The following is a 43,474-nucleotide window of genomic DNA, read 5'->3' on the forward strand; positions in this document are numbered from 1 at the left end:
CCGCGGGCCGGACCGTTGCCTCGGGGCCGCCCGGCCCGGTGCCCGACGCGGCGGCCGGCGGGGAGGCGCGGGCCTGACGACCGCCTCGCCGCGGCACGCGCGCGTGGGCCACGGGGCTGGACGAAGGTACGGCCCGTGCAGGCGTTCTGGCGCGGCACGCGCGTGTGCCACTGCACCGCGGGTTGCGCGCAAGGATCGCCGTCAGCCGCCGCGGCACGCGCGCGTGGGCCACGGCCCCGCCCAAGGCCCCGCGCGGGGTGACCGGGGTCACGCCCACGGCCGCCGGTCAGGGCCGCGACGGGGCCGTACGAGGCCCTGCGCGTCCTTGCGCGTCGCTGCGTGAGCGGGCCCGCGCGGCCACGCCTGCCCACCGAGTCGGCCCTGTTCGCGCGTCCCCGCGCGCGAGCGGGCCCTCGTTCGGACCGCGCCCGGTGTCCGCCCGCCGGGGCGGTGCCCGGCTCCCCGACGGTGCGTGTGAACCCGGAACTCGCCGCCCGCGCTCGCCGTGTGGCGGGGGCGGGCGGCGGCCGTTCACGAACCGCGGTGCGGCGCGGCCGTGTTCAGGGGCGCGGCGGGCGCGTGCGCGTCTCGGACGGCGGCACGCCCAGGCGGGTTCCCCTGGGCATGAGGAGCAGCGCGCCGGGCGTCAGTCGCCGCTTGGTCTTGCGGCTCGCCTCGGACTTCGGCTTCTCCCAGGTCATCCGGCCCGTCAGACCGTACCGGCGGGAGCAGTGCGGCCAGGCGCCCCAGCCCTGGACGGCCACCACCTTGCGGGCGACGGTGATCTGTTCCTTGCGGCTGGCGAGGTCCGCGCGCGGGGCGTACTTCAGTCCGCCGAAGCCCTCCCAGGTGGACTGTGAGAACTGGAGCCCGCCGTAGTGGCCGTTGCCGGTGTTGATGTGCCAATCGCCGCCGCTCTCGCACTTGGCGACACAGCTCCAGGGCCAGGAGTCCTTGGCGCAGGTGAGCGAGGCGGGTTTGGGAGGCGGTCCGGACGTATGTGTTCCGGACGCCTGCGTGGCGGGCGCCGTGGCGGGTGCGGACACGGCGTGCGAGGCCCCGGGGGTCGCGGCGGTCAACAGCGCGGTGGCGAGGGCGATCGTAAGCGGTGCGTATTTCATATGAGCACGCTAGGCAGCTGATTGCCGGTGGCCCGCGCGGCACGTCGGACGGCCGCGGGGGCCCACCCGGTCGGCGGACCGGGTGGGCCCCCGCCCAGGACGGGCGGCGGCGCTCAGAGTTCGAGGCGCTGCCCCGGCACGATCAGATCCGGGTCCCCTCCGACGACGGACCTGTTGGCGGCGTACAACGGGCGCCAGGTGGTCCCGTGGCGGGCCGCGATCAGGCTGAGCGTGTCCCCCCGGCGCACCGTGTACTCGCCGCGTGACGAGGCGCGCGAGGTGGCGGCCGGGGTGCGCTGCGGCTTGCTCGCCGGAGCCGAACGGGCCGTCTCGGCGGACGAGGAGGACCGCGAGGGCGTTGCCGAGGACGACGAGGACGACGAGGAATGCGAGGACGGCGGGGACTCCGCCGTGGCCGGGCCCGCGGGTGCGCCGCCGGACGCTCCGGCGCGCGCGGAACAGGTCGGCCAGGCGCCCCAACCCTGGGCGCGCTGGACCTTGATGGCGACGGCGATCTGCTGGGCCCTGCTGGCCCGGTCCGCCGTGGGCGCGTACGCCGTACCGCCGTACGCGCGCCAGGTGGACGGGGCGAACTGGAGTCCGCCGTAGTAGCCGTTGCCGGTGTTGATGTGCCAGTTGCCGCCGCTCTCGCACCGTGCGATGCGGTCCCACACGCCGCTGTCCGCCGCTGCCGCGTTGCCGGTTGCGGCCAGCAGTCCGAGCGGGGCGAGCAGGGCCGCCCCGGCGAGGACCGCCGTCGTGCGGGCCCGGCCCGCGTGCGGGGCCTTCGGCGCCTTGCGGACGCCGGCGTGAGTGGTATCGGCACATTCGGACATGTAGTTCCCTCTCCACAGACCCGGGTCCCCCTGGCGGAGTGCCGCGTCCCGGGCCGTGGGGCACGGGAGTTCGGCGCTCGCCCGTCCGCCCTGGGCCGTGCTGTGCCGGCCGGCGCTGCCGGTCGGCGGGTGGTGCGGCGGACTGCCCGAGCGGTGCTCGATGCACACGGCCGAGGAATCTAAGGAGGCCGGGCCGCCGTCATCAAGCAAGTCCCGATCGTGCGAGGCCAGTTCACCGTTACCACCGGTACCAGTGATTTTCGGCCACCCACTTCATTCCCTGATTTCCGGATTTGTCGACCAGTCGCCCCGACGATCTGTGATGTACCGCACGCGACCAACTTCCTTGCACATCACCGGACTTGACGATGAGTAGGCGATTCCGCACCCGAGGTGACGGTGCGCGTCGGATGGTTCGATTCCGTTCGCCCTGGTGCGTGACTCCCGCCACAGATCGTCCGTTGTCATCTTCATGAGCCCGGGACCGCCCGGTTCACGGACCGGGAGCCCCCCGGCCCCGCCACGCATCACATCCCCGAGGGAGCCACCCGTGCCGCGCATGCTCGACGTCAGCGACGAGGTACGCGCCGAGATCGGCGACGACGAAGCCGACCGGCTGCTCGCCGGAGAGAACGCCCCGGGCAGTTACGACTGCACGTCCTGCCGCACCCCGGGCGACTCCGAACAGGAGCGCACCAGCACCGTCCTGTTCATCGGGGACGAGACCGCCGTCCTCGCCTTCGCCCACGCCACCTGCCTGCCCTCGCAGATCGTGCAGGTCACCGAGGAGCAGTTGCAGGGCGCGGTGAAGTCCATCACCGGCGACCGGGTCTCCGGCCGGCCCGAGGCGAACGTACCGGAGCAGGCCGTGCTCGGCGTGACCAGCGGACTGGTGCTGATCGCCGGCGAACTGCACCCGGCGCTGGTCGTCGAGCCGACCGGCCCCATCGTGCGCCCCGGCGCGGTCGGCGCCGGTGACGACTTCCTGCCGCTGCTCATCGAGCAGGGCTTCATGCCGGTGACCGAACTGGCGGACGTGCCGCCGGTCCTGCACGGCTGGTCCGTGCTGCTGGCCATGGGGCAGCTGCACGCGGTGCTCCAGCCGGGTCCGGCCGGGGGCCAGCCGGTGGCGTGGTGGCAGGCGCACCAGCCGCTCCAGGTGACCGACGGCTGGCGGGCCGCCGCGAACAAGCACCAGCAGGTGCTGATGTTCGCCGCGCCCGTGGGGTCGATCGGCCGCCAGCCCCGCGAGGACCTGCTGCGCGACGCCCTGGACAAGGCCGCGGCCAACGGCAAGCTGGTCGCCGCGGCACTGCCGCTGGCCGGGATCTGACGGCGGACCCGCATGTCAGTGCGGGTCCCCGCCCCCAAAGGTGCGCCCGCCGGCCGCATCCCCCGAGGCGTGACGTCGTTTGGACATACGTGCATGCATACGACGTTCCTCGCCTTCAGGGCGGCTCCTCGCCCACGCCCATCTACGACGCGCTCTACGCCGAGTACGTGAAGTCCTTCCGCACACTGCCGGGAGATCGCAGCGGCGAGGAGGACATGGGGTTCGTCGCGTTCGGGAGCCTCCAGCGCGTCACGGGCTCGTACGGCGGCCACCGCCAGGGCTCGTTCAGCAGTTCCTACAGCGCCTACAGCGCGGGCGCGCACAGCGCCCGGCACAACGGCGCCCCGCAGCCGCAGTGGCAGCGCGTGGCGAACCTCGGTCCGCAGGGCGCCGGGATGCAGCACGTCCCGGCCGCGCTGCCGCCCGCGCGCAGGGGCTGAGCATGCGGGAGGGGCGGCCCGGTCCGGGCCGCCCCTCCCGCATGTCTCACTTCTTCTTGCCGCCGCGCTTCTCGCGCACCCGCACCGAGATGTGGATCGGCGTCCCGTCGAAGCCGAACTCCTCGCGCAGCCGGCGCTCGATGAAGCGGCGGTAGCCCGCCTCGATGAAGCCGGAGGCGAACAGCACGAACCGCGGGGGCTTGGTGCCGGCCTGGGTGCCGAACAGGATGCGGGGCTGCTTGCCGCCGCGGACCGGGTGCGGGTGGGAGGCCACCAGCTCGCCGAGGAAGGCGTTCAGCCGGCCGGTGGGAACCCGCGTCTCCCAGCCCGCGAGGGCCGTCTCGATCGCCGGGACCAGCTTCTCCATGTGCCGTCCGGTGGCCGCCGAGACGTTCACCCGGGGCGCCCACGCCACCTGGCCGAACTCGGTCTCGATCTCCCGCTCCAGGTAGTAGCGGCGCTCCTCGTCGAGGGTGTCCCACTTGTTGTAGGCGATGACCATCGCGCGGCCCGCCTCCACGGCCATGGTCACGATGCGCTGGTCCTGCACCGAGATGGAGTCGGCGGCGTCGATGAGGACGACGGCGACCTCGGCCTTCTCGAGGGCGGCCGCGGTGCGCAGCGAGGCGTAGTAGTCGGCGCCCTGCTGGAGGTGGACGCGCTTGCGGATGCCCGCCGTGTCCACGAACTTCCAGATGACGCCGCCCAGTTCGATGAGCTCGTCGACCGGGTCGCGGGTGGTGCCCGCCATCTCGTTGACGACGACGCGCTCCTCGCCCGCCACCTTGTTCAGCAGCGAGGACTTGCCGACGTTCGGGCGGCCGATCAGGGCGATGCGGCGCGGGCCGCCGACACCGCCCGCGCCGAACGTCTGGCGCGGCGCGTCCGGCAGCACCTCCAGGACGGCGTCCAGCATGTCTCCGGTGCCGCGGCCGTGCAGGGCCGAGACGGGGTGCGGCTCGCCGAGCCCGAGCGACCACAGGTAGGTGGCGTCGGCCTCGCCGCTGGGGCCGTCGACCTTGTTGGCGCACAGCACCACGGGCTTGCCGGCCTTGCGCAGCAGCCGTACGACGGCCTCGTCGGTGTCGGTGGCGCCGACCTTGGCGTCCACGACGAACACGACGGCGTCGGCGGCCTCGATCGCGTACTCGGCCTGGGCGGCCACGGAGGCGTCGATGCCGAGGACGTCCTGCTCCCAGCCGCCGGTGTCGACGACCTTGAAGCGGCGCCCGGCCCACTCGGCCTCGTAGGTGACACGGTCGCGGGTGACGCCGGGCTTGTCCTCGACGACGGCCTCGCGGCGCCCGATCATGCGGTTCACCAGGGTCGACTTGCCGACGTTGGGCCGGCCGACGACGGCCAGCACGGGCAGCGGGCCGTGGCCGGCGGCCTCGATGGCCCCCTCGACGTCCTCGGGGTCGAAGCCCTCCACCGCGGCGAGCTCCATGAACTCCGCGTACTCGGCGTCGCCAAGCGCTCCGTGGTCGTACTCGTGCTCCTCGCCCGAGTCCTCGGAGTGGATGTGGTCGTTCATGAAGTCCGTACCTCGTCGTTCATCGTGGTGATCGGTGGACCTCCCGGGTGCTCCGGGGCCGATCCACTCCTCAGTCTCGCTCAGCGACCGGTCAGTCGCCTCGCGTTTTCCAGGTGCGCGGTGAGCTGCTTCTGGATGCGCTCGGTGGCCTCGTCGAGCGCCTTGCGCGTACGCCGTCCGCTGCCGTCCCCGGCGTCGAACGCCTCGCCGAAGACGACGTCGACCCGGTGCCGCAGCGGCGGCAGCGCCTTGACCAGCCGGCCCCGCCTGTCGGTGCTGCCGAGGACCGCGACCGGGACGATCGGGGCCCCGCCGCGCACCGCGAAGTAGGCGAGTCCGGCGCGCAGCGCGGCGAAGTCGCCCTCACCGCGGGTGCCCTCGGGAAATATGCCGAGCACCCCGCCGTCCGACAGGACGCCGAGGGCCTGGGAGATGGCGGTGCGGTCGGCGGCGTGCCGGTCCACCTTCAGCTGGCCGATACCGGTCAGGAAGGGGTTCAGCGGGCCGACGAACGCCTCCTTCTTGATCAGGAAGTGCACGGGCCGGGGTGCCACGCCCATCACCATGGGCCCGTCGATGTTGTGGCTGTGGTTGACCGCGAAGATCAGCGGCCCGGTCGCGGGGACCTTCCAGGCGCCCAGGACCCGCGGCCGCCACAGCCCGTACATCAGGCCGACGCCGATGCGCCGCCCGACGTCGGCGCCCCGCTCGGAAGCAGAAGCAGCTGTCACTTCGCGTCCCGCTTCTCCTCGACGAGCGTGACGACGCACTCGATGACCTGCTGGAGGGTGAGTTCGGTGGTGTCGACCTCCACCGCGTCGGCGGCCTTGGCGAGCGGCGACGTCTTGCGGCTGGAGTCGGCCGCGTCGCGCTTGACCAGGGCCTCGCGGGTGGCGTTGACGTCGGCGCCGTTCAGCTCGCCGCTGCGGCGGGCGGCGCGGGCCTCCGGGGAGGCGGTGAGGAAGACCTTCAGGTCGGCGCCGGGCAGGACGGTGGTGCCGATGTCCCGGCCCTCGACGACGATGCCGCGCTCGGCCGTGGTGGCGAGGGCGCGCTGGAGCTCGGTGATGCGCGCCCGGACCTCGGGCACCGCGCTGACCGCGCTGACCTGGGAGGTGACCTCCTGGGTACGGATCGGGCCGGCCACGTCGGTGCCGTCGACGGTGATCGTCGGGCCCTCCGGGTCGGTACCGGAGACGATCTCGGGCTTGCCGGCGACGGCGGCGATCGCGGTCGGGTCCTCGATGTCGATCCCGTTGGTCACCATCCACCAGGTGATGGCCCGGTACTGGGCGCCGGTGTCGAGGTAGCTCAGGCCCAGCCGCGCGGCGACGGCCTTCGACGTGCTCGACTTGCCCGTGCCGGAGGGGCCGTCGATGGCGACAATCACGGGCTTGGCGGCACCGTTTTCCACGGGAGGACACCTTCCTGGTGCGGTGTGGCGGGAGTGTGGGGACGCGAGGGCGCCCCGCACAAGGTTACTGGGTTCGCGTCACTCGTCCGGCCGCGCGCCGTCCGGGCGGGGCTCGGTGCCGGTCCGGTCCGCGCCGGGGGCGGGGCGCGCCGCCCCCGCCGGCCCTACTGCCGGATCGCCCATCCCCGCTCCCGCAGCGAGGCCGAGAGCACCGGCGCCGCCTTGGGCTCCACCATGAGCTGGACCAGGCCGGCCTGCTGACCGGTCGCGTGCTCGATGCGCACGTCCTCGATGTTGACCCCGGCGCGGCCGGCGTCCGCGAAGATCCGCGCCAGCTGGCCCGGCTGGTCGTCGATGAGCACGGCGACGACCTCGTAACGGCGGGGGGCGGCGCCGTGCTTGCCCGGCACGCGCACCTGACCGGCGTTGCCGCGCCGCAGCACGTCCTCGATCCCGGAGGTGCCCTCCCGGCGCTCGTCCTCGTGCTGGGACTGGAGCGAGCGCAGCGAGCGCACCGTCTCCTCCAGGTCGGCGGCGACGTCCGTGAGGAGGTCGGCGACCGGGCCGGGGTTCGCGGAGAGGATGTCGATCCACATCCCCGGGTCGGAGGCGGCGATCCGGGTCACGTCGCGGATGCCCTGGCCGCACAGGCGTACGGCGGCCTCCTCGGCGTTCTCCAGCCGGGCGGCGACCAGGCTGGAGAGCAGGTGGGGCATGTGGGACACCAGCGCGACCGCGCGGTCGTGGGCGTCGGCGTCCATCACCACGGGGACGGCACGGCAGTGCGAGACCAGTTCCAGGGCGAGGTTCAGCACCTCGGTGTCGGTGTCCCGGGTCGGCGTCAGCACCCAGGGCCGGCCCTCGAAGAGGTCGCCCGTGGCGGCCAGCGGACCGGACTTCTCCCGGCCCGCCATGGGGTGCGTGCCGATGTACGGGGACAGGTCGAGGCCGAGCGCCTCCAGTTCGCGGCGCGGGCCGCCCTTGACGCTGGCCACGTCGAGGTAGCCGCGGGCGGCGCCGCGGCGGACGGCGTCGGCGAGGACCGCGGCCACGTGGGCGGGCGGGGCGGCGACGATCGCGAGGTCGACGGGTCCGTCCGGCGCGTCGTCGGTGCCGGCGCCTAGCGCGGCGGCGGTGCGCGCCTGCTCGGGGTCGTGGTCGGCCAGGTGGACGGCGACGCCCCGCTGGGACAGGGCGAGGGCGGCGGAGGTGCCGATGAGGCCGGTGCCGATGACGAGCGCTGTTCTCACTGGGCGATGTCCTTGCGCAGGGCGGCCGCGGCCCCGAGGCAGACGTGTGCGACGTCCGCGCGGGGCCGGTCGGACTCGATGTGCGCGAGGACGCGGACGGCCCGGGGCATGGCGCCCTCGATGTCCAGTTCCTGGGCGCGGATCAGCGGCACGTCGACGATGCCGAGCTTGCGGGCGGCGGCCGGGAAGTCGCTGTGCGGATCGGGTGTCGCCGTGCACCAGATGCTGATCAGGTCGTCCGCGGCGAGGTCGTTCCGCTCCAGGATCCCGGTGAGCAGGGCCCCGACCCGCTCGTCCATGTGGCCGGCCTCGTCCCGCTCCAGCTGGACGGCCCCCCGGACCGCTCGTACCGCCACGGCGCTGCTCCTTGCTGCTGTACGGATCGGCTCTGCGGCTGTCCAGCCTAGTGCCGCGGCGTGCGGCGTCCGCCCCGCCGGGACGCCCGGCGGACGTCGCCCGCCGTGGCACCGGTGGGCCCGCGCGCGTCCGGCGCAGCCCGCCCGCCCGCCGAGACGCCCCGGTGCGGGCGGAAGGCGGTGCGCGCGGGACCGGGTGCCGCCGGCCGTCGGGGCGCCCGGTGCTTCGTCCTGGTCGGTCGTGATGCGAAGATGCCGGTGCTGCCCCGGAGCGCCCGCCGACCGGCCTCCGCCCCCTCTCCCGCACCTTCGGAGTGACGCCATGACCAACCGTCCGGACCGACGCACGATCCTCCTCGCGACGGGCGCGGTGGGCGCCGCGGCGTTCACCGCGGGCTGCGGCGGCTCCGGCGGCTCCGGCGGCGGGGACTCCTCGTCGGGCGCCTCCCCCGGCGACGAGCTGACCACCACCGCCGAGGTCCCGGTGGGCGGCGGCAAGATCCTCGCCGACCAGAAGGTGGTGGTGACCCAGCCGAAGGAGGGCGAGTTCAAGGCGTTCTCCGCCATCTGCACGCATCAGCAGTGCGTGGTCGCCACCGTCGCGGACGGCACGATCGACTGCGCGTGCCACGGCAGCAAGTTCGCCATCGCAGACGGCGCGGTGGCCAGCCCTCCGGCGACCCGGCCCCTGCCCGCGAAGAAGATCACCGTGGTGGGGAATTCCATCCGCCTGGCGTGAGCGGCCCCGTACGCTCCGGGGCATGCGCCCCGAGACCCTGGTCCGCGACCACACGATCTACACCTGTGTGATGGGTTCGCGCGCCTTCGGTCTGGCGACGGAGGGCAGCGACACCGACCGCCGGGGCGTCTTCCTGGCCCCGACGCCGCTGTTCTGGCGCTTCGAGAAGCCGCCGACACATGTCGAGGGCCCGCTGGAGGAGCAGTTCAGCTGGGAGCTGGAACGCTTCTGTGAGCTGGCGCTGCGGGCCAACCCGAACATCCTGGAGTGCCTGCACTCGCCCCTCGTCGAGTACGCCGACGCCACGGGCCGCGAACTGCTGGCGCTGCGCGAGGCGTTCCTGTCGCGGCGGGTGCACGAGACGTTCACGCGCTACGCCCTCGGCCAGCGCAGGCGGCTGGAGGCCGACCTGCGCGCCCACGGCGCCCCGCGCTGGAAGCACGCGATGCACCTGCTGCGGCTGCTGGCGAGCGCCCGGGACCTGGTGCGCACCGGGCGCCTCTCGCTCGACGTGGGCGAGCGGCGTGCGTCTCTGCTCCAGGTGAAGCGGGGTGAGATCGCCTGGGCGGAGGTGGAGTCGCGGATGGCCCGCCTCGCGGCCGAGGCGGAGCGGGCGCTGCGCTCCAGCCCCCTTCCGGCCGAGCCGGACAGCCGCCGGGTGGAGGACTTCCTGATCCGGGCGCGCCGCGCCTCAGCCCGCCAGCCGGACCCGTACGACGAGGGCGTGCAGGGCGTGCAGGGCGTCGTGGACGGCCGGGGCGTCCGGGAGGGCTGACGCGGCCTGCGCCTCGTCCAGCAGGGTGTGCAGCCGCTCCACGTCGCCCGCCACGCGCGCGTGGTCGACGTCGGCGCCGCCGTGCTCGCGTTCGGCCTTCGCGGCGATCAGCTCGGGCAGGTAGCCGGGGGCGCCGGGCTCGTCGAGAAGCGTCGGGAGGTGCGGCTGGACCTCGCCGCTGCGCATCAGGTGGATGCCGGTGAGCAGCACGCGGAAGGTGTACAGCAGCGGCTTGAGTTCACCGGTCTTCGCGAACAGCCGCCACTGGGTGGCGGCGAACCCCCGGTAGTGGTGGGCGTGGTGGGAGGTGAGGACACCGGGGGCCAGCTCGGCCAGCTCCCGGTGGGCGTCCGTGGTGTGCACGACGAGCGGGGACAGCAGCTGCTCCAGCACGTAGCCGTTTCGGCGGAGCATCAGCCGGGCGAACTTGCGCAGGTCGTGGGTGACCAGGTCCATCTCGACGCCGTTCTCGGTCCACATCCGCGAGCGGGTCTCCTCCGGCTCCCGCAGGCCGACGAGGTCGGCGGCCGGCAGCAGGTGCACGCCCCGCAGGTCGACGTCGGAGTCGCGGGATGGGAAGCCGTAGAGGTGCGCGCCGGAGACGGTCGCGAAGAGCACCGGGTGGGGCTGTTCGGCGACGACGGGCGCGAGGTCGAAGTCGAGATCGCCGGTCATCGCTCAAGCGTCCCAGAGCGCGCCCAGGGCGAGCAGGTCGCCCCGGTACTCGATCCGGTCCGCCCACGCGGCGGGCCAGGCGTCCGAGCCGAGGTGGGCACCCGCGAAGGCGCCCGCGAGGCAGGCGATGGAGTCGGAGTCGCCCGCGGTGCAGGCGGCGCGGCGCAGGGCGGTCAGCGGCTCGTCGACGAACCAGAGGAAGCAGAGCAGCCCGGTGGCCAGGGCTTCCTCGGCGATCCAGCCCTCGCCCGTGGCCAGGCAGGGGTCGGTCTCGGGCGAGACGGTCCGCAGGGCCTCCTGGACCCGGTCGAGGGCGCCGAGGCACTCGTCCCAGCCGCGTGCGATGAAGTGCTCGGGGTCGGGGTCGTGGCCGCGCGTCCACAGGTCACCGAGCCAGCGCTCGTGGTAGCGGGTGCGGTTGTCGTAGGCGTAGGACCGCAGCAGGCCGACCAGCCCGGTGGGTTCGGCGCCGTGGGCGAGCAGGTGGACGGCGTGCGCGGTCAGGTCGGAGGCGGCGAGCGCGGTCGGATGGCCGTGGGTGAGGGCGGACTGCAACTGGGCCGCTCCCGCCCGCTGTTCGTCACCGAGGCCGGGGAGGAGTCCGACCGGTGCGACGCGCATGTTGGCGCCGCAGCCCTTGGAGCCGGTCTGGCTGGCGTCCTGCCACCGCCGGTTCCCGTCCTCCAGCAGCTCGCAGGCGGCCAGGCAGGTCCGCCCCGGGGCCCGGTCGTTCTCCGGTGAGCGGTACCACGCGACGAACTCCTCGCGCACCGGCCGCTCCAGCAGCTCCGGCCCGAGCACGCCCCGGCCGGCCGCCGTCCGCAGCCCCTTGCCCAGGGCGAGCGTCATCTGGGTGTCGTCGCTGACGACCGCGGGCGTCGGCAGCCGCATGTCGCGCCAGGGGCCGCACTCGGCGAGGATGGCGGGCACGTCGTCGAACTCGGTCGGGAAGCCGAGGGCGTCCCCGAGGGCGAGGCCGGTCAGGCAGCCGGTGGCGGCACGCTTGCGGACGGCGGTCGTGGTCATGCGGGGCGTCCTTCCGGGGTGGGCCGCAGCAGGGGCGGATGGAGCGCGGTCGCGGTGCCCGCGCGGTACAGGGCGGCCGGTTTGCCGCGGCCGCCGGTCAGCCGCGCGGCGCCGGGCACCGGCTCGACGAAGCCCGGGGTGGCGAGCACCTTGCGCCGGAAGTTGGGCCGGTCCAGGCCGGCGCCCCAGACGGCCTCGTAGATCTGCTGGAGTTCCCCGAGGGTGAACTCGGGCGGGCAGAAGGCGGTCGCGAGGCTGCTGTACTCCAGCCGGGCGCCGACGCGTTCGTGGGCGTCGGCCAGGATCCGGTCGTGGTCGAAGGCGAGCGGCCGGGCCTCGGCGTACGGCACCCAGCGCGCGCGTGCGGCGTCGCTGCCCGCGCGCGGTTCGGGCGGGTCGGGGAGCAGCGCGGTGAAGGCGACGGTCACGACCCGCATCCGGGGGTCGCGTCCGGGTTCGCTGTAGGTCCGCAGCTGTTCCGGATGCAGTCCGGAGACGTCCGACAGGCCGGTCTCCTCGGCGAGTTCCCGCCGGGCGGCCGTCTCCGCCGACTCGTCGGGCTGCACGAATCCGCCGGGCAGCGCCCAGTGGCCCCGGTACGGCTCCTCGCCGCGCTCGACGAGCAGGACGTGCAGGGCGCCCTCGCGGACGGTGAGGACGGCGAGGTCGGCGGTGACGGCGAACGGCTCGTGGGCGTACTTGTCGTAGCCCTCGGGCACCGCGGGTCCGGGCATGCCCGGCCACCCCCCTTCATGGTCAGTACGACTATTAGTCGCATCGACTATAAAGAGTGCGCGAGGCGTTCCGCAACCCCCGGGCCCACCCCTCCCGCGCCACGGCCCCGGCAAGGCCCTCAGCGGCCCCTCTGGCGCCCTCGGGACGCGTCCGCGGACCCTCGACGCCGCTCCGGGGCACCCGCCCGCCACGCGGCCCGCCGCGGCCGGCGGCCCACGCCCACCGGGACCGGGCGGGCGCGGACGACGCACGGCCGGTCCCGGGCGAAACCCGGAACCGGCCGTGGGACCCGCACGCGCGCGGGGCTACAGGTCGACTTCCTGCATCAGCATGCCGACCTCGGTGTTGGACAGCCGCCGCAGCCAGCCCGACTTCTGGTCGCCGAGGGTGATCGGCCCGAAGGAGGTCCGCACCAGCTTCTCGACCGGGAAGCCCGCCTCCGCCAGCATGCGGCGGACGATGTGCTTGCGGCCCTCGTGCAGGGTCACCTCGACCAGGTAGTTCTTGCCGGTCTGCTCGACGACGCGGAAGTGGTCCGCGCGCGCGTAGCCGTCCTCCAGCTGGATGCCGTCCTTGAGCTGCTTGCCCAGGTCGCGCGGGATGGGGCCGACGATCGCCGCGAGGTAGGTCTTCTTGACGCCGTACCTGGGGTGGGTGAGGCGGTGGGCCAGCTCCCCGTGGTTGGTGAGCAGGATGACGCCCTCGGTCTCGGTGTCGAGCCGCCCCACGTGGAAGAGCCGGGTCTCGCGGTTGGTGACGTAGTCGCCGAGGCACTGCCGGCCCTCGGGGTCCTCCATCGTCGAGACGACACCGGCGGGCTTGTTCAGCGAGAAGAACTGGTACGACTGCGTGGCGACGGTCAGGCCGTCCACCTTGATCTCGTCCTTCTCCGGGTCGACGCGCAGGCCCTGCTCGGTGACGATCTCGCCGTTGACCTCCACGCGCGCCTCGTCGACCAGCTCCTCGCAGGCCCGTCGCGAGCCGTAGCCCGCGCGCGCCAGCACCTTCTGGATCCGCTCGCCCTCCTGCTCGGCGCCCGGGAACGTCCTGGGCGGCTTGACGTCCTTCTTCCCGGCGTACCGCTCGCGGTTGCGCTCCTCGGCGCGCGCGTCGAACTCGCGTGAGCGCGCGGGCGCCGTACGGCCGCTGCCGCCGCCCTGCCGGGCCTGCTTGGGGCCGCCCTTGGCGCCGCCGCGCGCGGAGGCTCCGCGCCCCGACTTCGGGCCGTCGTTGGTCGCCCCGGGACCGACGTCGTAGCGGCGCTCCTCGGGACGGGGCTTGCGCGGACGGCCGCCCTGGCCGCCCTGCTTCTGGTCCCTGTTGTTGCCGGCACCGCGGTGGTTGCCGCGTCCGCCACTGTTGCCGCTGCCGCTGCTTCGCATCAAAGTTCCGTCTGGTCGTCTGCGTCGTCGGTGCCCCGGCCGAGCGGGGCGCCCGGACCGTCATCGGGAGCGTCCGGGTCGAACGACGGCACCCCCTCCTGGGTCTCGGCCTCGATCGCCTCCGCCTCCGGGAGGAAGGGCGCGAGCTCCGGGAGCTCGTCCAGACCGCGCAGGCCCATCCGCTCCAGGAAGTAGTTCGTCGTCGTGTACAGGATCGCACCTGTTTCGGGTTCCGTGCCCGCCTCCTCGACCAGACCGCGCTGGAGGAGGGTGCGCATGACGCCGTCGCAGTTCACTCCGCGCACGGCCGAGACCCGGCTGCGGCTGACCGGACGGCGGTAGGCGACGACCGCGAGCGTCTCCAGCGCGGCCTGGGTGAGCCGGGCCGTCTGGCCGTCCAGGACCAGCCGCTCCACGGCCGCCGCGTACTCGGGGCGGGTGTAGAAGCGCCAGCCGCCCGCGACGAACCGCAGCTCGAAGCCGCGGCCCTGCGCGGCGTACTCGTCGGCCAGCGCCCGCAGGGCGTCGGCGATCTGCCGCCGGGGCCGCTCCAGGAGCTTGGCGAGACGCTCCTCGCTCGCCGGCTCGTCGACGACCATCAGCATGGCCTCAAGGGCGGGCCCGAGGTCGAGGCCGGCCACGGTCCGCGCGCCGGCCGGAAGGCCGGTGGTCTCCTCGCTCACGCCTTCTTCTCCTCGTTCGGCGGCTTCGGCGGCTCGGGCGGCTCCGGCGGCCGGTCGAACTCGTCGGTCACCGTCGGCGCCGCGTCCCCGTCCCCGGCGGTCCAGCGCACCGTCAGATCGCCGAGCGCGGTCTCCTGCTCCAGGGCGACGGCCTTCTCCCGGTACAGCTCCAGCAGGGCGAGGAAGCGGGCCACGACGGTCAGGGTGTCGTCGGTGTCCTCGATCAGGGAGCGGAAGCTCGCCTCGCCGAGCACTCTGAGCCGGGCGACGACGAGCGCGGCCTGCTCCTGCACGCTGACCAGCGGCGCGTGGATGTGGTCGACGTAGACCTGCGGTCTGGGCCTGGGCTGCATCGCCTTGACCGCGAGCCTGGCGAACCCCTCCGCCCCGATGCTGATGACGACCTCGGGCAGCAGTTCGGCGTGGTGCGGCTCCAGTCCCACGGTACGGGGGTAGCGGCGCCCCTCGTCCTCCAGGCGCCGGCTGAAGATGTCGGCGATCTGCTTGTAGGCGCGGTACTGCAGCAGCCGCGCGAACAGCAGGTCGCGGGCCTCCAGCAGCGCGAGGTCGCCCTCGTCCTCGACCTCCGCCGAGGGCAGCAGCCGGGCCGCCTTGAGGTCGAGCAGGGTCGCGGCGACCACCAGGAACTCGGTCGTCTCGTCGAGGTCCCAGTCCGGCCCCATGCCCCGGATGTGCGCCATGAACTCGTCGGTCACCTTGGACAGGGCGACCTCGGTGACGTCCATCTTGTGCTTGGAGATCAGCTGGAGGAGGAGGTCGAAGGGCCCCTCGAAGTTGGCCAGCCGGACCGTGAAGACCCCGTCGGCCTCCTCCTCGCCGCTCTGCGGGGGCGCGCCGGGTTCGGCAGGGGGTTCGGTGGCCGGCTGCTCGGGAGCGGCGGCCTCGGCATCGCCCGGTCCCGGCCCGTCCTCGGCGGGCGGCGGTCCCTGCCCGGGTGCGGGGTCCTGCTCCGGGGCGCTGCGCGGCTGCTCCGGCGCGCTCTGCGGATCCGCCTCGGGCCGCGGCGCCGCGGTGCCCGGCCCCCGTCCCAGCGCACGCCTGCGGCCACCGGAGGACCCGGTGCGGGCAGCGGGGACGTCGGGGGAGGTCATGGCCTCCGCAGGCTACCGCTACCGCCCGCGAAGCCGTCGTACGAGGATGCTGGCGTCGCCGCGGCTCTCTAGGTCGGCCAGGACCACGGCCACCGCCTCGCGGACGATCCGCCCGCGGTCGACGGCCAGCCCGTGCTCGCCGCGCAGCACCAGCCGCGCGTGCTCCAGGTCCATGAGCTCCTCGGCGGAGACGTACACGGTGATCTTCTCGTCGTGCCGCTCGCGGCCGCTGGGGCGGCGTGCGGGGCTGCGGCCCCGCTTGCGGGACCCGGTGGCCGCGGGCGCCGCGGAGGCGGCGGGAGCGGTGACAGAACCTTCCTGCGCGCCCTGAGCGCGCGCGGCCCGCTCGGGGGCTGCGGACCGGCTGCGGGACTCGCCCGCCACGGCCTGCTCGGTGTCGGCCGCCACATGCTCCGCGCCCTCGCCGTCGCCGCCCTGCGCGGGCACCGACTGCGGCGCGTCCTCGGCGGCGGCAGCGGCGTCGCCCTCCCCCGCGGGAGCCGGTACCCGGGCCTCGCCGTTGGCCGGGCGCCGGGGAGTGGACGGCTGGAGCGCCATACCCCCTGTCGTACGGAACAGTTCGTCGGCCCCCGGCAGACTCACTCGGCGTGACACCGGGCGAGCACCTCCCTGGCGAGCTGGCGATAGGCGGCGGCGCCAACGGAGTTGGAGGCGTACGTGGTGATCGGCTCACCGGCGACGGTGGTCTCCGGGAAGCGGACCGTGCGCCCGATGACCGTGTGGTAGACGTGGTCGTCGAACGCCTCGACCACCCGGGCCAGGACCTCGCGGCTGTGGACCGTGCGCGAGTCGTACATCGTGGCGAGGATGCCGTCGAGCTCCAGCTCCGGGTTGAGCCGCTCCTGGACCTTCTCGATGGTCTCGGTCAGCAGCGCCACACCGCGCAGGGCGAAGAACTCGCACTCCAGCGGCACGATCACCTTGTGGGCGGCCGTCAGCGCGTTGACCGTGAGCAGGCCGAGCGAGGGCTGGCAGTCGATCACGATGAAGTCGTAGTCGTCCATGAGCGGCTTCAGGGCGCGCTGGAGCGTGGACTCGCGCGCGACCTCGCTCACCAACTGGACCTCGGCGGCGGACAGGTCGATGTTGCTGGGCAGCAGGTCCATGTTGGGGACCGCGGTCTTCAGGAGCACCTCGTCGGCCGACATGCCCCGCTCCATGAGCAGGTTGTAGACCGTGAGGTCGAGCTCCATCGGGTTGACGCCGAGGCCGACCGAGAGCGCGCCCTGGGGGTCGAAGTCGACGAGCAGGACCCGGCGTCCGTACTCCGCGAGCGCCGCACCCAGGTTGATGGTCGACGTCGTCTTGCCCACGCCGCCCTTCTGGTTGCACATCGCGATGATCTTCGCGGGACCGTGGTCGGTCAGCGGGCCCGGGATCGGGAAGTACGGCAGCGGCCGCCCGGTCGGGCCGACGCGCTCACGGCGCTGCCGGGCGGCGTCGGGCGCGAGCGTGGCCGCGTACTCGGGATCGGGCTCGTACTCCGCGTCGGGGTCGTAGAAGTGCCCCTCGGGCAGTTCGTCGTAGTCGGCGAAGTGGTTGTGGGGCGCGCCACTTCCGTCGCCGGCCATGGCGTTCACGTGATGGCCATCCATGCTCATGTGTGCTGGCTGGGTCACCTTTGGGGGCTGGTGACCCTGGTGGGCTGCGAAGGTGCGCACCGCGACGGAGCCGACAGCCTCGAACCCCGCGGGGCCCTGACCCCGTACCGGCGTTCCTGGTTGACCACCCCCGGGAGAAAATGTCGACTCATTCACAAGTCGTCTTACCTCCTTGGTGACCAGGAAATTTCTAGACAGGTCAGCGTGGCACCATGCCGACGGTTGGCGACTCTATGGCGTGTCGGCGGTCCGCAGCAACACAATCCGCCGGACCGGGCAGATGTGTCGACAATGAAACATCCCGCTGTCAAGGGCGTACGGCCGTCGCACGGCAGGTTTCGCGGGTGTGCGTTTCGGTCGAAGCGTTATGTTCGAGGCGAGTTGACCGAGAGCCGCAAAGTGACCATACACACATCCAGCCGGACCTTTCCGAGCAAGGTCCGGCTGGGCGCGTACGGTTGACGACGCGTGTTGACGTATCGCCTTTACCAGAAAGTGACTTAGTCGATCGGCTCAGCCGAGCAGCGACTCCAGCTCCACGTGCTCCAGGCCGTGCGCCTCGGCGACCTCGCGGTAAACGACCTTGCCGTCATGCGTGTTGAGGCCCTTGGCCAAAGCGGGGTCGCGGCGCAGCGCCTCGACCCAGCCCCTGTCGGCCAGCTCGACGATGTACGGGAGTGTGGCGTTGGTGAGCGCGTAGGTGGAGGTGTTGGGCACCGCGCCGGGCATGTTGGCGACGCAGTAGAAGACCGAGTTGTGGACCGGGAACGTCGGTTCGGCGTGGGTCGTGGGACGGGAGTCCTCGAAGCAGCCGCCCTGGTCGATCGCGATGTCGACAAGAACACTTCCCGGCTTCATGCGCGCGACCAGCTCGTTGGTGACGAGCTTCGGGGCCTTGGCGCCCGGGATGAGGACGGCGCCGATGACGAGGTCGGCCTCCAGGCAGGCCTTCTCCAGCTCCAGGGTGTTGGAGACGACGGTCTGGATCTTCGTGCCGAAGATCCGGTCCGCCTCCTTGAGCTTGTTGATGTCCCTGTCGAGCAGGGTCACGTGGAAGCCCATGCCGATGGCGATCTGCGCGGCGTTCCAGCCGGAGACCCCGCCGCCGATGACGACCGCGCGGCCCGCGAGCACGCCCGGGACGCCGCCGGGCAGCACACCGCGGCCGCCGTTGGCGCGCATCAGGTGGTAGGCGCCGACCTGCGGGGCGAGGCGGCCCGCGACCTCGGACATGGGGGCGAGCAGCGGCAGGGCGCGCGAGGGCAGCTCGACCGTCTCGTAGGCGATGGCGGTCGTACCGGACTCGATCAGCGCGTCCGTGCACTCCTTGGACGCCGCCAGGTGCAGGTACGTGAAGAGCGTCTGGTCCTTGCGCAGGCGGTGGTACTCCTCGGCGACGGGCTCCTTGACCTTCAGCAGCAGGTCGGCGGTGGCCCACACCTCGTCCGCGGTGGGCAGGATGCGCGCGCCCGCCGCGACGTACTCGCCGTCCGGGATCGACGAGCCGACACCGGCACCCTGCTCGATGACGACCTGGTGGCCATGGCGCACCAGTTCCAGCACGCCGGCGGGGGTGATGGCCACCCGGAACTCGTTGTTCTTGACCTCGCGGGGGATGCCGACCTTCACGTCGATCACGGTCCTTGGCTCAGAGGGTGAGGGCATTGCACTACATACCCGGGCATGCGGGGCACACCAGGAGACACCGCAGGAGAAGGTGCGGCAGAGCCAGTCTAATGAAGGTTTTCCCGCTGTCTAGCCTTTCATTGCATCAATCTTCTTTGGATGCACTACGGATTTCGCAGGCGTTTGGACCCTGATCCGGCTGTGAAGCGCCGACTTCGGGTCCCGGCCCGGCCGCTCCGGACTCCTCGGCCGCCGAGCCGCACGGTGGCTCCTCCTTCAGCATCCGCTCGGCGGCGCCCCGGTGCAGCTCGGCGGACGAGGGATCGCCGAGCCGGTCCAGGGTGTCGGCGAGACGCAGATACAGGGCCCCCTGAAGCCGCGGGTCGTCGGCGCGGCGGGCCAGCTCCACCGCCTCCTGGCAGGTGCGCAGCGAGTCCTCGGGACGGCCGGCGTACTCCTGGACACGGGCCAGTTCGCTCAGCGCGCGGGCGTGTCCGGCGATGTCGCCGTTCTTGCGGTGCACGGCGACGGCGGACCGCCAGCCGCGCTGCGCCTCGCCGTACCGGCCCGCGTAGGTGGCGGCCTCGGCGCCGCGGGCGTACAGCCGTGCGGCGTCCGCGCGCTCACCGCGGGCCAGCCGCTCGGCGAGGGCGCGGCCGAACCAGTCGGCGGCCCGGTCGAAGTCCCCGAGCTCCAGATGCGCACCGCCTACGGATTCCATCGCGCGCCCGGTCGCGTACGGGTCGTTTCCCTCGCGTCCGGCGTCCAGCGCGGCCCGGAACCGTGCCAGGGCGTCGCGGGTACGCCCGGTCCTGGCGTCGAGGTCGCCGAGGTTCAGCAGCGCCGCCGCCTTCTCGCGCGGCAGCCTCCGGCGCTCGGCCACGTCCAGGACCAGGCCGTGGACGTCGTACAGGTCCCCGGCCGCCGCCTGGGTGCCGAAGTGCGCCACCATCGCCCTGACCAGCTGGGACATCAGCCGTCTGGCGAGGGTGTCCAGCTCTCCGTCGGCGACCGCGGCACGGGCCGAGGCCAGCAGGGCGGGTCTGCGGATGCTCAGCCAGTCGGCGGCCGCGCGCGGGTTGGGGAAGCGCAGGGCGCGGGGCACGCCGAGGAGCTTGTGCCGGGTCTCCGGGCTGTCGGTCTCGGTGATGGCCCGGCACGACTGGAGCAGCCGTACGGTGCGCTCCAGCATCCGCGCGCGGGCGAGCTGGAGTTCGGCGGGGCGGTCCTGGGTCTCGGTGAGGGCCTTGAGCAGCGGGTGCAGGCAGGCCGGGACCTCGTACTGCGGCAGCGGGGAGGCGACGGAGCGCAGCAGTCCGAGGGCGACGAGGTCGTCGAGGGTCGTGTGGGCGCCGTCGACCGAGCAGCCGGCGAGCGCGGAGGCGGTGTGGGGGTCGACGAGACCGGCCGGGGCGAGGGAGAGCAGCCGCAGTATCCGGGCCGCGGGGGCGGGCAGGGCGGCGTGCACGAGACCGAAGACCCGGCGCAGCGGCGAGCCGTCCTCCCCCTCGGCGTGCAACTGCTTGGCGAGGTCGGCGACGGCGGCCTTGGGGCGGGCGGCGAGCCAGCCCCCGGCGAGCGTCAGGGCGGCCGGCTGCCCCTGGCAGGTCTCGACCAGGCCCTCGGCGGCCCGCGGATCGACGGTGATGCGCACGGAGCCGGCGCGCCGGGCGAGCAGTTCGACCGCGGACTTGGTGTCCAGACCGCCGAGGGTACAGGGCCGTACGTCCGAGATCCCGGTCAGCGGGCCGTCGGACACGGCGACGGCCAGGCAGTCGGGGGTGTCCGGCAGCAGCGCGTCGACCTGCTCGGCCTCGGCCGCGTCGTCGAGCAGCAGCAGGGCCCTGCGGTCGGCGAGGGCCTCGCGCAGGGCGGCGGTGAGGTCGTCCTCGGCGGCGCCCGCCGGGGCGGGCCGGTCCAGGGCGGTGAGCAGCGCGCGGGCGGCGCGACCGACGGGGACCGGGGTGCCGTCGGGCTCGCTGAGGCGGGCGCGCAGCACGCCGTCGGGGTAGCGGCCGGCGACCTGGCGTGCGAGTTCCTCGGCGAGTGCGGTGCGGCCCGAGCCGGGGCGGCCCGCGATGAGCAGCACGCGCGCGCGGGGGGCCTTGCGGCCGGCGATGGTGTCCAGTCCGGCGCGCTCGATGTCGGCGCGCAGCTCCTTCAGCTCACGTGTCCGGCCGAGGAACTGGTTCCGGCCGGAGGTGTGTGCCGACACCCGCACGCCGCCTGTGTCCACCGCCTGATCCGTCACGGGCCACACTCCCGTCCCACGCACGCGCAAGCCCGCCGGGACTCCGGTTCGGGCGTGGTCAGAGCCTAGTTGACGCTCTGCCACCCGCCGTGCGGAGCCGGGCGGGCGGGGCGCGGACGTCGCCCGATCGGATCAGCCGATCTTCACACCAGGGGTGGTGTGCACCGCTCCCCCGTCAGACCTCGAAGGGCCGGGCCGGCCAGGGCGCCTGGGCCGGGCGCAGGGCGTCCAGTCCGTCGCCGTCGCGTGCGGCGACCAGCGACAGGACGCCCACCACGAGGCAGTTGTTGTGCAGCTCGCCCGCGAGGACGCCCCGGACGAGCTCGGCGACCGGCACGCGCGCGTGCTCCATGTCGGCCTCCTCGTCCTCCACCAGGAAGCGTTCGCCCTCGGCTTCGGACAGGCCCCGGGCGAGGAAGATCCGTACGGCCTCGTCGCAGCCGCCGGGGGTGGTGTAGACGTCGGTCAGGACCCGCCAGTCCTCGGCCTTGACGTGGGCTTCCTCGTACAGCTCGCGCTGGGCGGCGTGCAGCGGGTTCTCGCCGGGGACGTCGAGCAGGCCGGCCGGGATCTCCCACAGCTTCTCGCGCACCGGGTGGCGGTACTGCTTGATGAGCAGCACGCGGTCCCGCTCGTCGAGGGCGAGGACGGCCACCGAGCCCGGGTGGACCTGGTAGTCGCGCCGCACCACCGAGCCGCCGGGCATGACCACGTCGTCCGTGCGGACGGAGGTCTTGTTGCCCGCGAAGGGGGTCTCCGTGGCCCGGACCTCCCACTCCTCGGGGGTGTCCTTGATCGTCATGCCCTGCCCTTCCACGTGCGCAGAGGAAAACCGGGGCGCCCGCCGTTGAGGGTTCGCGCCCCGGCCACCGTACAACTGTCGTGTCACTCGGAATCGTCGCGCGCGCCCTCGGTCTGCCGGCGCTCGACGGCCGCCTTCACGAGCCCGGCGAACAGCGGGTGCGGCCGCGTCGGGCGCGAGCGCAGCTCGGGGTGGGCCTGCGTGGCGACGAGGTAGGGGTGGACCTCGCGGGGGTACTCCACGTACTCCACGAGCTTTCCGTCCGGCGACGTGCCGGAGAACTGGATGCCCGCCTTCTTCTCCAGCTCCGCGCGGTAGGCGTTGTTGACCTCGTAGCGGTGGCGGTGCCGCTCCTCGACGTACTCCTTGCCGTCGTACACCTCGCGCACGAGGGAGCCCTCGGCCAGCTTGGCCGGGTACATGCCGAGCCGCATCGTGCCGCCCATGTCGCCCTCGCCTGCGACGATGTCGAGCTGCTCGGCCATCGTGGAGATGACCGGGTGCGCGGTCGCCGGGTCGAACTCGGTGGAGTTGGCGTCGGCGATGTCGGCGAGGTTGCGGGCCGCCTCGACCACGATGCACTGCAGGCCCAGGCACAGGCCGAGCAGCGGGACGCGGTTCTCGCGGGCGTACCTGATCGCGCCGACCTTGCCGAGCACGCCGCGGTCGCCGAAGCCGCCGGGGATGCAGATGCCGTCCACGTCGGCGAGCTGCTGCGCCGCGCCGGCCGCGGTCTTGCAGTCGTCGGAGGTGACCCACTTGATCTTCACGCGGGCCCGGTTGGCGAAGCCGCCCGCGCGCAGCGCCTCGGTGACCGAGAGGTAGGCGTCGGGCAGGTCGATGTACTTGCCGACCAGCGCGAGGGTGATCTCGTGGTCGGGGTTGTGGACGCGGTCGAGCAGATCGTCCCAGGTCGTCCAGTCCACGTCGCGGAAGGGCAGGTCGAGCTTGCGCACGACGTAGGCGTCCAGTCCCTCGCCGTGCACGGTCTTGGGGATGTCGTAGATGGACCGCGCGTCGGGGCAGGCGACCACGGCCGCCTCGTCGACGTCGCACATCAGCGAGATCTTCCGCTTGATGGCGGTGGGCACCTCGCGGTCGCAGCGCAGCACGATCGCGTCTGGCTGAATACCGATGTTGCGCAGCGCGGCGACCGAGTGCTGGGTCGGCTTCGTCTTCAGCTCTCCCGAGGGGCCGATGTACGGCAGGAGCGAGATGTGCACGACGAAGACGTTGTCCCGGCCGACCTCGTGCCGGACCTGGCGGACGGTCTCCAGGAACGGCAGCGACTCGATGTCGCCGACCGTGCCGCCGACCTCCGTGATCACCACGTCGACCTCGTCCGTCGCCATCCGGCGGATGCGGTGCTTGATCTCGTTGGTGATGTGCGGGATGACCTGGACCGTGTCACCCAGGTACTCGCCGCGGCGCTCCTTGGCGATCACCGTCGAGTACACCTGGCCGGTGGTGACGTTGGCGGATCCGTCCAGGTCGCGGTCGAGGAAGCGCTCGTAGTGGCCGATGTCCAGGTCGGTCTCGGCGCCGTCGTTCGTGACGAACACCTCACCGTGCTGGAAGGGGTTCATCGTGCCGGGGTCGACGTTGAGGTACGGGTCGAGCTTCTGCATCACGACGCGCAGACCCCGCGCCTTGAGCAGCATGCCGAGGCTGGAGGCCGTGAGGCCCTTGCCGAGCGAGGAGGCGACACCCCCGGTGACGAAGATGTGCTTGGTCGTCGTGGCTGCGTGGGTTCGGAAAGCAGCGGGCGGCATGGCCAAGAGGGGGCTCCCGTGGTCGCGATCTTGAAGTGCGGTTCGGGGGTCTTCACGCCCACCGGTCCACGGGCTACCAGGGTATCAGCGACCGGGACCGGCGGCTTCCGGCCACGCTCCGCGCACGGACGGGCACGGATCCGCACGATTCACGGATTCCCCACCCGTCGGTCACCCACTGCTCACCCGTTCGGCCGACCCGGGTTGCCCGGAGCGGCACACAGATCATCTACGTGCGTCGTATCCTGCTCGGACGTTCGCTGCCGAGCCCGGCCGGTAACACGGCACCACCCCCCGCCCGTATCGACCGGAACAACGAGAGCTCGTCAGTTCGTTGAGCAGAGATCGGCAAGAAGCGGCTGTCGTTTTGCCTCACCGAGGAAACGGCTGCTTTGCTTCACCGCTCGACGACGCATGACAAAACCCCCTGACCGCACATAGCGAGAACCCCCTTCCGTTCTGCCGTGAAGGGGGTGACGTGGCCGTTCGACTGGAGTTGCACGTGGCCGGGCGCATCGAGGACTACGCACTCATCGGAGACATGCAGACCGCTGCCCTGGTCTGCCGGGACGGCACGGTGGACTGGCTGTGCCTGCCCCGCTTCGACTCCCATGCCATCTTCGCCGGCCTGCTGGGCACAGAGGAGCACGGCTTCTGGCGGCTGGGTCCCGCGCACGCCTCGGACGCGCCGCCGCCCGCCGCGGCCCGGCGCACCTACCGCGGCGACTCGCTGATCCTGGAGTCGGAGTGGGACACGCCGCGCGGCACGGTCCGTGTGATCGACTTCATGCCCCCGCGCGACGGGGCGCCCCAGCTGATCCGGATCGTGGAGGGCGTCTCCGGCCGGGTCCCGATGCGCTCGACGCTGCGGATGCGCTTCTCCTACGGCCGCGTGGTGCCGTGGGTGCACAAGCACGAGGGCCGCACGGTCGCCGTGGCGGGCCCGGACTCCGTGTGGTTCGACGCCGAGTGCGAGACCTACGGCAAGTCCCTGACGACGTACTCGGACTTCACCGTCGGCCCCGGCGACCGCTTCGCCTTCACCATCTCCTGGCAGCCCTCCCACAAGGACGCGCCGCCGCTGCCCGAGCCGGAGACCTCGCTGACCGCCACGGAGGACTTCTGGCGGGAGTGGGTCGAGCACTGCACCTACCACGGCCCCTACCGCGAGGCCGTGATCCGCTCGCTGATCACGCTCAAGGCGCTGACGTACGCCCCCACCGGCGGCATCGTGGCGGCGCCCACGACCTCCCTTCCCGAGGAGATCGGCGGCGTCCGCAACTGGGACTACCGCTACACCTGGCTGCGGGACGCGGCGATCACCCTGTCCTCGCTGCTGCGCACCGGCTACCGCGAGGAGGCCCGCGCCTGGCGGGAGTGGCTGCTGCGGGCGGTCGCGGGCGACCCGGAGAACCTGCAGATCATGTACGGCATCGCGGGCGAGCGCGAGCTGGGCGAGGCCGAGCTGGACTGGCTGCCCGGCTACGAGAACTCCGCCCCGGTCCGGGTCGGCAACGGCGCGGCGCACCAGCTCCAGCTGGACGTCTACGGTGAGGTCACCGAGGCGCTGCACCTGGCCCACATGACCGGCCTGGCCCGCAACGACTACGCCTCGCTGCTCCAGCTGAAGCTGATCCGCTACCTGGAGGACCACTGGCAGGAGCCGGACGAGGGCATCTGGGAGGTGCGCGGCCCGCGCCGCCACTTCGTGCACTCCAAGGTCATGGCCTGGGTCGCCGTGGACCGGACGATCAAGCTCATCGAGTCCGGCGACGCCGACGGCCCGCTGGAGCGCTGGAAGGAACTGCGCGACGAGATCCACCGGGACGTCTGCGAGAAGGGCTACGACAAGGAGCGCAACACCTTCACGCAGTCCTACGGCTCCAGGGAGCTGGACGCCTCCCTGCTGCTGATCCCGCAGATGGGCTTCCTGCCGCCGGACGACAAGCGCGTCATCGGCACCATCGAGGCGATCCAGCGCGAGCTGTCCACGCCGGACGGCTTCATCCTGCGCTACCCGACGCAGGGCGAGGACGAGGGCGTCGACGGCCTGCCCGGTGACGAGGGGGCGTTCCTCGCCTGCTCGTTCTGGATGGCCGACGACCTGGCGATGATCGGCCGCGTGGACGAGGCCCGCAAGCTGTTCGAACGGCTGCTGGCGCTGCGCAATGACCTCGGTCTGCTGGCCGAGGAGTGGGACCCGGTCCTGCAGCGCCAGGTCGGCAACTTCCCGCAGGCGTTCAGCCATGTCCCGCTGATCGACACGGCGCTGCGGCTGACCGCCTCGGGGGCCTACGGCGGCTGAGGCGGCCGACAGGACGCGCGCCGCGCGCCCGCCTAGGCTGGAGTGGAGCGATTCGCCCCTTGCCGGAAGGGGGCCGTCATGGCCACCTCATCGAAGGCGGGCGCGGCGCTGGACGCGCTGCGCGAGGATCTCGGCGGCGAGGTGTTCGCTCCGGGGGACGACGGTTACGAGGACGCGCGTGTCGTCTTCAACACCATGATCGACCGGCGGCCCGCGGTGATCGCGCGGTGCGCGGACGAGGACGACGTCGTACGGGCCGTGCGGTTCGGCCGCGACCTCGATCTGAACATCGCGGTCCGCGGCGGCGGCCACAGCGTCGCCGGCATGGCGCTCAACGACAACGGCCTGGTGATCGACCTGCGTCCGATGCGGGCGGTGGGCGTGGACCCGGGGGCGCGGGCGGTCCGGGTCGGCGGCGGGGCCACCATGAGCGACCTGGACCGCGCGACCCAGCCGTACGGTCTCGCGACGACCGGGGGCCGGGCCTCCACGACCGGGGTCGGCGGCTTCGTCCTCGGCGGCGGCACGGGCTGGCTGGACCGCACGTACGGGCTCGCCGTCGACAACCTGCTGGGGGTGGACCTGGTCACCGCCGACGGCTCCCGTGTGCACGCGGACGCGGACGAGAACCCCGAGCTGTTCTGGGGTCTGCACGGGGGCGGCGGCAACTTCGGCGTCGCCACCGCGATCTCGCTGAGACTGCACGAACTGCCCGAGTTCGCCGTGGCGCTGGTGCTGTACCGGCCCGAGAGCGCGCCGGACGCCGTCCGCGCCTTCCGCGACGTGATCGAGTCCGGTCCTGACGAGGTGGGCGGCGGTGCGCTGTACTTCACCGGCCCGCCGGAGGAGTTCGTCCCGCCGTCCCTGGTCGGGAGCCTGGTGTGCGGGGTGCTGCTGACGTACGCGGGCGCCGAGGAGGAACTGCGCCGGTACGCCGGACCGCTGCTGGCGCTGCCGCACGAGGCGGAGATCGTCGGCGCCATGCCGTACGCGGACGTGCAGTGCATGATCGACGATCCGCCGGGGATGCGGCACTACTGGTCGGCGGAGTACCTGACGGGCGCGCCCGACTCCCTCGTCGACGTCTACTGCGCGGCCGGGCGCGCGATGCCGGTGCCGACCGGCACCCAGCACGTGCTGCTGCCCCAGGGCGGCGCGGTCGCCGCCGGACCGCACACGTACCCCGTCCCCTACCGGGACGCCCCCTGGGCCGTGCACCCGTACGGCATGTGGCAGGACGCGGCCGACGACGAGCGGTGCGAGCGCTGGGTGCGCGGGGTCCGGGCGGACGTACGGCCGTGGAGCACCGGCGCGGTCTATCTGAACTTCATCGGCGACGAGGGCGAGGAGCGCGTGGTGGCCGGCCTCGGCGCCGGGAACACGCGGCGGCTGGCGGAGCTGAAGAGGCGCTGGGACCCCGACAACGTCTTCCGCTTCAACCACAACATCAGGCCGCTCTGAGCGGCGTCGGCCGCCGCCCCGCCCCGGCCGTGCGCGCGCGGACGCCCCGGACGTGCCCCGGAGGGCCGGACACGGGTAGCGTCCGGCCATGGACAGCCGTACGGACAGCGCATTCGACACGCACAGCTCCGGGATCACGGTCCGGCGGGCGCTGGAGCTGCCCGGTCTGCGCAGCGCGCTCCCCGAGATCGTCGCGGGTGCCGACCGGCTGGGCCGGACCGTGCGCTGGGTGCACGCGGGCGAGGTGCCCAACATCGCCTCCCTGCTGAAGGGCGGCGAACTGCTGCTCACCACCGGCTACGGCATCGGGGCCCGCCCCGCCGAGCAGCGGGCGTTCGTGCGGACCCTCGCCGAGCGCGGGATCGCGGCCCTCGTCATCGAGCTGGGCACGCGCTTCGCCCGGCTGCCCGCCGCGCTGGTCGACACCGCGAGCGTGGCCGGGCTGCCGCTCGTCCAGCTCCATCGCGAGGTGCCGTTCGTGACGGTCACCGAGGAGATCCACACCGAGATCGTCAACGGCCACTACGCCCTGCTGCAACGGGCGGAGGAGGTGCACCGCCGGTGCACGGAGGCCCTGCTCGGCGGGGGCGGCGTGCCCCAGGTCCTGACCGTCCTCGCGGACTTCGGCGGCAACCCGGTCTTCCTGGAGGCGACGGACGGACGGCTGCTGTACGCGGCCGGTTCCGGTCCCGAGGGCGCCGATCCGCTCCAGGTCTGGGAGGGCCTGCGCGGCCAGCGCAGGGACGCGGCGCCGCCCGCCGGGGCGGTCCTGGTCGACGTCCCCGGCGGCGGGGCGGGGGCGGGTGCGGTGCGCGCCCGGCTCGTGCTGCTGCCCGTGCGCGGGCCGCTGGCCCCCGTGCACCGGATCGCCGCCGAGCGGGCCTCGGACGTGCTGGCGGTGGTGCTGATGCAGGCCAGGCAGGAGGAGGAGCTGGCGGCGCGCGGCCGCGGTGACTTCCTCACCGACCTCGCCGAGGGCCGGATCGCCGCCGAGGACGCCCCCGCGCAGGCGCGGGTGCTGGGGTTCAAGCCGGGTGACAGTCCGCTGCTGCCGGTCGTGATGCGGCTCGCGGACGGCGCGACGCCGGGCGGCGGCTGGGCGGTGCTGGCCCGCGCCGTCGGCGAGGAGCTGGCCTCGGTGGGGGTGCCGGTGCTGCTGGGCGTGCGGCCGGTGGAGGGCCGGGTGCCGCTGCTGCTGGCCCTGCGCGCGGAGTCGGAGCGGACGCCGGTCGCGGACCGGGTCGCGGTGGCGCTGCGAGCGGGTGTGGAGCGGGCCGGGATCAGCCGGCCGGGCGCACCGCCGCCGGTCGTGGTGGCCGGGGTCGCGGGCGGCTGGGCGGCGGCCTCGGCCGGTCTGCGGCACGCCGCGGAGACCGCGACCGCCGCGCAGGGGCTGGCCGACCGGCCCTGGTACGACGCCCGCCGGCTGGACATCGACCTGCTGCTGTGGCGACTGCGCGACCATCCCGACCTCGCCGCGTTCGTGGACCGGGCGATCGGCCCGCTGCGGGCGCACGACGACCGCTCGCGGCCGCCCCTGCTGCCGACGCTGGAGACGTACCTGGCGCACGCGGGCCGCAAGGCGGAGACGGCTCGCGAACTGCATCTGAACCGGCAGACGCTCTACAACCGCCTCGCCCGCATCGGGGAGTTGCTCGGCACCGACCTCGACGACCCGCAGACGGTACTGGCGTTGAGCCTGGCGCTGAGGGCCCGGCGGCACACTCCCTAGTGCGGCGACCGGGAGGGCTCACCGGCTCGCCGCGCTAGATCATGGGTCTCGGCTGCGTCAACTCGTCGTAGACGCTGAGGATTTGGGCGACGGTCTCGTCCTCGGTGGGCCAGCTGGCGATCTGGCGCACGCCCCGCCGTCTGAGCAGTTCCCGGCGGTCCGGGTCGCCGAGCAGCCGTACGACCGCCCCGGCGAGTGCGTCCGCGTCGCCGTACGGGACGAGCTCGGCGGCGTCGCCGACGAGTTCGGGGATTCCGGCCGCCCGGGCGGCGACGAGGGGCACGCGCGCGTGCAGCGCCTCCTGGGCGAGGACGGAGCGCGACTCCCAACTGCTCGGCAGCAGCGCGATGTCGGCGGCGGCGAGCAGGTCGGACACGTCGTCGCGGCGCCCGATGAGCCGCACGGGCAGGTGCTCGTCCTCGATCCGGCGCTGCAGCACCGGCCGCAGCGCCCCCTCCCCCGCGACGACGACGAGCGGCTGCGGGTCGAGAGTGCGCCACGCGCGCGAGGCGTCCAGCAGGACCTCGTGGCCGCGGTGCCGTTCGAGCGCTCCCACGGCGATCAGCAACGGCCGCCCGGTGGCCCCGAGTTCGGCGCGCGTCTTCGGCTCCAGCCGGTCGGCGTCCTCGGGCCCGGCGCCGCGGCGGGGTCCGGGCAGGGCCACGGCGGCGAGCCGCGCGTCCCGGGCGCCGGTGTGCCGGGCCCGGTCGACCAGGGCGGAGGTGCTGCCGAGGACGACCGAGGCGGTGCGGACCACCTTGCGCTCCAGCAGCTGGACGAGGTGGGCGCGGGCCCCCTCGGCGCGGGCGCGGTCGTGCCAGGTGACGACGAGCGGCGTACGCCTCCCGCTCAGCGCGAGCACGCTGCGGAACGAGGCGTGCAGCCCGTGCGCGTGCACCAGGTCGGCGTCCGCGCACGCCGCCCGCAGCGCGGCCACCGAGCCCGGGTCGCTGCTGCGCGCCACGTGCACGTGTGCGGCTCCGGCCCCCGTGAAGTCGTAGAGGCGTTCGGCCCCGAAGGGGGCGCACACGGTGACCCGCACGCCCCGTGCGACCAGACCCGAGGCCAGCGAGCGCACATGCGCGCTACTGCCGGCGTTGCCGCCGCCCAGCACCTGCACGGTGCGCAGCGACGACTGGCCGTACGGTGAGTGGCTGCTCACGGGGGTCACGTGGCCGGGGCTCCTGTTTCGGGTCGGACGGTCACGAAGAACGTACAGAAGGATCGGCCGACGGGGGTGTACCGCGGGGATCCCTGCGCCTACGACGTGTTGACGCCAAGGATGCCAGGGCGCACGGGTGTTCCGGGAACGACGAGGGTCCGTGAGCGGCGCGGGCGGCGGGCAACGCGGCGGACCGAGTAACCCGTACGAGTGATGCGGGGTGACGTCGGTGGCCGAACACGCGCACGTGGAGTGTGAGCCGGCGCACACTCCCGGGCGGTCCGCCGTCATGCGCCCGCGCCCGCGAGCCCGTCCCGGGCGAACGCGCTGACCCGGTCCCCGTACACGGCCGCCGCCACCACGGCGGCGGCGTGCGCCACGAGGCCCGCCCGGCCGTTGCCCGCGACCACGGCGGCACCGAGCGCGGCGCCCAGGGCGTGCGCCCCGGTGTCGCCGAGCATCGCCCGCTCCCCGAGGTCGTCGGGCAGGACGGCGGCGGCCGTGCCCATCGCGGTGGCCGCGAGCCGGGCGCCGGGGTCCGCGCGCAGCAGGCCGGGAGCGCCGAGCGCGAGGACGGCCGCGGCGGCTCGTCCGGGGCGCACGTCCACGAGGTTGACGAAGTGGGCGGCACCGGCGATCACGACCCCGGCGAGGAGCACGTCCGCCGGGCGCCGCTTCAGGACGGCCGCCGCGGCGAGCGCCGCGGTCGGAGACCCCGATCAACTTCACCGTCCCGCTGGTGACTTCGCCGTCCCGGAGCGCGCGGAGGTGGGCGCGGAACCCGCGCCGGGGGTCGTTCGCCGCGGCCAGGTCGTCGTAGGCCCCGCAGAGGCCCGCCGCGGCCACGGCCGCGCCCGCGGCCGGTGCGACGCGCCAGGCACCGGCGGCGCACGCCAGGGCCGAGGCCGCCCCGGCGTACAACTCCACCGGCCGTCCCGCGTGGTTGGGGCGCAGCCAACGGTCACGGCCGCCGGGCGCCGTGCCGCGCAGGGCCGCGGCGGCGGCGCGGGTCAGGGCCGCGGAGAGGCCGAAGGCGGTCGTCCTCGGGGCGCGTTCGCTCATCCGGACACCCTGCGGGCCGCGGCCGGCGCGGGCCGGGGCCCGGTCAGGCGTCGGAGCGGGCCGTCTCCAGCAACTCCTCCGCGTGCGCGCGGGCGGTCTGCGAGTCCTCCTGTCCGGCGAGCATCCGGGACAGCTCCCTGATGCGGTCCTCGCCCTCCAGGACCTTCACACCGGAGCGGGTGACGGAGCCGTCGTCGGTCTTCTCCACGAGCAACTGCCGGTCGGCGAAGGCCGCGACCTGCGGCAGGTGGGTCACCACCACGACCTGCGCGGTCCTGGCGAGCCTGGCGAGCCGCCGGCCGATCTCCACGGCCGCCTTGCCGCCGACACCTGCGTCGACCTCGTCGAAGAGGTACGTCGGCACGGGGTCGGTCCCGGCGAAGACGACCTCGACGGCGAGCATCACGCGCGACAGCTCACCGCCGGAGGCGCCCTTGGCGATGGGCCGCGGCGGCGCCCCGGGGTGCGGGGCGAGCAGCAGCTCGACCTCGTCGGCGCCGGCCGGACCGTAGGCGACCGGCCGGCCGCCGACCTCGACGCCCTCGGGGTCCTCGGTCTGGCGCAGCGCGAAGGACACGCGCGCGTGCGGCATCGCGAGCGAGGCCAGCTCCGCCGTGACGGCCGCCGCGAACCGCTCGGCGGCCTCGCTCCGGGCGTCGGTGAGCGCCTGGGCCAGGCCGCCCAGTCCGGTGCGCAGGCCGTCGCGCTCGGCGGTCAGCTCGCCGATCCGCTCGTCGTCGCCGTCGAGTTCGGACAGCCGTGCGCCGCTGCGCTCGGCCCAGGCGAGCACGGCGGCGACGTCCGGGCCGTACTTGCGGGTGAGGGTGGTCAGCGCGGCCCGCCGCTCCTCCACGGCGGCCAGCCGCAGCGGATCGGCGTCCAGGTCGTCGGCGTATCCGGCCAGCTCGCCCGCGACGTCGCCGAGCAGGATGCCGATCTCGCCGATCCGGTCGGTCAGCGCGGCGAGGGCCGGGTCGTGGGAGCGCACGGCGTCCAGGGCCCGCTGGGCGCCCGCGACGAGCGTGGCCGCGTCGATGCCCTCCGGGTCCTCCGGGTTGCCCGCGAGCGCGGCGTGCGCGACGGTGGCTGCCGAGGACAGCGCCTCCGCGTGCCCGAGCCGCTCGGCCTCCTCGGCGAGCTCCACGTCCTCGCCCGCGCGGGGCTCCACGGCCGCGATCTCGTCCAGGCCGAACCGCAGCAGGTCGGCCTCCTGGGCCCGCTCACGCGCGCGCGTGGTGATCTCGTCGAGTTCGACGGCGACGGCCCGCAGCCGCCGGTACGCCTCGGCGTACTTGGCGAGCGGCACCGCGACGGAGTCGCCCGCGTACCGGTCGAGCGCCTGGCGCTGGCGGGACAGCTTCAGCAGTCCCTGCTGGTCGGTCTGCCCGTGCACGGCGACCAGTTCGTCGGCGAGCTCGGCCAGCACGCCCACCGGAACGCTGCGCCCGCCCACGTGCGCCCGGGACCGCCCCTCGGCGGAAACGGTACGGCTGATGAGCAGCTCGCCGTCGTCCAGCTCGGCGCCCGCCTCCTGCGCGCGTGCCGCGACCGGGGCGCCCGCGGGAACGGTGATCCGCCCCTCCACGACCGCCCGGTCCGCGCCGATCCGCACCAGCGCCGGGTCCGCCCGCCCGCCGAGCAGCAGCCCGAGGCTGGTGACCACCATGGTCTTGCCCGCGCCCGTCTCGCCCGTGACCGCGGTGAACCCCGGCGACAGCTCGACGACCGCGTCGTCGATGACTCCGAGCGACCGTATCCGCATCTCCTCCAACACGGACACGACCTTACGAGGTCGGCGGCCGGGCATGCGACGGCCCCCCGTCCCAGTCCGGTGAAGGTCCAGGTGACGAATGCGGACCGACCTCCCATGTCACCCGGGCGGGTGGAGCCGCCCCGGGCCCGGCCGGAGCCCTCAGTGGGGCGCTCCGCGCCAGCCGGAGACCGGCAGGGCGAACTTCGCCACCAGCCGGTCGGTGAAGGAGGCGTGGTGCAGCCGGGCCAGCCGCACCGGCACCGCCCCGCGCCGCACCTCCACGCGCGCTCCGGGCGGCAGCTCGACCGTCCGCCGCCCGTCGCACCACAGGACACCCGGCGGGATGTGCGGCAGCACCTCCACGGCCAGCACCGAGTCAGGCGAGGTCACCAGGGGCTTGGCGAACAGCGCGTGCGCCGAGATCGGCACCATCAGCAGCGCCTCGACCTCCGGCCACACCACGGGACCGCCCGCGGAGAACGCGTACGCCGTCGACCCGGTCGGCGTGGACAGCACGATGCCGTCGCACCCGAACCCGGTCACCGGACGGCCGTCGATCTCCAGCACGACCTCCAGGAGCTTCTCGGCGCCGGCCTTCTGCACGGCGGCCTCGTTCAGCGCCCAGTCCGTGTGCACGATGGTGCCGTTCTGGTGCACGACGACATCGACCGTCATGCGCTCCTCGACCTCGTACGACCGGGTCACGACCCGGTCGACGACCTTGTCGAGGTCGTCGCGCTCGGCCTCGGCGAGAAAGCCGACCCGTCCGAGGTTGACGCCCAACATCGGCACGCCCGACGCCCGCGCGAACTCGGCGCCGCGCAGCAGCGTCCCGTCGCCGCCGAGCACGATGAGCAGTTCGCAGCCGTCGAGGCACTGCGGCGTCGCCTCCTCGATCAGCTCCACCTCGGCCGGCAGCGGCAGGTCCTCCGCCTCGGCCTCCAGCACCCGCACACCGATCCCCGACCGCAGCAGTCCCCCGACCACCAGCTCGGCGCTGCGAATGGCCGCGGGCCGCCCGGTGTGGGCGAGCAGGAAAACAGTACGAGCTCGGTTCTGGGTCAACGCGGCCCCTCCGCCACTGCACGGTCGATGTCGGCCGGGTCCGGAGCGGGCGCCCCGGCACGCAGCCAGAGAAAGTACTCGACGTTCCCGGAGGGACCGGGCAGCGGACTGGCCGTGACCCCCCGCACGCCGAGGCCCAGTTCCCACGCCCTGGCGGCGACGGCGCGCACGGCCTCCGCCCGCAGCTGCGGACTGCGGACCACTCCCCCGCTGCCCAGCCGCTCCCTGCCCACCTCGAACTGCGGCTTGACCATCATCACCAGATCGGCGTCCGGCTTCACGCACCGCACCAGAGCGGGCAGTACCAGGCCGAGCGGGATGAAGGACAGATCCCCCACGACAAGATCCACAGGCTCCCCATCGATCGCTTCGAGCGTCAACTCGCGTACGTTCGTACGGTCCTTGACGGTGACGCGTTCATCGCTGCGGAGGGTCCAGGCCAGTTGTCCGTAGCCGACGTCGACGGCGACGACGTGCGCGGCGCCCGAGCGCAGCAGCACATCGGTGAACCCGCCGGTCGACGCGCCGGCGTCCAGCGCCCGGCGCCCTTCGACGGCGAGCCCGAGCGGCACGAACGCCGCGAGCGCGCCCGCGAGCTTGTGCCCGCCCCGGGAGACGTAGTCGGGGTCGCCGTCGTCCTGCGACACGACGATGGCGGCCGCGGTCTCGACCTGGGTGGCGGATTTGGTCGCGACGGACTTGCCGACGGTGACCCGTCCCGCCGCGATCAGCTGACCGGCGTGCTCACGCGAGCGCGCGAGCTTCCGGCGGACCAGCTCCGCGTCCAGACGGCGGCGTGCGACTCCTGCCACGTTCGGTTCAGCTCCTCGTCCCGTACGGCGTCGGGGGCGCCGGAGGTCCCGGACGGGCGTCGAGCGCGGTGAGCGCGTCGCGCAGCCCCCGGTGCACATCCTCGTACACCTCGACGTGGCCGTCCGTGGCGAGGTGGTCGGCGTCACCCAGCCGCGCCAGCCGGGCGTCCACCTCGGGGTGCCCGGTGGGCGTGCGCACGACGTCCAGCGGGGCGGGCGCGGCGGGGCCGTCCCCGGGTCCGGCCGCGCCGTCCGGCGGCGCTGTCTCGCCCTCGACCGGTGTCGGGGCCTCGGGCGCAGAGTCGCTCATGCCCAGACGCTACCCCGAACGGCTGGGGTACCGTCGGTCCCGATGGCCACGATCGAGGAGTGCCGCGCCGCACTCGAAAAGCTCTCGGACTCCCTGCAGCGCGCCGAAGGGGACGTCCGGGCGGCCGCCGCCCTGGACCGCTCGGTGAGCTGCCACATCACCGACCTGGACGTCACGTTCGCGGGCCGTATGGCGGGCGGCCGGATCCGGGTGCACGAGACGGTGGACGGCCCGCCGCGCGAGAAGGCCCAGATCAGACTGAGCATGACCGGCGACGACCTGGTCGCCCTGGTCGGCGGCGACCTCCACTTCGCCAAGGCGTGGGGCTCGGGCCGGGTCAGGCTGCACGCGGGCGTGCGCGACCTGCTCCTGCTCAGGAAGCTCCTGTAGCGGCGGCCTTCGCCCGCGTCCGCGCCGGACGGGCGGCCGGCACCACCAGCGGCGTGCCCGTCTCGGGGTCGTCGATGACCTGGCAGCGCAGCCCGAAGACGTCCTCGACCAGCTCGGCCGTGACGATGTCGCGGGGCGCGCCCTCGGCGATCACCGAGCCGCCGCGCAGGGCGACGAGATGCGTCGCGTACCGGGCGGCGTGGTTGAGGTCGTGCAGGACGGCGACGAGCGTGCGGCCCTGCTCCTCGTGCAGTTCCGCGCACAGGTCGAGGACGTCGATCTGGTGCTGGATGTCGAGGTAGGTGGTCGGCTCGTCGAGCAGGAGCAGCGGGGTCTGCTGGGCGAGCGCCATGGCGATCCACACGCGCTGGCGCTGACCGCCGCTCAGCTCGTCGACGTAGCGCTCCGCCAGCTCGGCCACGCCGGTCTGCCGCATCGACTCCCGGACGACCCGCTCGTCCTCGTCCGACCACTGGCGCAGGATGCCCTGGTGCGGATACCGGCCGCGGCCCACCAGGTCGGCGACGGTGATGCCGTCGGGCGCGATCGACGACTGTGGCAGCAGTCCGAGGGTGCGCGCGACCTTCTTCGCCGGCATCGACTGGATGGCCTGCCCGTCGAGCAGGACCCGGCCCTGCCGGGGCCGCAGCATCCGCGACAGGGCGCGCAGCAGCGTGGACTTGCCGCAGGCGTTCGGGCCGACGATCACGGTGAAGGAGTTGTCGGGTATCTCCACCGACAGCTGCTCGGCGATCACCCGCTGGTCGTAGGCGAGGGTCACGTTGTCGGCGGACAGGCGGTTCACGGTGCTCCTTCGGTGGTTCGGCCCGCGGTCGGGCCCGCTGCGGGAGGCGCCGGCGTTCATATCCGGCCCGCCTTGCGCTCGGTGACCAGCAGCCACAGCAGATAGACCCCGCCGAGCACGCCGGTGACCACGCCGACCGGCAGCTGGTCGGCGCCGAAGACGCGCTGGGAGATCCAGTCGGCGCTGACCAGCAGGGCGGCGCCCATGCACAGCGAGGCCAGCAGGTTGGGGCCGGGGGCGCGGGTCAGCCGGCGGGCGAGCTGCGGGGCGGTGAGCGCCACGAAGCTGACGGGCCCCGCGGCGGCGGTGGCGGCCGCGGTCAGCAGCACGGCGGCCAGCATCAGCAGCAGCCGTACGCGTTCGACCCGCACGCCCAGCGCGTACGAGACGTCGTCGCCCATCTCCATCATGCGCAGGCCGCGCGCGTGGGCGAGGACGAGCGGCACGAGGACGGCGCACAGTCCGAGCAGCGGCCAGACCTGGTCCCAGTCCCGGCCGCTGAGCGAGCCCGTCATCCAGACGACGGCCCGCGCCGCCTCGAACAGGTCCGCCTTGGTCAGCAGATAGCCGTTGACCGCCGTCATGATCGCGGACATGCCGATGCCGACCAGGACGAGCCGGTATCCGTGCACACCCCGCTTCCAGGCGAGCACGTAGAGGGCGAACCCGGCCCCGAGTCCGCCCGCGAGCGCGCCGAGGGTGATCTGGGTGGCGCCCCCGGAGAACAGCACGATCACCGTGAGCGCGCCCGCCGTGGCGCCCTGCCCGAGCCCCAGGATGTCCGGGCTGCCCAGCGGGTTGCGCGACAGCGCCTGGAACAGCGCGCCGCCCAGCCCGAGCGAGGCGCCGACCAGCAGTGCGACGAGCACGCGCGGCAGCCGCAGTTCGTTGACGATGAACTCCTGGCCCGGGTTGCCCCGGCCGAACAGCGTGCGCAGCACGTCGCCCGCGCCGATCGGGAAGTCGCCCGTGCCGACCAGCAGGACGCCGGCCGTGAGAGCGGCCAGCAGCAGCAGGACGACGACGGTCAGCGCCCGGACGTCCAGCCGGACGGAGAGCCCGCCGCGGGTGCGCAGGGTCCTGCCGGTCCGGGCGGCCCCGGACGCCTCGGCCTCCCCGCCGGTCGCGTTGTCGCCTGCGGTCCTCACAGCTGGGCCGTCCTCCGCCGTCGTACGAGAATGATGAAGACCGGTCCGCCGAGGAGCGCGGTGACGATGCCGACCTGGAGCTCGGAGGGCCGGGCCACGAGCCGGCCGAGCACATCCGCGCCGAGCAGCAGCACGGGCGACAGGACGGCCGCGTACGGCAGGATCCAGCGCAGGTCGGGACCGGTGAACGAGCGGACCACGTGCGGCACCATCAGCCCGACGAACACGATCGGTCCGCAGGCCGCGGTCGCGGCCCCGCACAGCACGGTGGCCGCGAGCATGGCGAGCACCCGGGTGCGGTTGAGGTTGGCGCCGAGGGCCCGCGCGGTGTCGTCGCCCATCTCCATGGCGTTGAGCGGCCGGGCGAGCGCGAGCGCGAGGACCATGCCGACCACGAGGAACGGCAGCACCTGCCGGATCGTCGCGTCGGTCGCCGAACTCAGCGAACCCACCGTCCAGAAGCGCATCTTGTTCAGCGCGGCGTTGTCCATGATCATCACGGCCTGGAGATAGCCGTAGAGGGCGGCGCTGATCGCCGTGCCGGCCAGCGCGAGCCGGACCGGGGTGGCGCCCCGGCTGCCGCCGAGGAACCACACCAGCGCCCCTACCCCGGCGGCCCCGAGGAAGGCGAACCAGACGTAGCCGCTCAGGCTGGTCACACCGAAGAACGTGATCGCGGTGACGACCGCGGCGGACGCGCCCGCGTTGATGCCGAGCAGCCCCGGGTCCGCGAGCGGGTTGCGGGTGAGCGCCTGGAGCACGGCGCCCGCGAGGCCGAGGGCGGCACCGGCGAGCAGACCGAGGACCGTGCGCGAGATCCGGTCGTCCACCACGACGTCGCCGTAGGTGCCCGAACTCTGGAACAGCCCGTGCCAGACCTCCCCCACGGACAGCTGTTTCGCACCGACCGCGATGCTCGCCGTCACCACGACCAGCAGGATCAGGACGGAGACGAGCAGCCCGACGGCACGCAACGCACGTCGGGCCGGGGGCGCGGACACCGGGTCCGCGCGCTGTTCAGGAGGACTGTCGACCAACACGTGGTTAGGTTAGCCTACCCTGCCAAGAGCTTGCGATCCCGGTCGGGCGAGGCCGTGTTCCGGCCGGGACCATCGCATCTGACGGACCGTCGGCACCAGTCCGTCACAGGCCCAGCCGCGCCAGCGCCTTCCCCGCGTCCAGCGTGCACGTGCCGTCCCCGGCCCGGGTCCAGGCCGCCGCGCACAGCGCGCGCAGACCGTCCGCCGCCGCGCCGTCGCCGTTCAGCTCCAGCCGGTCGTCGCCCGCCGTGGCCGTCCAGCCGCCGCACCCGAAGCCGTCGCCCTCCTCGGCGACCTCCGGCTGCCCGGTGAGCAACCCGCGCAGATCCTCGTCGACATAGGTCGGCCGGTGCCGCGGGGGCGCCGCCAGCAACTGCGCCCCGTCGGTCACCCCGGTGAGCACCAGCAGCGAGTCCACCTCCCCGTTGAACGCGCCCTCGATGTCGGTGTCCAGCCGGTCGCCCACCACCAGCGGCCGCTCGGCGCCGGTCCGCAGGATCGTCTCCCGGTGCATCGGGGGCAGCGGCTTCCCCGCCACCCGCGGTTCGGCCCCGGTCGCGATCCGCACCACCTCGACCGCCGCTCCGTTGCCCGGCGCGATCCCGCGCCCGCTGGGAATCGTCAGATCGGTGTTCGACGCGAACCACGGCACCCCGCGCGCGACGGCGTAGGACGCCTCGGCGAACCGCCCCCACGTCAGGTCGGGCCCCCCGAACCCCTGCACCACCGCGGCCGGTTCGTCGTCCGCCGACTCGACCGGCTCCAGGCCGCGCTCGCGCAGCGCGACCCGCAGCCCCTCCCCGCCGACCACGAGCACCCGGGCGCCCGCCGGCACCTGCTCGCTGATCAGCCGCGCCACCGCCTGCGCGGAGGTGATGACATCGGCCGCACCGGCCGGGACGCCGAGCTCCGAGAGATGCGCGGCCACCGCGGCCGGGGTGCGCAGCGCGTTGTTGGTGACGTAGGCGAGACGCATCCCGCCGCCGCGGGCCGCCGCGAGGGAGTCGACGGCGTACGCGATCGCGTCACCTCCCGCGTACACCACACCGTCGAGGTCGAGCAGCGCCGTGTCGTACGCCTCGCTCAGGGCCCGGTCAGCGCCCTGCGGCCTCGTCCTGACGCTCTGGCTCATTCCGCATCGCTCCTCGTAAGACGGCTTTCACCCGATCATCCCCCATGCCACCGACACCCGTACGATGCCGGGATGAACACAGCAGGTCACCCGGAACCCCGCACGGGCCGCGGCCTGGAACTCACCCCGTTCCGCGGCCTGCGGTACGACCCCGACCGGGTCGGCAGCCTGGCCGCCGTGACATCGCCGCCGTACGACGTCGTCGTCCGCCCCGACGGCGTGCACCACCTCCAGGACTCCGACCCCCACAACATCGTCCGCCTGATCCTTCCTCAGGCCGACAGCCCGGCCGCCCGCAACGAACAGGCCGCGACGACGCTGCGCCGCTGGCTCTCCGACGGGGTCCTCACCGCCGACCCCGAACCGGCCCTGTACGTCTACGAGCAGCGCGACGGCGCGGGCATGCTCCAGCGCGGCGTCATCGGCGCCCTGCGCGTGACGGAACCGTCCGAGGGCCTGGTCCTGCCGCACGAGGACGTCATGCCGCACGTGGTCGCCGACCGGGCCGGCCTGATGCGCGCCACCTCGGCGAACCTCGAACCCCTGCTGCTGACCTACCGCGGCAACGGCACGGCCACCGACACCACCGCCGTCATCGACCGCACCGTCGCGCTCCCGCCCCTGTTCACCACCACCACGGAGGACGGCTTCAGCCATCGGCTGTGGGCCGTCACCGACCCCGCCGACCTGGCCCGCGTCCGCCGCGACCTGACCCGCCGCCAGGCCCTGATCGCCGACGGACACCACCGCTGGGCGACCTATCTCAGGCTGCGTGCCGAGCACGGCACGCCCAGCCCCTGGGACTACGGCCTGGTCCTCCTGGTCGACACCGCCCGCTACCCCCTCAGGGTGCGGGCCATCCACCGCCTGCTGCACGGCCTGCCGGTCGCCGAGGCGGTGGTGGCCCTGGGCGACCGCTTCCGCGTACGCCGCCTCGACGTGCCGCTGGCCGAAGCGCTGGACGCCCTGGCCGACGCCGCCTGCGCGGGCAACGCCTACCTCCTCGCCGGGGACGGCGCCTTCCATCTGGTGGACCGCCCGGACCCCGGCCTCCTCGACCGTACTGTCCCCGCCGACCGCCCCGCCGCCTGGCGTACCCTGGACGCCACCGTCCTGCACGCCACGCTGCTCGCCCATGTCTGGCACGTCCCCGAGGACGACCCGGCCCGGATCGCCTACATCCACGACACCGCCGCCACCGTCGGCAAGGCGGAACGCGACGGCGGTACGGCCGTCCTGATGCACCCCGTCCGCGAGGACGTGGTGCGCGACCTCGCCCGCCAGGGCGCCACGATGCCCCGCAAGTCCACGTCCTTCGGCCCCAAACCCGCCTCCGGCCTGGTACTGCGCGCACTCGACGGCTGACGCGCCCCACGCGGACATGCCGAAGGGGTGGGACCCGAGCCGGATCCCACCCCTTCGTCTCCCTCAGGTCCTATCGAGCCGGCAGGTGCTGCCGGGCCGGGCCGGGTGACTCAGTCGTCGTCGCCCGCCGACGGCAGGTCGCCGTCCTCGTCGCCGGCCTTGACGACGTCTTCGTTCACGACATCGTCCGCGGGCTCGTCGGCACGCTCGGCCTCTGCCTCTGCCTCTGCCTCTGCCTCGTCGAGGGCGTCGACGAACTCCACGCCGTCCAGCTCCGCGAGCCGGTCGGAGGCGTCCGTGCTGCCGTCCTTGTCGGCCTCCACGGCCTTCGCGAACCACTCCCGCGCCTCGTCCTGCCGCCCGGTGGCGAACAGCGCGTCGGCGTAGGCGTACCGCAGCCGCGCCGTCCAGGGCTGCACCGCGTGGGAGGCAAGCTCGGGGCTCTGGAGCGTCACGATGGCCGCGTCGAGCTGCCCCATGTCACGCCGGGCACCGGCCGCGACGAGCCGCATCTCGACCTGGCCGGCCTTGTCGAGCTTCTGCACCTCGGGGGCCCCGGCCATGTCGAGCGCCTTCTCCGGCCGGCCGAGCCCGCGCTCGCAGTCCGCCATCAGCGGCCACAGCTCCGCGCCCCCGGTCATCCGGCGCGCGGCCCGGAACTCCGCGAGCGCCTCGGCGTACTTCTGGTTGGCGTACGCGGCGAAACCTGCCGCCTCGCGTACGGCCGCCACACGCGACGCCAGCCGCAGCGCGACGCGGGCGTAGCCGTAGGCGCCCTCGGGGTCCTCGTCGATGAGCCGCGCGACCATCACCAGGTTGCGGGCCACGTCCTCGGCGAGCGTCTTCGGCAGACTCTGCAGCTCCTGCCGTACGTCCTTGTCGATCTCGTCGCCCGTGACGTCCTCGGGGATCGGCAGCCGTTTGATCGGCTCGCGGTCGCCGCGGTCACGGTCGCGCTCGTCACGGAAGCGTCCGCCGCCACGGCGGTCGTCCCTGCGGTCGTCGCGCCGGTCGTCCCTGCGGAACCCGCCGGGCCGGCCGCCCCGGTCGTCGCGGCGGGGGCCACGGGCACCCCGGTCGTCACGCCCGCGGAACCCGCCGCGCTCACCACGGCTGTCGTCCCGCCGGAACGAGGGACGGTCGCCCTCACGGCGGTCATCCCGACGATCGTCACGACGGAACGCAGGACGGTCACCGCGGTCGGGGCGGTCGTCACGACGGAACGAAGGTCGGTCGCCCTCACGGCGGTCATCCCGACGATCGTCACGACGGTCGTCACGACGGAACGCAGGACGGTCACCGCGGTCGGCGCGGTCGTCACGACGGAACGAGGGTCGGTCACCGCGGTCACCGCGCTCGTCGCGGCGGAAGCCTCGGTCGCGGTCGCGGTCGTCCCGGCGGAAGCCGCCGCGGTCACCGTCCCGGCGGTCATCGCGGCGGTCATCGCGGCGGAAGCCTCGGTCCCGGTCGTCGCTCCGGCGGTCGTCACGCCGGTCGTCACCGCGGCCGTAGCCGCCACGGTCGTCACGACGGAAGCCGCCCCTGTCACCGCGGTCGTCGTCACGCCGGTACGACGGGCGGTCACCCTCCCGACGGAAGCCACCCCGGTCGTCGTCACGACGGAACGAGGGACGGTCGCCCTCACGGCGGTCATCCCGACGATCGTCACGACGGAACGCAGGACGGTCGTTGTCACGGCGGAAGGTCGGACGGTCGTTGTCACGACGGAAGCCGCCGCGGTCACCCCGGTCGTCGTCACGGCGGAACGCCGGCCGGTCACCGTCCCGACGGAATCCGCGGTCACGATCACGGTCACGGTCGTCACGGCGCGGACCGCTGGGACGGTCGTCACGGCGCGGGCCGCCCGAGCGGTCGTCACGACGGAACGCGGGCCGGGGTCCGCGATCGCTGTCGCTGTCGCGCCAGCTGCCGCCGCCGTTACCGCCACGGCTGTCGTCGCGGCGGTAACGGCCGCCGTCACCACGGTCGTTGTCACGCCTGTCGCTGTCACGACGGTCACCGCCGCGGCGATCGCTGTCACGACGGTCATCGTCGCGGCGGAATCCGCCACGGTCCCCGCGGTAGCCGCCTCGATCCCCCCGGTCGCCGCGGTCACCACTGTCCCGTCGTCGCTGGTCGCGCTCCGGTCGATCGTCGGGAGAGTTGGTGGACATCGGTGACTCCTGTCTTCGGTACCGCAAGCATTGTAAAAACAAAAGGACCCCTGGTCCCAGCTGAACGCTGGGACCAGGGGTCCTTTCCAAAGATTGTTCGGCGGCGTCCTACTCTCCCACAGGGTCCCCCCTGCAGTACCATCGGCGCTGTAAGGCTTAGCTTCCGGGTTCGAAATGTAACCGGGCGTTTCCCTCACGCTATAACCACCGAAACCCTAATGGTTTCGAGCGAACAAGCACACTTTTCTGTTATGCGTTCTGCTCTGTAACCGGC

General features: G+C 73.6%; 38 protein-coding genes, 1 rRNA gene and 2 pseudogenes. 9 read left to right on the forward strand and 32 right to left on the reverse strand.

The window, feature by feature from the left end:
* Positions 1 to 560: 560 nt before the first annotated feature.
* Complete coding sequence (locus SZN_RS15760; protein ID WP_007496079.1) at positions 561 to 1,121, reverse strand: transglycosylase family protein; 561 nt, start codon at positions 1,119 to 1,121, stop codon at positions 561 to 563.
* Between the two features lie 113 nt (positions 1,122 to 1,234).
* Positions 1,235 to 1,957: a LysM peptidoglycan-binding domain-containing protein gene (locus SZN_RS15765; protein WP_007496081.1), complete on the reverse strand. Its 723-nt coding sequence runs from the start codon at positions 1,955 to 1,957 to the stop codon at positions 1,235 to 1,237.
* Positions 1,958 to 2,507: 550 nt separating this feature from the next.
* Between SZN_RS15765 and SZN_RS15770 the strand changes: the two genes are divergently transcribed.
* Positions 2,508 to 3,290, forward strand: a complete 783-nt coding sequence (locus SZN_RS15770) for a hypothetical protein (RefSeq protein WP_007496084.1) — start codon at positions 2,508 to 2,510, stop codon at positions 3,288 to 3,290.
* A gap of 89 nt (positions 3,291 to 3,379) precedes the next feature.
* Positions 3,380 to 3,730: a hypothetical protein gene (locus SZN_RS15775; RefSeq protein ID WP_007496087.1), complete on the forward strand. Its 351-nt coding sequence runs from the start codon at positions 3,380 to 3,382 to the stop codon at positions 3,728 to 3,730.
* A gap of 46 nt (positions 3,731 to 3,776) precedes the next feature.
* Here SZN_RS15775 and der read toward each other — a convergent pair whose 3' ends face one another.
* The 5 genes from der to aroH all read right to left on the reverse strand — a co-directional run bounded on the left by der (position 3,777) and on the right by aroH (position 8,284).
* Positions 3,777 to 5,264 carry a ribosome biogenesis GTPase Der gene (gene der / locus SZN_RS15780; protein WP_007496089.1) on the reverse strand — a complete coding sequence of 496 codons (1,488 nt, stop codon included), beginning with the start codon at positions 5,262 to 5,264 and terminating at the stop codon, positions 3,777 to 3,779.
* A gap of 80 nt (positions 5,265 to 5,344) precedes the next feature.
* Positions 5,345 to 5,932 carry a lysophospholipid acyltransferase family protein gene (locus SZN_RS15785; protein WP_050815069.1) on the reverse strand — a complete coding sequence of 196 codons (588 nt, stop codon included), beginning with the start codon at positions 5,930 to 5,932 and terminating at the stop codon, positions 5,345 to 5,347.
* A 59-nt stretch (positions 5,933 to 5,991) separates the two neighbouring features.
* On the reverse strand, positions 5,992 to 6,678 hold the full coding sequence (gene cmk / locus SZN_RS15790) for a (d)CMP kinase (protein ID WP_007496093.1): 687 nt from the start codon (positions 6,676 to 6,678) through the stop codon (positions 5,992 to 5,994).
* A 164-nt stretch (positions 6,679 to 6,842) separates the two neighbouring features.
* Positions 6,843 to 7,928 (reverse strand): prephenate dehydrogenase, encoded by a 1,086-nt coding sequence (locus SZN_RS15795; RefSeq protein WP_007496095.1) that lies wholly within the window; start codon positions 7,926 to 7,928, stop codon positions 6,843 to 6,845.
* The gene (gene aroH, locus SZN_RS15800) at positions 7,925 to 8,284 is read right to left on the reverse strand and encodes a chorismate mutase (protein ID WP_007496097.1); all 360 of its coding nucleotides are present in this window, start codon (positions 8,282 to 8,284) and stop codon (positions 7,925 to 7,927) included. Before aroH ends, SZN_RS15795 begins: the two co-directional genes overlap by 4 nt.
* A 322-nt stretch (positions 8,285 to 8,606) precedes the next feature.
* Here aroH and SZN_RS15805 point away from each other — a divergent pair, with 322 nt between their 5' ends.
* Both SZN_RS15805 and SZN_RS15810 read left to right on the forward strand, forming a co-directional pair.
* Positions 8,607 to 9,023: a Rieske (2Fe-2S) protein gene (locus SZN_RS15805; RefSeq protein WP_007496099.1), complete on the forward strand. Its 417-nt coding sequence runs from the start codon at positions 8,607 to 8,609 to the stop codon at positions 9,021 to 9,023.
* A 22-nt stretch (positions 9,024 to 9,045) separates the two neighbouring features.
* Positions 9,046 to 9,798: a nucleotidyltransferase domain-containing protein gene (locus tag SZN_RS15810; protein WP_007496101.1), complete on the forward strand. Its 753-nt coding sequence runs from the start codon at positions 9,046 to 9,048 to the stop codon at positions 9,796 to 9,798.
* On the opposite strand, the gene SZN_RS15815 is transcribed toward SZN_RS15810, so the two are convergent.
* The 12 genes from SZN_RS15815 to SZN_RS15875 form a co-directional block, all read right to left on the reverse strand.
* On the reverse strand, positions 9,715 to 10,473 hold the full coding sequence (locus SZN_RS15815; RefSeq protein WP_007496103.1) for a nucleotidyltransferase domain-containing protein: 759 nt from the start codon (positions 10,471 to 10,473) through the stop codon (positions 9,715 to 9,717). The genes SZN_RS15810 and SZN_RS15815 overlap by 84 nt on opposite strands.
* Positions 10,474 to 10,476: 3 nt before the next feature.
* Positions 10,477 to 11,499, reverse strand: a complete 1,023-nt coding sequence (locus SZN_RS15820; protein WP_007496105.1) for an ADP-ribosylglycohydrolase family protein — start codon at positions 11,497 to 11,499, stop codon at positions 10,477 to 10,479.
* Complete coding sequence (locus SZN_RS15825; protein ID WP_007496107.1) at positions 11,496 to 12,233, reverse strand: NUDIX hydrolase; 738 nt, start codon at positions 12,231 to 12,233, stop codon at positions 11,496 to 11,498. Before SZN_RS15825 ends, SZN_RS15820 begins: the two co-directional genes overlap by 4 nt.
* 306 nt (positions 12,234 to 12,539) lie before the next feature.
* Complete coding sequence (locus tag SZN_RS15835) at positions 12,540 to 13,616, reverse strand: pseudouridine synthase (protein ID WP_007496109.1); 1,077 nt, start codon at positions 13,614 to 13,616, stop codon at positions 12,540 to 12,542.
* The gene (gene scpB / locus SZN_RS15840; protein WP_007496112.1) at positions 13,616 to 14,299 is read right to left on the reverse strand and encodes an SMC-Scp complex subunit ScpB; all 684 of its coding nucleotides are present in this window, start codon (positions 14,297 to 14,299) and stop codon (positions 13,616 to 13,618) included. The genes SZN_RS15835 and scpB overlap by 1 nt, the downstream gene beginning before the upstream one ends.
* A complete protein-coding gene (locus tag SZN_RS15845) occupies positions 14,296 to 15,411 on the reverse strand; it encodes a segregation and condensation protein A (protein WP_007496113.1) in 1,116 nt (371 codons plus the stop codon). The genes scpB and SZN_RS15845 overlap by 4 nt, the downstream gene beginning before the upstream one ends.
* Before the next feature lie 18 nt (positions 15,412 to 15,429).
* Positions 15,430 to 16,026 (reverse strand): hypothetical protein, encoded by a 597-nt coding sequence (locus tag SZN_RS15850; RefSeq protein ID WP_043730953.1) that lies wholly within the window; start codon positions 16,024 to 16,026, stop codon positions 15,430 to 15,432.
* Positions 16,011 to 17,033 (reverse strand): ParA family protein, encoded by a 1,023-nt coding sequence (locus SZN_RS15855; RefSeq protein ID WP_086021394.1) that lies wholly within the window; start codon positions 17,031 to 17,033, stop codon positions 16,011 to 16,013. The genes SZN_RS15850 and SZN_RS15855 overlap by 16 nt, the downstream gene beginning before the upstream one ends.
* 513 nt (positions 17,034 to 17,546) lie before the next feature.
* Positions 17,547 to 18,671, reverse strand: a complete 1,125-nt coding sequence (gene ald, locus SZN_RS15860) for an alanine dehydrogenase (RefSeq protein WP_043730959.1) — start codon at positions 18,669 to 18,671, stop codon at positions 17,547 to 17,549.
* A 133-nt stretch (positions 18,672 to 18,804) separates the two neighbouring features.
* The gene (locus SZN_RS15865) at positions 18,805 to 20,910 is read right to left on the reverse strand and encodes a tetratricopeptide repeat protein (protein WP_043730962.1); all 2,106 of its coding nucleotides are present in this window, start codon (positions 20,908 to 20,910) and stop codon (positions 18,805 to 18,807) included.
* Positions 20,911 to 21,085: 175 nt separating this feature from the next.
* On the reverse strand, positions 21,086 to 21,712 hold the full coding sequence (locus SZN_RS15870; RefSeq protein WP_007496123.1) for an NUDIX domain-containing protein: 627 nt from the start codon (positions 21,710 to 21,712) through the stop codon (positions 21,086 to 21,088).
* A gap of 83 nt (positions 21,713 to 21,795) precedes the next feature.
* Positions 21,796 to 23,484, reverse strand: coding sequence for a CTP synthase (locus SZN_RS15875; protein ID WP_007496125.1), 1,689 nt, complete (start codon positions 23,482 to 23,484; stop codon positions 21,796 to 21,798).
* Between the two features lie 502 nt (positions 23,485 to 23,986).
* Here SZN_RS15875 and SZN_RS15880 point away from each other — a divergent pair.
* The 3 genes from SZN_RS15880 (at position 23,987) to SZN_RS15890 (ending at position 28,982) form a co-directional block, all read left to right on the forward strand.
* The gene (locus SZN_RS15880; protein WP_007496127.1) at positions 23,987 to 25,789 is read left to right on the forward strand and encodes a glycoside hydrolase family 15 protein; all 1,803 of its coding nucleotides are present in this window, start codon (positions 23,987 to 23,989) and stop codon (positions 25,787 to 25,789) included.
* Between the two features lie 78 nt (positions 25,790 to 25,867).
* Positions 25,868 to 27,250 carry an FAD-binding oxidoreductase gene (locus SZN_RS15885; protein WP_007496129.1) on the forward strand — a complete coding sequence of 461 codons (1,383 nt, stop codon included), beginning with the start codon at positions 25,868 to 25,870 and terminating at the stop codon, positions 27,248 to 27,250.
* Between the two features lie 88 nt (positions 27,251 to 27,338).
* Complete coding sequence (locus SZN_RS15890) at positions 27,339 to 28,982, forward strand: PucR family transcriptional regulator (protein WP_007496132.1); 1,644 nt, start codon at positions 27,339 to 27,341, stop codon at positions 28,980 to 28,982.
* Between the two features lie 34 nt (positions 28,983 to 29,016).
* On the opposite strand, the gene SZN_RS15895 is transcribed toward SZN_RS15890, so the two are convergent.
* The 6 genes and pseudogenes from SZN_RS15895 to SZN_RS15920 all read right to left on the reverse strand — a co-directional run bounded on the left by SZN_RS15895 (position 29,017) and on the right by SZN_RS15920 (position 35,146).
* Complete coding sequence (locus SZN_RS15895; protein ID WP_007496134.1) at positions 29,017 to 30,153, reverse strand: glycosyltransferase family 4 protein; 1,137 nt, start codon at positions 30,151 to 30,153, stop codon at positions 29,017 to 29,019.
* A gap of 278 nt (positions 30,154 to 30,431) precedes the next feature.
* Positions 30,432 to 31,206: pseudogene (locus tag SZN_RS15900) on the reverse strand (hypothetical protein).
* Between the two features lie 43 nt (positions 31,207 to 31,249).
* Positions 31,250 to 32,968 (reverse strand): DNA repair protein RecN, encoded by a 1,719-nt coding sequence (gene recN, locus SZN_RS15905; RefSeq protein WP_007496137.1) that lies wholly within the window; start codon positions 32,966 to 32,968, stop codon positions 31,250 to 31,252.
* 150 nt (positions 32,969 to 33,118) lie between these two features.
* Positions 33,119 to 34,024: an NAD kinase gene (locus SZN_RS15910; RefSeq protein WP_043730970.1), complete on the reverse strand. Its 906-nt coding sequence runs from the start codon at positions 34,022 to 34,024 to the stop codon at positions 33,119 to 33,121.
* The gene (locus SZN_RS15915; protein WP_007496142.1) at positions 34,021 to 34,836 is read right to left on the reverse strand and encodes a TlyA family RNA methyltransferase; all 816 of its coding nucleotides are present in this window, start codon (positions 34,834 to 34,836) and stop codon (positions 34,021 to 34,023) included. The genes SZN_RS15910 and SZN_RS15915 overlap by 4 nt, the downstream gene beginning before the upstream one ends.
* Before the next feature lie 7 nt (positions 34,837 to 34,843).
* Complete coding sequence (locus SZN_RS15920) at positions 34,844 to 35,146, reverse strand: hypothetical protein (protein ID WP_007496144.1); 303 nt, start codon at positions 35,144 to 35,146, stop codon at positions 34,844 to 34,846.
* Positions 35,147 to 35,188: 42 nt separating this feature from the next.
* On the opposite strand from SZN_RS15920, the gene SZN_RS15925 reads away from it, so the two are divergent.
* Positions 35,189 to 35,536 (forward strand): hypothetical protein, encoded by a 348-nt coding sequence (locus tag SZN_RS15925; protein ID WP_007496146.1) that lies wholly within the window; start codon positions 35,189 to 35,191, stop codon positions 35,534 to 35,536.
* On the opposite strand, the gene SZN_RS15930 is transcribed toward SZN_RS15925, so the two are convergent.
* The 4 genes from SZN_RS15930 to SZN_RS15945 all read right to left on the reverse strand — a co-directional run bounded on the left by SZN_RS15930 (position 35,520) and on the right by SZN_RS15945 (position 39,661).
* Positions 35,520 to 36,401, reverse strand: a complete 882-nt coding sequence (locus SZN_RS15930) for an ABC transporter ATP-binding protein (RefSeq protein ID WP_208865810.1) — start codon at positions 36,399 to 36,401, stop codon at positions 35,520 to 35,522. The two genes, SZN_RS15925 and SZN_RS15930, sit on opposite strands and share 17 nt — an antisense overlap.
* Positions 36,398 to 37,489 (reverse strand): FecCD family ABC transporter permease, encoded by a 1,092-nt coding sequence (locus SZN_RS15935; protein ID WP_007496149.1) that lies wholly within the window; start codon positions 37,487 to 37,489, stop codon positions 36,398 to 36,400. Before SZN_RS15935 ends, SZN_RS15930 begins: the two co-directional genes overlap by 4 nt.
* Positions 37,486 to 38,529 (reverse strand): FecCD family ABC transporter permease, encoded by a 1,044-nt coding sequence (locus SZN_RS15940; RefSeq protein WP_043730973.1) that lies wholly within the window; start codon positions 38,527 to 38,529, stop codon positions 37,486 to 37,488. The genes SZN_RS15935 and SZN_RS15940 overlap by 4 nt, the downstream gene beginning before the upstream one ends.
* Before the next feature lie 103 nt (positions 38,530 to 38,632).
* The gene (locus tag SZN_RS15945; protein WP_007496151.1) at positions 38,633 to 39,661 is read right to left on the reverse strand and encodes an HAD hydrolase-like protein; all 1,029 of its coding nucleotides are present in this window, start codon (positions 39,659 to 39,661) and stop codon (positions 38,633 to 38,635) included.
* 72 nt (positions 39,662 to 39,733) lie between these two features.
* On the opposite strand from SZN_RS15945, the gene SZN_RS15950 reads away from it, so the two are divergent.
* Complete coding sequence (locus SZN_RS15950; RefSeq protein WP_007496152.1) at positions 39,734 to 41,026, forward strand: DUF1015 family protein; 1,293 nt, start codon at positions 39,734 to 39,736, stop codon at positions 41,024 to 41,026.
* 110 nt (positions 41,027 to 41,136) lie between these two features.
* Here the strand turns inward: SZN_RS15950 and SZN_RS41945 are convergent, their stop codons facing one another.
* The 3 genes and pseudogenes from SZN_RS41945 to rrf all read right to left on the reverse strand — a co-directional run bounded on the left by SZN_RS41945 (position 41,137) and on the right by rrf (position 43,412).
* Positions 41,137 to 41,943 (reverse strand): tetratricopeptide repeat protein, encoded by an 807-nt coding sequence (locus tag SZN_RS41945; RefSeq protein WP_208865811.1) that lies wholly within the window; start codon positions 41,941 to 41,943, stop codon positions 41,137 to 41,139.
* 156 nt (positions 41,944 to 42,099) lie between these two features.
* Positions 42,100 to 42,804: pseudogene (locus SZN_RS43605) on the reverse strand (tetratricopeptide repeat protein); the annotation flags it as partial.
* 491 nt (positions 42,805 to 43,295) lie between these two features.
* Positions 43,296 to 43,412 (reverse strand): 5S ribosomal RNA (gene rrf / locus SZN_RS15965).
* Between the last annotated feature and the right edge of the window lie 62 nt (positions 43,413 to 43,474).

It is taken from the genome of Streptomyces zinciresistens K42, from assembly GCF_000225525.1.
GTDB lineage: Bacteria > Actinomycetota > Actinomycetes > Streptomycetales > Streptomycetaceae > Streptomyces > Streptomyces zinciresistens.

What these genes read in the sequence shown, in the direction of transcription:
- SZN_RS15760 (WP_007496079.1), bottom strand. Translation starts at nt 1,121, where the DNA reads ATGAAATACGCACCGCTTACGATCGCCCTCGCCACCGCGCTGTTGACC.
- SZN_RS15765 (WP_007496081.1), bottom strand. Translation starts at nt 1,957, where the DNA reads ATGTCCGAATGTGCCGATACCACTCACGCCGGCGTCCGCAAGGCGCCG.
- der (WP_007496089.1), bottom strand. Translation starts at nt 5,264, where the DNA reads ATGAACGACCACATCCACTCCGAGGACTCGGGCGAGGAGCACGAGTAC.
- SZN_RS15785 (WP_050815069.1), bottom strand. Translation starts at nt 5,932, where the DNA reads ATGTACGGGCTGTGGCGGCCGCGGGTCCTGGGCGCCTGGAAGGTCCCC.
- SZN_RS15805 (WP_007496099.1), top strand. Translation starts at nt 8,607, where the DNA reads ATGACCAACCGTCCGGACCGACGCACGATCCTCCTCGCGACGGGCGCG.
- SZN_RS15810 (WP_007496101.1), top strand. Translation starts at nt 9,046, where the DNA reads ATGCGCCCCGAGACCCTGGTCCGCGACCACACGATCTACACCTGTGTG.
- SZN_RS15815 (WP_007496103.1), bottom strand. Translation starts at nt 10,473, where the DNA reads ATGACCGGCGATCTCGACTTCGACCTCGCGCCCGTCGTCGCCGAACAG.
- SZN_RS15820 (WP_007496105.1), bottom strand. Translation starts at nt 11,499, where the DNA reads ATGACCACGACCGCCGTCCGCAAGCGTGCCGCCACCGGCTGCCTGACC.
- SZN_RS15825 (WP_007496107.1), bottom strand. Translation starts at nt 12,233, where the DNA reads ATGCCCGGACCCGCGGTGCCCGAGGGCTACGACAAGTACGCCCACGAG.
- SZN_RS15835 (WP_007496109.1), bottom strand. Translation starts at nt 13,616, where the DNA reads ATGCGAAGCAGCGGCAGCGGCAACAGTGGCGGACGCGGCAACCACCGC.
- SZN_RS15845 (WP_007496113.1), bottom strand. Translation starts at nt 15,411, where the DNA reads ATGACCTCCCCCGACGTCCCCGCTGCCCGCACCGGGTCCTCCGGTGGC.
- SZN_RS15855 (WP_086021394.1), bottom strand. Translation starts at nt 17,033, where the DNA reads ATGAGCATGGATGGCCATCACGTGAACGCCATGGCCGGCGACGGAAGT.
- SZN_RS15870 (WP_007496123.1), bottom strand. Translation starts at nt 21,712, where the DNA reads ATGACGATCAAGGACACCCCCGAGGAGTGGGAGGTCCGGGCCACGGAG.
- SZN_RS15875 (WP_007496125.1), bottom strand. Translation starts at nt 23,484, where the DNA reads ATGCCGCCCGCTGCTTTCCGAACCCACGCAGCCACGACGACCAAGCAC.
- SZN_RS15885 (WP_007496129.1), top strand. Translation starts at nt 25,868, where the DNA reads ATGGCCACCTCATCGAAGGCGGGCGCGGCGCTGGACGCGCTGCGCGAG.
- SZN_RS15890 (WP_007496132.1), top strand. Translation starts at nt 27,339, where the DNA reads ATGGACAGCCGTACGGACAGCGCATTCGACACGCACAGCTCCGGGATC.
- recN (WP_007496137.1), bottom strand. Translation starts at nt 32,968, where the DNA reads ATGCGGATACGGTCGCTCGGAGTCATCGACGACGCGGTCGTCGAGCTG.
- SZN_RS15920 (WP_007496144.1), bottom strand. Translation starts at nt 35,146, where the DNA reads ATGAGCGACTCTGCGCCCGAGGCCCCGACACCGGTCGAGGGCGAGACA.
- SZN_RS15925 (WP_007496146.1), top strand. Translation starts at nt 35,189, where the DNA reads ATGGCCACGATCGAGGAGTGCCGCGCCGCACTCGAAAAGCTCTCGGAC.
- SZN_RS15930 (WP_208865810.1), bottom strand. Translation starts at nt 36,401, where the DNA reads ATGAACGCCGGCGCCTCCCGCAGCGGGCCCGACCGCGGGCCGAACCAC.
- SZN_RS15945 (WP_007496151.1), bottom strand. Translation starts at nt 39,661, where the DNA reads ATGAGCCAGAGCGTCAGGACGAGGCCGCAGGGCGCTGACCGGGCCCTG.
- SZN_RS15950 (WP_007496152.1), top strand. Translation starts at nt 39,734, where the DNA reads ATGAACACAGCAGGTCACCCGGAACCCCGCACGGGCCGCGGCCTGGAA.